This window comes from Umezawaea beigongshangensis, assembly GCF_016464305.1.
Lineage (GTDB): Bacteria > Actinomycetota > Actinomycetes > Mycobacteriales > Pseudonocardiaceae > Umezawaea_A > Umezawaea_A beigongshangensis.
Genome location: NZ_JAEIOJ010000007.1, coordinates 282101 through 339771 on the forward strand (window position 1 = coordinate 282101; position 57671 = coordinate 339771).

General features: G+C 70.7%; 39 protein-coding genes, 1 pseudogene and 1 riboswitch (1 of these 41 cut by a window edge). Of the genes and pseudogenes, 20 read left to right on the top strand and 20 right to left on the bottom strand.

The features are described from left to right. On the top strand, positions 1–98 hold the final stretch of the coding sequence (locus tag IMZ35_RS19345) for an ATP-dependent DNA helicase (RefSeq protein ID WP_498063212.1). Its footprint begins 1936 nt before the window's first position; 98 of the gene's 2034 nt are visible here — the last part of the coding sequence; the start codon falls outside the window, past its left edge; its stop codon occupies positions 96–98. Between the two features lie 132 nt (positions 99–230). Here IMZ35_RS19345 and IMZ35_RS19350 read toward each other — a convergent pair whose 3' ends face one another. The 4 genes from IMZ35_RS19350 to ctaD form a co-directional block, all read right to left on the bottom strand. Further along, positions 231–1676: a phospholipase D-like domain-containing protein gene (locus tag IMZ35_RS19350; RefSeq protein WP_199442518.1), complete on the bottom strand. Its 1446-nt coding sequence runs from the start codon at positions 1674–1676 to the stop codon at positions 231–233. 21 nt (positions 1677–1697) lie between these two features. Next, positions 1698–2477 carry a peptidyl-tRNA hydrolase gene (locus tag IMZ35_RS19355; protein WP_199442519.1) on the bottom strand — a complete coding sequence of 260 codons (780 nt, stop codon included), beginning with the start codon at positions 2475–2477 and terminating at the stop codon, positions 1698–1700. Next, a complete protein-coding gene (gene serB, locus IMZ35_RS19360; RefSeq protein WP_199442520.1) occupies positions 2474–3700 on the bottom strand; it encodes a phosphoserine phosphatase SerB in 1227 nt (408 codons plus the stop codon). Before serB ends, IMZ35_RS19355 begins: the two co-directional genes overlap by 4 nt. A 104-nt stretch (positions 3701–3804) precedes the next feature. Continuing rightward, positions 3805–5598 (bottom strand): aa3-type cytochrome oxidase subunit I, encoded by a 1794-nt coding sequence (gene ctaD, locus IMZ35_RS19365; RefSeq protein ID WP_199442521.1) that lies wholly within the window; start codon positions 5596–5598, stop codon positions 3805–3807. Positions 5599–5811: 213 nt separating this feature from the next. Between ctaD and IMZ35_RS19370 the strand changes: the two genes are divergently transcribed. Further along, positions 5812–6582 (top strand): aminoglycoside phosphotransferase family protein, encoded by a 771-nt coding sequence (locus IMZ35_RS19370; RefSeq protein ID WP_199442522.1) that lies wholly within the window; start codon positions 5812–5814, stop codon positions 6580–6582. 26 nt (positions 6583–6608) lie between these two features. Here IMZ35_RS19370 and IMZ35_RS19375 read toward each other — a convergent pair whose 3' ends face one another. Genes IMZ35_RS19375 through IMZ35_RS19395 form a run of 5 tightly spaced genes read right to left on the bottom strand, consistent with a single transcriptional unit; the run spans position 6609 to position 10705 of the window. Next, positions 6609–7199, bottom strand: coding sequence for a 1,2-dihydroxy-3-keto-5-methylthiopentene dioxygenase (locus IMZ35_RS19375; RefSeq protein ID WP_199442523.1), 591 nt, complete (start codon positions 7197–7199; stop codon positions 6609–6611). Beyond that, positions 7196–7807, bottom strand: a complete 612-nt coding sequence (gene mtnB / locus IMZ35_RS19380; RefSeq protein WP_199442524.1) for a methylthioribulose 1-phosphate dehydratase — start codon at positions 7805–7807, stop codon at positions 7196–7198. Before mtnB ends, IMZ35_RS19375 begins: the two co-directional genes overlap by 4 nt. Then, positions 7804–8520, bottom strand: a complete 717-nt coding sequence (gene mtnC, locus IMZ35_RS19385) for an acireductone synthase (protein WP_199442525.1) — start codon at positions 8518–8520, stop codon at positions 7804–7806. Before mtnC ends, mtnB begins: the two co-directional genes overlap by 4 nt. Further along, the gene (locus IMZ35_RS19390; protein WP_199442526.1) at positions 8517–9545 is read right to left on the bottom strand and encodes a s-methyl-5-thioribose-1-phosphate isomerase; all 1029 of its coding nucleotides are present in this window, start codon (positions 9543–9545) and stop codon (positions 8517–8519) included. The genes mtnC and IMZ35_RS19390 overlap by 4 nt, the downstream gene beginning before the upstream one ends. Then, the gene (locus IMZ35_RS19395; RefSeq protein WP_199442527.1) at positions 9545–10705 is read right to left on the bottom strand and encodes an acyl-CoA dehydrogenase family protein; all 1161 of its coding nucleotides are present in this window, start codon (positions 10703–10705) and stop codon (positions 9545–9547) included. Before IMZ35_RS19395 ends, IMZ35_RS19390 begins: the two co-directional genes overlap by 1 nt. 217 nt (positions 10706–10922) lie before the next feature. On the opposite strand from IMZ35_RS19395, the gene IMZ35_RS19400 reads away from it, so the two are divergent. After that, entirely contained in the window at positions 10923–13184 is a 2262-nt protein-coding gene (locus IMZ35_RS19400) for an ATP-binding protein (protein WP_199442528.1), read from the top strand. A gap of 559 nt (positions 13185–13743) precedes the next feature. On the opposite strand, the gene cobN is transcribed toward IMZ35_RS19400, so the two are convergent. Continuing rightward, on the bottom strand, positions 13744–17349 hold the full coding sequence (gene cobN / locus IMZ35_RS19405; RefSeq protein WP_199442529.1) for a cobaltochelatase subunit CobN: 3606 nt from the start codon (positions 17347–17349) through the stop codon (positions 13744–13746). Positions 17350–17406: 57 nt separating this feature from the next. Beyond that, positions 17407–17529, bottom strand: a riboswitch (cobalamin riboswitch). Between the two features lie 76 nt (positions 17530–17605). Here cobN and IMZ35_RS19410 point away from each other — a divergent pair. Genes IMZ35_RS19410 through IMZ35_RS19420 form a run of 3 tightly spaced genes read left to right on the top strand, consistent with a single transcriptional unit; the run spans position 17606 to position 20819 of the window. Beyond that, positions 17606–18694, top strand: a complete 1089-nt coding sequence (locus tag IMZ35_RS19410; RefSeq protein ID WP_307868402.1) for a ferredoxin-like domain-containing protein — start codon at positions 17606–17608, stop codon at positions 18692–18694. Further along, a complete protein-coding gene (locus IMZ35_RS19415; RefSeq protein ID WP_199442530.1) occupies positions 18691–19317 on the top strand; it encodes a precorrin-8X methylmutase in 627 nt (208 codons plus the stop codon). The genes IMZ35_RS19410 and IMZ35_RS19415 overlap by 4 nt, the downstream gene beginning before the upstream one ends. Then, positions 19314–20819 carry a precorrin-2 C(20)-methyltransferase gene (locus IMZ35_RS19420; RefSeq protein ID WP_199442531.1) on the top strand — a complete coding sequence of 502 codons (1506 nt, stop codon included), beginning with the start codon at positions 19314–19316 and terminating at the stop codon, positions 20817–20819. Before IMZ35_RS19415 ends, IMZ35_RS19420 begins: the two co-directional genes overlap by 4 nt. On the opposite strand, the gene IMZ35_RS19425 is transcribed toward IMZ35_RS19420, so the two are convergent. Continuing rightward, entirely contained in the window at positions 20794–21549 is a 756-nt protein-coding gene (locus IMZ35_RS19425) for a cobalt-precorrin-6A reductase (protein WP_199442532.1), read from the bottom strand. The genes IMZ35_RS19420 and IMZ35_RS19425 overlap by 26 nt on opposite strands. 17 nt (positions 21550–21566) lie before the next feature. On the opposite strand from IMZ35_RS19425, the gene IMZ35_RS19430 reads away from it, so the two are divergent. Next, on the top strand, positions 21567–22637 hold the full coding sequence (locus IMZ35_RS19430; protein WP_199442533.1) for a cobalt-precorrin-5B (C(1))-methyltransferase: 1071 nt from the start codon (positions 21567–21569) through the stop codon (positions 22635–22637). Positions 22638–22641: 4 nt separating this feature from the next. On the opposite strand, the gene cobM is transcribed toward IMZ35_RS19430, so the two are convergent. Then, complete coding sequence (gene cobM / locus IMZ35_RS19435) at positions 22642–23385, bottom strand: precorrin-4 C(11)-methyltransferase (protein WP_199442534.1); 744 nt, start codon at positions 23383–23385, stop codon at positions 22642–22644. Further along, positions 23382–24578 carry a precorrin-6y C5,15-methyltransferase (decarboxylating) subunit CbiE gene (gene cbiE, locus IMZ35_RS19440; protein ID WP_307868433.1) on the bottom strand — a complete coding sequence of 399 codons (1197 nt, stop codon included), beginning with the start codon at positions 24576–24578 and terminating at the stop codon, positions 23382–23384. Before cbiE ends, cobM begins: the two co-directional genes overlap by 4 nt. A gap of 252 nt (positions 24579–24830) precedes the next feature. On the opposite strand from cbiE, the gene IMZ35_RS19445 reads away from it, so the two are divergent. From IMZ35_RS19445 to IMZ35_RS19490, 10 genes and pseudogenes are all read left to right on the top strand, one after another. Continuing rightward, entirely contained in the window at positions 24831–25034 is a 204-nt protein-coding gene (locus IMZ35_RS19445; protein WP_199442535.1) for a cold-shock protein, read from the top strand. A gap of 239 nt (positions 25035–25273) precedes the next feature. After that, positions 25274–26296, top strand: a complete 1023-nt coding sequence (locus IMZ35_RS19450; protein WP_199442536.1) for an efflux RND transporter periplasmic adaptor subunit — start codon at positions 25274–25276, stop codon at positions 26294–26296. Continuing rightward, positions 26293–27036 carry an ABC transporter ATP-binding protein gene (locus IMZ35_RS19455; protein ID WP_307868405.1) on the top strand — a complete coding sequence of 248 codons (744 nt, stop codon included), beginning with the start codon at positions 26293–26295 and terminating at the stop codon, positions 27034–27036. Before IMZ35_RS19450 ends, IMZ35_RS19455 begins: the two co-directional genes overlap by 4 nt. Beyond that, positions 27033–28346, top strand: coding sequence for an ABC transporter permease (locus tag IMZ35_RS19460; protein WP_229372536.1), 1314 nt, complete (start codon positions 27033–27035; stop codon positions 28344–28346). The genes IMZ35_RS19455 and IMZ35_RS19460 overlap by 4 nt, the downstream gene beginning before the upstream one ends. A 954-nt stretch (positions 28347–29300) precedes the next feature. Beyond that, the gene (locus tag IMZ35_RS19465) at positions 29301–29681 is read left to right on the top strand and encodes a MerR family transcriptional regulator (RefSeq protein ID WP_199442537.1); all 381 of its coding nucleotides are present in this window, start codon (positions 29301–29303) and stop codon (positions 29679–29681) included. Positions 29682–29872: 191 nt separating this feature from the next. Beyond that, on the top strand, positions 29873–30436 hold the full coding sequence (locus IMZ35_RS19470; protein ID WP_307868407.1) for a YbaB/EbfC family nucleoid-associated protein: 564 nt from the start codon (positions 29873–29875) through the stop codon (positions 30434–30436). Further along, positions 30436–30753, top strand: coding sequence for a WXG100 family type VII secretion target (locus tag IMZ35_RS19475; protein WP_199442538.1), 318 nt, complete (start codon positions 30436–30438; stop codon positions 30751–30753). Before IMZ35_RS19470 ends, IMZ35_RS19475 begins: the two co-directional genes overlap by 1 nt. A 60-nt stretch (positions 30754–30813) precedes the next feature. Continuing rightward, a pseudogene (locus IMZ35_RS32385) lies at positions 30814–34584 on the top strand (WXG100-like domain-containing protein); the annotation flags it as partial. Between the two features lie 1334 nt (positions 34585–35918). Further along, positions 35919–36305 (top strand): hypothetical protein, encoded by a 387-nt coding sequence (locus IMZ35_RS19485; protein ID WP_229372538.1) that lies wholly within the window; start codon positions 35919–35921, stop codon positions 36303–36305. A 22-nt stretch (positions 36306–36327) separates the two neighbouring features. Beyond that, positions 36328–38469, top strand: a complete 2142-nt coding sequence (locus tag IMZ35_RS19490; RefSeq protein ID WP_199442540.1) for an ADP-ribosylglycohydrolase family protein — start codon at positions 36328–36330, stop codon at positions 38467–38469. 118 nt (positions 38470–38587) lie between these two features. Here the strand turns inward: IMZ35_RS19490 and IMZ35_RS19495 are convergent, their stop codons facing one another. The 5 genes from IMZ35_RS19495 to IMZ35_RS19515 all read right to left on the bottom strand — a co-directional run bounded on the left by IMZ35_RS19495 (position 38588) and on the right by IMZ35_RS19515 (position 50977). Beyond that, positions 38588–38833, bottom strand: coding sequence for a WGxxGxxG family protein (locus tag IMZ35_RS19495; protein ID WP_229372761.1), 246 nt, complete (start codon positions 38831–38833; stop codon positions 38588–38590). Between the two features lie 406 nt (positions 38834–39239). Beyond that, entirely contained in the window at positions 39240–41081 is a 1842-nt protein-coding gene (gene drmB / locus IMZ35_RS30760; protein ID WP_267877179.1) for a DUF1998 domain-containing protein, read from the bottom strand. Positions 41082–41091: 10 nt separating this feature from the next. Next, positions 41092–44310, bottom strand: a complete 3219-nt coding sequence (locus IMZ35_RS19505) for a helicase-related protein (protein WP_199442542.1) — start codon at positions 44308–44310, stop codon at positions 41092–41094. Further along, positions 44307–46217, bottom strand: coding sequence for a UvrD-helicase domain-containing protein (locus tag IMZ35_RS19510; RefSeq protein WP_199442543.1), 1911 nt, complete (start codon positions 46215–46217; stop codon positions 44307–44309). The genes IMZ35_RS19505 and IMZ35_RS19510 overlap by 4 nt, the downstream gene beginning before the upstream one ends. Then, the gene (locus IMZ35_RS19515; protein ID WP_199442544.1) at positions 46214–50977 is read right to left on the bottom strand and encodes a DEAD/DEAH box helicase; all 4764 of its coding nucleotides are present in this window, start codon (positions 50975–50977) and stop codon (positions 46214–46216) included. The genes IMZ35_RS19510 and IMZ35_RS19515 overlap by 4 nt, the downstream gene beginning before the upstream one ends. A 385-nt stretch (positions 50978–51362) precedes the next feature. Here IMZ35_RS19515 and IMZ35_RS19520 point away from each other — a divergent pair, with 385 nt between their 5' ends. The 3 genes from IMZ35_RS19520 to IMZ35_RS19530 are packed head-to-tail and all read left to right on the top strand — an operon-like array spanning position 51363 to position 55320. Further along, positions 51363–53459, top strand: a complete 2097-nt coding sequence (locus IMZ35_RS19520) for a helix-turn-helix domain-containing protein (RefSeq protein WP_199442545.1) — start codon at positions 51363–51365, stop codon at positions 53457–53459. Further along, complete coding sequence (locus IMZ35_RS19525) at positions 53456–54436, top strand: hypothetical protein (RefSeq protein WP_199442546.1); 981 nt, start codon at positions 53456–53458, stop codon at positions 54434–54436. Before IMZ35_RS19520 ends, IMZ35_RS19525 begins: the two co-directional genes overlap by 4 nt. Next, complete coding sequence (locus IMZ35_RS19530) at positions 54433–55320, top strand: DUF6339 family protein (protein WP_199442547.1); 888 nt, start codon at positions 54433–54435, stop codon at positions 55318–55320. The genes IMZ35_RS19525 and IMZ35_RS19530 overlap by 4 nt, the downstream gene beginning before the upstream one ends. A gap of 17 nt (positions 55321–55337) precedes the next feature. Here the strand turns inward: IMZ35_RS19530 and IMZ35_RS19535 are convergent, their stop codons facing one another. Further along, positions 55338–56447, bottom strand: a complete 1110-nt coding sequence (locus tag IMZ35_RS19535) for a DNA cytosine methyltransferase (RefSeq protein WP_199442548.1) — start codon at positions 56445–56447, stop codon at positions 55338–55340. 36 nt (positions 56448–56483) lie between these two features. Continuing rightward, on the bottom strand, positions 56484–57479 hold the full coding sequence (locus IMZ35_RS19540) for a DNA cytosine methyltransferase (protein WP_199442549.1): 996 nt from the start codon (positions 57477–57479) through the stop codon (positions 56484–56486). Positions 57480–57671 lie beyond the last annotated feature (192 nt).

Genomic DNA, 57671 nt, shown 5'->3' on the forward strand with positions numbered 1-57671 from the left:
GCGGCTTCCTCCGCGCGTCGCTGCCCCCGTTCTGGACCACCTACGACCCCGAGGTGGTCAAGGCGGCCCTGAAGCGCCTGGACGCCGCCTCCTCCTGACCCCGAGTTGAGCGTTCGAGCACCCCGAGTGGAGCGTTCGAGCACCGCGAGGTGAGCACTCGGGCCCGGAACACGTCCACCTCGTCCTGCCCGGAAGGCCGGCCGCGGTGCGCGAACGGGCGACTCGTGCGGTCAGCCGTCCACCAGGAGCCCCCGGAGGGGTCCCTGGAGGCGGGCGGCCCGGCGGGACGCGCCCGGCAGCAGGGTGAGGCGGTGGGTGCGGCGAGCGCCCCGGTCCTCCAGGTCGGCCTGCTCCTGCGCGATCGGGCGCCACATCCCGTCCACGACGGTGGCGGGGTCGCCGGCCAGCTCCTCCTCCGGACGCTGGAGGTGCTCCGACCACAGGCGCAGGCGCGTGCGGCGGATCAGGTCCGCGTCGTCGGTCACCACGTTGACCTCGGTGTCGTTGAACAGCGAGTGCTCGTTCAGGTTCGCCGAGCCGATCGTCATCCACTCGTCGTCCACGATGCCCAGCTTGGCGTGCACGTACACCGGGGCTGAGTCGTCGCCGTCGTGCGCCGTCAGCGTGACCGCCACGATCAGGTGCTCACCGCCCTCCGCCGCCAGGAGCCTGCCGAGCTGCCCGCGCGTGGTGTCCGCGCCGTTGCTGGGCTTGCGCGGCAGCACCAGCACCAGGCGGAAGTCCTCCGTCGGAGGGTTGCGCAGCTTGTCCAGCAGCACCTCCGTCACCTCGGGCGACCACAGGAACTGGTTCTCCAGGTACACCAGGCGCCGCGCCGAGCGCAGGGCGCGCAGGTAGCTGTCCAGGATCGAGAACTCGCCGCGCGGCGCGAAGTCGTAGGTCTTCTCCGGAACGGTCCGCACCAGCTGCACCCGCGACGGCCCGGCCGGCGCCGGGGTGCGGGGTTCGGGCAGGTCCCGCTCGTCCGACACCTCGACCCAGCGCTGCCGGAAGTGCTGGGCCACGTCGGCGACGACCGGCCCCTCCAGCCGCGTCGCCAGGTCGTGCCAGCCCAGCGGACGGTCCGGCGCGTGCTGCCGGTGGTCGTGCCGGTCGCCCTCCAGCGCGGTGAAGTCGATGCCGCCCACGAACGCGATCTCGTCGTCGACCACCACGATCTTCTCGTGGTGGCAGTGCAGCGTCCGCTCCCTGGCGTCGAGCACGCACCGCACGCGGCTGTCCTTCTCGAACTCGGCGCGCGCGTCCTTCGTGCCGCCGCGCGTCGGCTGGAACATCGGCACCGGCGGCCCCGCCCACAGCAGCAGACGCACCGGCACGCGCTCCGCCGTCGCCGCCAGCAGTTCGCGCAGCGTCGGCGCACCGGCCTCCCTGCTCAGGCGGAAGTCCGGACTGGCGTGCCAGTTCGCGATGTGGACGTGCGACCTGGCGTTCTCGATCGCCTCCTGGATCTGCGGCAGCGCCTCCTCGCCGTCGATCAGGACGCGCACGGCGTTGCCCTCGCGCACGGGACGCTCGGCGGCGAACCGGCCGGGCCCGGTGCGCCCCGGCAGCAGCTCCGACCAGCCGAGCTTGATCAGCCTGCGGCGGTGGTGAGCGCGCAGCACGCTTTCCAGTCCGTCGCCGAGACGGGCGTCGAGAACGTCCAGAAACCCCATGACCCTCCGGATTGACCGGTATCAGGCGTGGTCAAACCACTGGCCGAGCACCGTCACGGTGCCCGGTTCGACCTCGGTGAACCCCGCGTCACGCACCGCCACCACACCGCGTTCGCGCCACGCCGTCGCCGGATCGTCACCGGGGTGCAGCGCGTCCCACTCCTCCTTCGACGACGTCCGCACGGCCGTGCGGTGGCCCTGCTCCGCCCACGCCGCCAGCTCCTCGCCGCGGCCGTCCGCGTGCACGGACGCGGCCAGCAGCATCGTCGCGTGCCCCACCTGCGCGGCGGCCTTGCCCGCCGTCATCGGCACGCGCGGGTTCAGGTGCAGCACCGGCACACCCGGCGGTGGGGCGCCCGGCTCGTCGTCGGGCAGTTCGCTGCCGGAGATCTGGAGCCGCGTCAGCTCCTTCGGCGCGTCCAGCACGCGGCCCGGCACCAGCGCGCGGGCCTGCGCGCCGTCCACCTCGACGGTGATGCCCGGCAACGCCTGCACGGCCTCCCAGTGCGCTCCCCGCGCCCGCCGGGACACCTTTCGGATCCGGCCGCCGATCCACGCCACGACCTCGTCGTGCCACTCGCCCCCCGGCTCGGCGCGCGGGTCGAGGCACACGGCGACGGCCGCCGCGGCGGCGGCCTCCAGGACCGCGGTGCGGCCCGGCGGCTCGGCGCGTTCGATGCGCAGCACCACCGGCATGGCCCGGACCTCGGCCGGGTCCTCGTCGGAGGTGTCCACGGTGGACGACGCGGGAAGTTCCAGCCACGACGCGTAGCGCGCGGCGAGGGGATCGAGAACGCTCACTGCCTGCTCAGCTCCAGTCCGTCGGCCGCGTCGGCGGCCTCGACCTCCGACCGCGTCACGCCGAGCACGAACAGCACGGCGTCGAGGAACGGGTGCGACAGCGCGGTGTCGGCGACCTCGCGCAGCGCGGGCTTCGCGTTGAACGCCACACCCAGACCCGCCGCGCCGAGCATGTCGATGTCGTTGGCGCCGTCGCCGACCGCCACGCACTGCGCCAGCGGCACCCCGGCCTCGGCGGCGAACCGGCGCAGCGCCACCGCCTTGCCCGGCCGGTCGACGATGTCGCCGAGCACGCGGCCGGTCAGCTTGCCGTCCTCGACCTCCAGCTCGTTGGCCGCGCAGAAGTCCAGCCCCAGCTCGTCGACCAGGCCCTGCACCACCCTGGTGAACCCGCCCGACACGACGCCGCAGCGGAACCCGAGGCGCTTGAGCGTGCGCACGGTGGTGCGCGCGCCCGGCGTCAGCTCCAGCGACGCGCCCACCTCGTCCAGCACCGACTCCGGCAGCCCCTCCAGCAGGGCCACCCGGCGGCGCAGCGACTCGGCGAAGTCCAGCTCGCCGCGCATGGCGGCCTCGGTGATCTCGCGGACCTGCGGCTCGCAGCCGACGTGCGCGGCCAGCATCTCGATGACCTCGCCCTGGATCAGCGTCGAGTCGACGTCGAACACCACGAGGCGCTTCGCGCGCCTGATCAGACCGGCGCGCTCGACCGCCACGTCCAGGCCCACCCGCACGGCCACCTCGGCCAGCGCGCTGCGCAGCTCGGCGTCGCTGTCCGCGGTGTCCTCGGCGACGGACACCCGCAGCTCCAGACCGGTGACGGGGTAGTCGGCGACACCGCGGATCGCGTCGATGTTCACGCCGAGCGACGCGAGCTTGCGGGCCACCTCGGTGAACGCCCGCGCCGTCACCGGGCGTCCCAGCACGATGAGGACGTGGCTGGACTCCAGCCGCGCGGTGCGCCTGGCGTCGGCGCCCAGCTCCACCTCCACGGACATCGAGACGGTCGCCATGGCCTGCTCGACGGCCTCCTGGAGACCCTCCGGGTCGCGCTCGGTCGCCACGAGGACGCCCAGCACGAGCCGACCGCGGATCACGACCTGCTCGACGTCGAGGATGTCCACGCCGTGCCGGGTGAGCACGGCGAACAGGACCGAGGAGACACCCGGCTTGTCCGGGCCGGTGACGGTGATCAGGACGGGCGTGGCGCTGGGCGTGCTCACGGCGTTGGGCTCCCTGGGGCGTCGCTGAAGGGGGTGCTCACAGCGACGAGCCCCGGCGTCTGCGCGTACGCGGACGTCGGGGCTCGTCGGTGACCTCGTTCGTACTACTTGTCGTGCTCGGAGACGGTGTCGTCGCCGCCCTGCGCGTTCTTCTGCACGGCGGCCGCGGCCAGCTCCGACGGAGCCGGGGTGGCCTTCTCGTGCGGAACCGTCCTGCCCGTGAGCGTCACGTGCGCCTCGTTGTGGATGCGCTCGATCATGTGCGGGTAGTGCAGCTCGAACGCGGGACGCTCCGACCGGATGCGCGGCAGCTCGGTGAAGTTGTGCCGCGGCGGCGGGCAGGACGTGGCCCACTCCAGGGAGTTGCCGAAGCCCCACGGGTCGTCCACCTGGACGATCTCGCCGTACCGGTAGCTCTTGAAGATGTTCCAGATGAACGGCAGCGTCGACGCGCCCAGGATGTAGGCGCCGATCGTGGAGATCGTGTTCAGCGTCGTGAAGCCGTCGCTGGGCAGGTAGTCCGCGTACCGGCGCGGCATGCCCTCGTTGCCCAGCCAGTGCTGGACGAGGAACGTCGCGTGGAAGCCGAGGAACGTGGTCCAGAAGTGCAGCTTGCCCAGCGGCTCGTCGAGCATCCGGCCCGTGAACTTCGGGAACCAGAAGTAGATCCCGGCGAACGTCGCGAACACGATCGTGCCGTAGAGCACGTAGTGGAAGTGCGCGACGACGAAGTACGTGTCGGACACGTGGAAGTCGATGGCCGGCGCCGCGAGGAGCACGCCGGACAGACCGCCGAAGAGGAACGTCACGATGAAGCCGATGCTGAACAGCATGGGCGACTCGAACGTGAGCTGCCCCTTCCACATCGTGCCGATCCAGTTGAAGAACTTCACACCGGTCGGGACCGCGATGAGGAACGTCATGAACGCGAAGAACGGCAGCAGCACCGCTCCGGTCGCGTACATGTGGTGCGCCCACACGGCCACGGACAGCGCCGCGATGCCCAGCGTCGCGTAGATCAGGCCGTTGTAGCCGAAGATCGGCTTGCGGCTGAACACCGGGAAGACCTCGGACACGATGCCGAAGAACGGCAGCGCGACGATGTAGACCTCGGGGTGGCCGAAGAACCAGAACAGGTGCTGCCACAGGATGACGCCGCCGTTGGCGGGGTCGAACACGTGGGCACCGAGCTGCCGGTCCGCCAGCAGGCCGAACAGGGCCGCGGTGAGGATCGGGAACGCGATGAGGATCAGCATGCTGGTGACGAGGATGTTCCAGGTGAAGATCGGCATCCGGAACATCGTCATTCCCGGCGCGCGCAGGCAGATCACCGTGGTGATCATGTTGACCGCGCCGAGGATCGTGCCGAGACCGCCGACCGCGAGACCGGCGATCCACAGGTCGGCGCCGACGCCGGGGGAGTGGATGGCGTTCGACAGCGGCGTGTAGGCGAACCAGCCGAAGTCGGCCGCACCACCGGGGGTGAGGAAGCCGGAGATCGTGATCAGGCCGCCGAACAGGTACAGCCAGTACGAGAAGGCGTTGAGCCGCGGGAACGCCACGTCGGGCGCGCCGATCTGGAGCGGCAGGATGAAGTTCGCGAATCCGAAAACGATGGGCGTCGCGTACAGCAGCAGCATCACCGTGCCGTGCATGGTGAAGAGCTGGTTGTACTGCTCCTGCGAGAGGAACTGCATTCCCGGCGTCGCCAGTTCGGTGCGGATCAGCATGGCCATCGCGCCGCCCACCATGAAGAAGGCGAACGAGGTGACCAGGTAGAGAATGCCGATCTGCTTGTGGTCCGTGGTGCGGAACATCCGCAGCAGGAACGAACCCTTGACCGTCTCGCGCGCCGGGAAGGGACGCGTGGCGATCGGCTGCGGGGCTACGGCCGTCACGGTGCCTCCTGCACTGGCCTGTGGTGGGACCATCTTCTGGTTCTGGACGCCGTGGACGACGGACGGCCGTCCTCGGCTTCTCGGATCGTAGACGTCGCTCATCCGGGGCTCGCGGCTGGGCATGGCCTCGCGAACCGATCACCGGCGATGGCGTTGCGCAGGTCACACCCCTCGTGGAGGGTGGTGGGACGGCGATCGGGACGGGGAGACGTGGTGACGGAGCTGGAGCGGGGCGTGGCGGCCGCGGCGGAGATCGTCCGCGCGCACGGGTTGAGCGGGGACGACCCGGTGGTGCTGGGCGACGGGGCCAACCTGCTGGTGCGCCTGGGACCGGTGGTCGCCAGGGTGGCGACCACGACAGCCGTCGTGCGCCCGGACGTGGCCGACCACTTCGCCCGCGACGTCGCGGTCCGCGCGCACCTGGCGGCGCGGGGCGTGCCCGTGGTGCCGTCGCCGGAGGACGTGCCGCCCGGTCCGCACCTCTCCGACGGCCTCGTGGTGACGCTGGCCGGGCACGTCGAGCACGACCCGGCGTGGACACCGGCGCCAGCGGAGTTCGCGGCGTGCCTGGCGGAGCTGCACGACGGCCTGCTGGACTTCCCCGGCGCGCTGCCGGACCGCCTGCCGCTGACCGACGTCGACCGGGTGCTGGCCCTGCTCGACGCGGACGACCTGCGCGAGCGCCGGGACGAGCTGGCGGCGGAGTGGGACCGGCGCTGGACCGCGGCCCGCCCGCTGCACGGCGACGCCCACCCCGGCAACCTGCTCCTCGCGCCGTCGGGCCCGGTGTGGAACGACCTCGAGGACACCTGGCGCGGCCCGGTGGAGTGGGACCTGGCCGGCCTGGCCAACACCGGCCGCCTGGACGGCCGGGCCGGCATCGCCGCCCACCCGGCGGAGTTCGACGCCGAAGCGCTCGCGTACTTCGTCGGCTTCCGCCGCCTGCACGCCGAGTGCTGGCGCCGGGTCCTGGCCGCGAGCTGACCGTTCGGGCACCGCGAGCCGACCGGTCAGGCCCGGTCGGCGTCCAGTCCGGCCTTCAGCTCGTCGAAGCCGGGGAACGACTCGGCGATCGGACTGCCGGTGAAGTCGCCCACCCAGCCGTCGTCGTCGTGGAAGAACCGGATGGACACGTAGTCCGGCCTGCTGCCCATGTCGAACCAGTGCGTGGTGTTCGCCGGGACGCTCAGCAGGTCGCCCGCCTCGCACAGCACGGCGTGCACCCTGCCCCCCACGTGCAGGTAGAAGACTCCGGAGCCGCGCGCGAAGTAGCGGTCCTCGTCGTCGTCGTGGGTGTGCTCGGCGAGGAACTTCCGCCGGGCCGCCGCGGCGGAGGCGAGCCACTCCGGATCGTCGGAGGGGGTCATGTGCATCGCGTCGACCAGCACGTAGCCCTCGGCCTCCACGACCCGGTCCACGTGCTCGCGGTACGCCCGCACGACCTCGTCCGACTCCGGCGTCGCCGGCAGCCCCTCGACGACCGGCCACTGCTCGAACCGCACGCCGTGCCGCTCCAGCTCGGCGCGGATCTCCTCGGGGTCGGTGGTCCTGGTGAGCACCGTGCCGGGCTCGTCGTCCGGCCACACGGTCAGCAGCGTCATGACGTTCCTCTCGTCTCGGTCCGGAAGCGCAGCAACCACTCCAGGCACTCGGCGCGCTGCCTGGCCTGGTGCAGGTCGTCGCCCCACACGTACACGCCGTGCCGGGCCACGATCAGCGCGGGCACGTCGGCCGAGAAGCCCCGCTCGAACGCGTCGCCCAGCACGGTCATGTCCTGCGAGTTGGGCACGACCGGCACGACCACCTCGTCGTCGTGGGCCGCGCGGCCGAAGCCCTTGAGCATCTCCAGGTCGCGCAGCACGACGCCGTCCGGCCAGAACTCCGCCGCGACCACGGGCGCCACCGCGTGCACGTGGACCACCGCGCCAGCACCGGCCACGGCGGCGATCCGCGCGTGCAGCCCGGCCTCGGCGGACGGCACCCGCTCCGGGTGCGGCTGGTCGGCCACGGCCGCGCCGGTGCCGTCCACGACGACCACGTCGTGCCGCGTCAGCTCGCCCTTGTCGAGACCGCTGACGGTGACGGCCAGCCGCAGCGGGTCGCGCCCCAGCACGACGGACAGGTTGCCCGACGTGCCGCGCATCCAGCCCATCGCCGCGTACCGCGCGCACTCCCGCGCCAGCGCCCGCCCGGCCAGGTCGAGGCTCACGGCGTCACCAGCTCCACCTCGTCCAGCGAGGCGACGACCGGGTGCGGGCCGAAGTCGGCGCGCTCCTGCGGTTCACCGGGCCGCGCGACGCCGACGGTGCGCCAGCCGTCCTCGGCGGCGGCGTGCAGCTCGGCGGGGACGTCGGAGAGGAACACGACGTCCCGCGGCTGCGCGCCCAGCTCGTCGGCGATGCGCCGGTACGACGCGGCCTTGCGCTTCGGACCGGCGTTGACCGTGTCGAAGTGGTGCTCCAGCAGCCCGGTCAGGTCGCCCTCCGCGGTGTGCCGGAAGAACGCGACCTGCCCCGCCACCGACCCGGACGAGAAGATCGCCAGCCGCAGACCGGCCGCGTGCCAGGCCCGCAGGGCCGGGGTGACGTCGGCGAACAGCTCCGCCACGAGGTCGCCGTCCGCGTACCCGCGCTGCCAGATCAGGCCCTGCAGCGTCTTGAGCGGGGTGACCTTCTGATCGGCGTCCATCCAGCCGTGCAGCGCGGCCACGACCTGCTCGGTGCCGGCCGTCTCGTCCAGCCCGGCCAGCTCGCGCACCTCCCGCACCGCGGCGGCCACCCGCGGGTCGGCGCCGTGCGCGTCGATCCACGGTCCGAGGCGGGGGCGCGCGTAGTCGTAGAGCACCACGAGCACCTGGTCGGTGGCGCTGAGGGTGCCCTCGATGTCCAGGACGACCCACCGGACGGGGAACTGGGGTGTCACGGTCGTGCTGTCCTCTCGGTGAACGGGTAGTGGGCGAGACCGTGCGGTGCGAACACGCCCCGATCGGTCACGACGGAGGTGACGAACCGGGGCGGCGTCACGTCGAACGCCGGGTACAGGCCGCGCACGCGCTCGCTCGCCGTGCGCTGGCCCAGGGTGTGCAGGACCTCGTCGCCGGAGCGGTGCTCGATCGGCACGTCCGCCGCGGTCGGCGCGAGCCGGTCGGGCGCCTGCACCAGCGCGAGGAACGGCAGGCCGAACGCGGACGCGGCCACGGCGAGGCCCAGCGTGCCGACCTTGTTGACCACGTGGCCGTCCATCGTGACCCGGTCCGCGGCCGTGAGCAGCACGTCCACGTCGCCGGAGCTCATCACCGACGCCCCCATGCCGTCGGTGATCAGCGTGGTCTCGACGCCCATCTCGGCCAGGGTCTCGGCGGTGAGCCGCGCTCCCTGGAGGTAGGGGCGGGTCTCGGTGCAGAGGAACCGCAAGCGCTTGCCGTCGCGCTGCGCGGCGGCCACGGTCTCGACCAGGTACAGGTCGGCCCAGCAGTGCGTCAGCACGCGGGCGCCGTCGTCGAGCAGCGACGCGGCGTGCGTGCCGAGCGCGCGGCTGCGCGAGCGGTAGCGCTCGTCACCGGCCCGCGCGCCGGTGAGCGCGGCGGCCTCCAGCTCGGCGCCGGAGACGGGCCCGGCCGCGTCCACCGCGCCCAGCACGGCCGCGACGGCCTTGCGGAGGTGGTTGTTGGTCGCGCGGGTCCTGATCAAGCGCTCGCCGGCCGCGTCCAGGTGCGCGCGAGCCGCCGCCGGGTCCAGGTCCGACGCCTCCCGCGCGGCGAGGACCATGCCCCACAGCGCGGCGAAGTACGGGCCCGAGGACTGGGTGACCATGTCCTCGACCGCCCGCGCGACCTCCTCCACGCTCGTGCAGCGCACCCACGTCCGCTCGAACGGGAAGGTGCGCCGGTCGAGCACGTGCACGCCGTCGTCGGCCAGCCGGACGCTGTCCGCCAGCACCGGGGTCATCAGCTGTACCCGGTGAACGCGGGGTGCGCGCCGGTGAGGAAGTACGCCCCCACCTCGCGCGCCTTGTAGGCGACCGGGTCGTGCAGGGTCAGCGTGCGGGCGTTGCGCCAGAACCGGTCGAACCCGTGCCCGGAGGCCGTGGCGCGGGCGCCGACCTGCTCGAAGACCCGCGTGGTCACCTGGTTGACGACCCGCGTCGACACGACCTTGGCCTGCGAGATCGAGGTCGCGGCGGCGGCCCGCTGCTCGGCCGTGAGCGCCGTGCCGCGGTCCGCGACGAACGCCAGCTCCTCGGCGGCCCGGTCGGCGAGGAGCGCGGCGGCCCGGACGTCGGCGACCATCTCGCCGTAGCTCGCGAGGACGTGCGGGTCGTCGGTCGCGTGGTCGACGCCGCTCGCGAACCACGGCCGCGAGCGCGTGCGGGTGTACTCGGCGGCCTCGGCGAGCGCGCCCTCGGCGATGGCCACGTGGACGTGGGAGAGGACGAGCTGGAAGCCGAGGGCGGCGAGGGACAGCCGCGGGTGGTTCTCCTCCGGCTGCACGCCGAGGACGTCCTCGGCCGGCACGAACACCCGCTGGAACCGCACACCACCGCTGGCCGTGAGGCGCTGCCCGATGTTGTCCCAGCCGCCGGGGAAGTCGAGCCCGTCCACCCCGCCGCGCACGACGAACGTGACCTTCTCCCCCGTGTCGACGCGCGTGGCGCTGACGACCAGCCGGTCGGCGAGCGACGCGCCGGTGGCGAACGTCTTGGTCCCCTCGACCACGAACCCGCCGTCGACCGGCGTGAGCTGGAGCGCGGCGTCCAGCGGGTTGCTGACCCCGGCCCAGAAGAGCCGGTCCCGCGCGGTCTCGGCCCGCGTCCTGGCGGTCAGCTCCGCGTTGTCGAACAGCTCGGAGCGCCAGAGCTGGAGGTGGTGGTAGCCGAGCAGGTGACCGATGCTGGCGTCCGCGGCGGCGACGGTCCGGGTGACGGCGATGCGCGTGGCCCACCCGTCCCCGTCGAGCCCGACGGTGAGCAGGCCGGACTCGCGCAGCAGTTCCACCTCGCGCACGGGGGGCAGGTTGGCGCGGTCCCGCTCGGCGGCGTCGGTGCGCAGGGTCGCGGCGACCTCGTCGGCAACGGCCAGCCACTTCTGGTCGGCTGCGGTGAACGTCATGCGTCGAGCCTAGAAGGCTCGTTCCCCCGCACCAACCGCTCCTGCCCCGTGGAACGGCCCTCGGCGGGGAACGTGGCGGGAGACGCCGCTTCAGCTGGTCCGCTCGCCACGAGGGTGGGCCACAAGAGTGATCCTTCGTCCACGTCCCCGTCCGCGGGGTTCTGGGGCCAATACCATCGCGGCTCCGCGACTGGCGCGAGAGCGAACCGGAGGTGGCGTGCCCAGCAGGGACCAGGACGAGCAGAACGTCGAGACGCGCAACGAGAACTCCGGTGTCGCCGACGTGGTGGTACAAGCGGGCAGCATCACCGGTGATGTTCACGTGCACGCCAGGCCGTCCGATCCACGTGCGGGTTCACCGGAACAGCTGCCGTCGACGGCGTTCGGCTTCACAGATCGCGACACCCACCTGGCGTTCTTGGACGACCTCCTGCCGGACCCCGACGACACAGCTGCCGGGAGCAGTCGCATCGCCGTGATCTGCGGAACCGGCGGTGTCGGCAAGAGCGCGCTGGCCACGTGGTGGGCGCATCGAGTTCGTCACCGCTTCCCGGACGGACAGCTCTACGTCAACCTTCGCTCGTACGACCCCGATCGGGAAGTCAGCACGGGCGAGGCGCTGACCGGCTTCCTGCGATCGCTTCAGGTCCCCCACCCCGACATCCCCGGGGAGGTCGACGAACGATCAGCTCGATTTCGGTCGCTCACCGCGCACCGCACGATGCTCGTGTTCGTCGACAACGCGCGGACCGCGGACCAGATCCGTCCCCTCCTGCCCGGATCCTCGTCCTCCTTCGTCGTCGTCACCAGCAGGAACGCCATGCCGGGCCTGGTGTCGCGCGACGGAGCACGACGCGTCGACCTGGACCTGCTCCCCCTTCCGGAAGCCGTGAAGCTCCTGCGCACGCTGATAGGTGACAGGGTCGACGCCGAACCGCAGCACACGGCCGCGCTCGCGGAACACTGCGCACGCCTTCCCCTGGCGCTGCGCGTCGCAGCGGAGATCGTGGCCTCACAAACGCACTCGTCGATCGCGGAACTCGTGAACGACCTCGCGGACGAAGAATCCCGCCTGGACGTTCTGGACACAGACGACGATCCCCACACCGCGATACGAACCGTCTTCTCCTGGTCGTACGGGTACCTGTCCGAAGCGACAGCACGCACGTTCCGGCTGCTGGGTCTCTACTCGGGTCGCACCTTCACCGGTTCGACCGTCGCCGCTCTGGCGGACGTCGACAACGCGAGGGCGCGGCAACTGCTCACCACCCTCACCCGCGTGAATCTCGTGGAGAGAACCCGGGACAGCAGGTACCAGATGCACGACCTGCTGCACGCCTACGCGTCCGAGCTGGCGAACCGCGACGAGACGGAGGCGGATCGGCGAGCCGCACGGGGCAGGTTGTTCGACCACTTCTTGAGCACCGCGGCCACCGCGATCGACCTGCTGGTACCGCACGAGAAGGTTCGGCGACCGGACACCCGGTGGCAGCAGCAGCCGCTCGTCACCTTCCACGACGAGCAGCAGGCGGCGTCCTGGATGAGAGCTGAGCAGGAGAACCTGGTGGCGAGCATCCGCTACGCCGCGTCGCACGGCTGGGACGAGTACGCCAGGGACCTGGCGGCCGTCCTGCACAGACACCTCGACAGCCACGCCGACTTCGAGGTCGCCGCCGAAGTGCACGGCCACGCCGTGACGTGCGCGCGCAGATCGGGAGACGCGGCCGGCCTGAGCAGGGCGTCGCACGACCTGGGCAGCACGCTTCAGCGGCTGGGCCGCTACAGAGCGGCGGTGACGCACCTGACCGAGGCTCTCACCTCGGCAGAACGGGCGGAGGACCAGAACCTGCGAGCACAGGCGCTGAACGACCTCGGTCTCACGCACTGGCTCCTCGGCGAGTACGAGCGGGCGGTCGATCGCATCAGCGAGGCTCTGGTGGTCTACCGCGACGTCGGGGACACCACCGGGCAGGGATCAGCGCTCAACAACCTCGCGGTCGTCCACGGACGCCTGGGCGACCTCGCTCAGGCGGTGAGCTTCGTCGAGCAGTCGCTGAGCATCTTCCACCGGACCGGCGACGTGCCGCGGCAGGGCTACGCGCTCAACGACCTGGCCGTCTTCGAAGCCCGGCTCGACCGGTTCGACGACGCGATGGGGCATCACCGCCAAGCGCTCGACATGGCCGGAGCAACCGGCGACCGCAGCTTGGAAGCAGCAGCGTTGAACGGGATCGGGAACACCCTGCGGGCGACCGGGAACCCGAGCAGTGCCGTCGAACACCACGAGTTGGCGCTGGCGATCTCCGAGCGGGTGAGCGACCGCTACGAGCAGGCGCAGGCCCATCGGGGAATCGCGGAAGCCCGTGAAGCGCTCGGCGAGCCGGACGAGGCCGACGCCGCGTGGCGTTCCGCTCTGACGATCTACCGGGAACTCGACGCTCCAGAAGCGGTGGAGGTGGCGCGGCGCCTGGAGGGGTGAGACAGCTCGCCAGCGACTTCCGCTCACGCGAGCCGGTCCACCAGATCGCTCGTCGCATCGTTCCGTCGCCCTCTCCCGGCAGGACGAGGTGTGACGTGCAGTCGCCGGGAGACGTCGAGCGCGGCGTCGTGACCCGCACCGAGGTGCCGGAGTCGATCGACCGGACGTGGCAGTGCCTCGAACGGGCGTCCACGTCGCGCAGGTGCAGAGCTCGACGTGGTCGGGGCTGCTCACGTCGTGGTGGAGCGTGGTGCGGAGGCTCGCGAGCAGGTCGGCGGCGGCGACGGTGGTGGTGGGCGTGCCGTCGCTGGAGCAGAAGGTGCCGCGATCGACCGGCGCGGAGATCGGCCTTCCCGCTCCCCCGGCCGACGCGTCCCGGCCCGGCGCTCCCGAGTGGTCGATCCGGAGTCGTCCAGGACCCGGTGCGGTTGCGCGGCCGGGGAGCGGCGGGACGCGAAGGTCACCCGCGGGACGACGTTCACCGCGGTCGTGCTGGTCGTGGCGAAGCACGGGTGAGGCGACCGGGTGGGAGGGCGGCGGCCCTCCCACCCGGCACCGCCTACTTCCCGTCCTCCAGGTCGCCCTCGGCCTCCAGGTACACCTGCCGCAGCGCGTCCAGGGTCTCCGGGACCGGGTGCTCCCACATGCCGCGGTCCGCGGCTTCCAGCAGGCGCTCCGAGATGCCGTGCAGGGCCCACGGGTTGGACTCGCGCAAGAACTTCTGGTTCTCCTCGTCCAGCACGTAGCTCGCCGCGAGCTGCTCGTACATCCAGTCGGCCACCACGCCGGTCGTGGCGTCGTAGCCGAACAGGTAGTCCACGGTCGCCGCCAGCTCGAACGCGCCCTTGTAGCCGTGCCTGCGCATGGCGGACAGCCAGCGCGGGTTGACCACGCGGGCGCGGAAGATGCGGGTCGTCTCCTCGTTGAGCGTCCTGGTGCGCACGGCGTCGGGGCGGGTGCTGTCGCCGACGTACGCGGCGGGCGCCCTGCCGGTCAGCGCGCGGACGGTGGCGACCATGCCGCCGTGGTACTGGAAGTAGTCGTCGGAGTCGGCGATGTCGTGCTCGCGGGTGTCGACGTTCTTGGCCGCGACGGCGATGCGCCTGTAGGCGCTCTCCATGTCCGGCCGCGCCTGCACGCCGTCGAGGTCGCGGCCGTAGGCGTACCCGCCCCACACCGCGTAGACCTCGGCGAGGTCGGCGTCGTCGCGCCAGTTGCGGCTGTCGATCAGCGACAGCAGGCCCGCGCCGTACGCGCCGGGCTTGGAGCCGAAGATCCGCATCGTGGCACGCCGGGGGTCGCCGTGCGCCGCGAGGTCCGCCTGCGCGTGCGCGCGCACGAAGTTGGCCGAGTCCGGCTCGTCCAGGCCGGCCACGAGCTGCACGGCGTCGTCGAGCATCGACACGACGTGCGGGAACGCGTCGCGGAAGAAGCCGCTGATCCGCACGGTCACGTCGATGCGCGGACGGCCCAGCTCCTCCAGCGGGATCGGCTCCAGGCCGGTGACGCGGCGGGACTGGTCGTCCCACACCGGGCGCACGCCCAGCAGCGCCAGCACCTCGGCGATGTCGTCGCCCGCGGTGCGCATGGCCGACGTGCCCCAGACCGACAGCCCGACCGACGGCGGCCACTCGCCGGTGTCGGCACGGTAGCGGGCGAGCAGCGAGTCGGCCATCGCCTGACCGGTCTCCCACGCCAGGCGCGACGGCACCGCCTTGGGGTCCACGGAGTAGAAGTTGCGGCCCGTGGGCAGCACGTTGATCAGGCCGCGCAGCGGTGAGCCGCTGGGACCGGCGGGCACGTAGCCGCCGTCGAGGGCGTGCAGCACCATCGTCATCTCGTCGGTGGTGCGGTTCAGCCTGGGCACGACCTCCGTCGCGCCGAACCGCAGGATCGCGGTGAGCTGCTCGTCGTCGCGGCCCAGCACCGAGCGCACGACCGCCCCGGCCTCGCCGACGTCCCAGCCCGCGTCCTCCATGCCCTGCACGAGGGCGCGCGCGGTCGCCTCCACGCCGTCGACGTCGGTGCGGGACGACGAGCCGTCCTCCACGAGTCCGAGCGCCTCGCGCAGGCCGGGCAGGGCGGCGACGCGGCCGGCCCACATCTGCTTGGCCTGGAGCATGGCGAGCACGAGGTTGACCCGCGCCTCACCGGTCGGGGCCTCGCCCAGCACGTGCAGGCCGTCGCGGATCTGCACGTCCTTGATCTCGCACAGCCAGCCGTCGACGTGCAGGATGAACTCGTCGAACTCCGCGTCGTGCGGGCGGTCCTCCAGGCCGAGGTCGTGGTCGAGCTTGGCGGCCTGGATCAGCGTCCAGATCTGCGCGCGGATCGCCGGGAGCTTCGCCGGGTCCATCGCGGCGATGTTGCCGTGCTCGTCGAGCAGCTGCTCCAGGCGCGCGATGTCGCCGTAGCTGTCGGCGCGCGCCATCGGCGGCACGAGGTGGTCGACGAGCGTGGCGTGCGCGCGGCGCTTGGCCTGGGTGCCCTCGCCGGGGTCGTTGACGAGGAACGGGTAGATCAGGGGCAGGTCGCCGAGAGCGGCGTCCGGTCCGCAGCCCGCCGACATGCCGACGGTCTTGCCCGGCAGCCACTCCAGGTTCCCGTGCTTGCCGACGTGCACGACGGCGTCGGCGCCGAACTCGGCGTCGAGCCAGCGGTACGCGGCGAGGTAGTGGTGGCTCGGCGGCAGGTCGGGGTCGTGGTAGATCGCGATGGGGTTCTCGCCGAACCCGCGCGGCGGCTGCACCATCACCACGACGTTGCCCGCCCGCAGCGCGGCCAGCACGACGTCGCCCTCGGGGTTCGCGGAGCGGTCGACGAACAGCTCGCCGGGGGCCTCGCCCCAGTGCTGCTCCATCTCCTCGCGCGTGTCCTGCGGCAGCGTGGCGTACCACTCGCGGTAGCGGGCGGCGGGCAGGCGCACGGGGTTGCCGGTGATCTGCTCCTCGGTCAGCCAGTCCTGGTCCTGACCGCCCGCGGCGACGAGCGCGTGGATCAGCGCGTCGCCGTCCTGCGCGGCGACGCCGGGCAGCGCGTCCGGTCCGTCCTCGGGGCCGATGTCGTACCCGTTGTCCCGCAACGCCTTCAGCAGTCGCACGACGCTGGCCGGGGTGTCCAGTCCGACGGCGTTGCCGATGCGCGAGTGCTTCGTCGGGTACGCCGACAGCATGATCACCACGCGGCGCTGCGCGGGCGGGACGTGCCGCAGCCGGGCGTGCCGCACGGCGATCCCGGCGGCGCGCAGCGCGCGTTCCGGGTCGGCGACGTAGACGGTGAGACCGTCGGCGTCGACCTCCTTGAAGGAGAAGGGGACCGTGATGATGCGGCCGTCGAACTCGGGGATCGCGACCTGCGTGGCGGTGTCCAGCGGCGAGAGCCCGTCGTCGCTGCCGTCCCACGCCTCGCGGCTGCTGGTCAGGCACAGCGCCTGGAGGATCGGCACGTCCAGCGCGGCGAGCGCGCCCACGTCCCACGCCTCCTCGTCACCACCGGCCGAGGCGGTGGCCGGCTTGGTTCCTCCGGCGGCGAGCACGGTCACGACCAGCGCGTCCGCTTCGCCCAGCGTCTCCAGCAGCGCGGCGTCGGGGGTGCGCAGCGACGAGCAGAACACCGGCAGCGGTCGGCCGCCCTTCGCCTCGATCGCGTCGCACAGGGCGTGCACGAACGCGGTGTTCCCGGCGACGTGGTGCGCCCGGTAGTACAGGACCACCACGACGGGACCGTCCTGCGGCGCGGGGTCGCGCTCCAGCAGGCCCCACGTCGGCGTCTCCGCGGGCGGCTCGAAGCCCAGGCCGGTCAGCAGGACCGTGTCGGACAGGAAGTCGTGCAGCTGCGCCAGGTTGGCCGCGCCGCCCTGCGCGAGGTAGGCGTGCGCCTCCGCGCACACGCCGCCCGGCACCGTGGACAGCTCCATGAGCTGGGCGTCCGGCGCCTGCTCTCCGCCCAGCACGACGACGGGGCGCGGCCCGGCCAGCAGGTGGTCCAGGCCCTCCTCCCACATCCGGCGTCCGCCCAGGATGCGCACCACGACCAGGTCGGCGCCCTCCAGCAGATCGGGGAGGTCGTCCACGCCGAGACGCGCGGGGTTGCCGAGGCGGTAGTCCGCGCCACTGGCGCGCGCCGACAGCAGGTCGGTGTCAGAGGTCGACAACAGCAGGATCACGCGAACGCTCCACTCCCCCGGGGTCCTCGCCCCGAGCCGTAGGACACGGCGTCGCGGAGTGTCCTGGCTCCCGGATCGCCGCCTTCCCCGGCCTTCCCGTCCGGGTCGGACAGTGGCCTCGTCTGGGGTCGGCTCCCCGGTCACAGTGGCGGGACCGCGCCGGACTCCCACCGGCTTCCTCGCTGCGACGTCGTTCGCGGGTGACCCTACCGACAGTCGTCGGCAGCGCAACAAGCCGCCGCGTAGCATCCGCCGGGTGCCAGCCGACGCTTCCGTGCGACGCACGCGCCCGGACGCCTGTCCCGGCGCGCTGGACGTGCACCCGGCGGCCGACGGGGGTCTCGCGCGCGTGCGCGTGCCCGGCGGAACCCTGACGAACGACCAGTTCAGAGCGTTGATCACGGCGGCCGCGGAGCTGGGCGACGGTTCGATCGAGCTGACGTCGCGGGCCAACGCGCAGATCCGCGGGCTCGCGGACGGGGCGCAGTTCCCGCTCGCTCGGCGGCTCGCGGACGCCGGGCTGCTGCCCTCGCTGGAGCACGAGCGCGTGCGCAACGTCATCGCCTCGCCGCTGGGCGACACGCAGCGGACCGTGGACGAGATCGACCGGCGGCTGCGCGCCGATCCCGTGCTGGCCGGACTGCCCGGCCGCTTCCTGATCACCGTCGACGACGGCACGGGCGACGTGAGCGGGCTGCGCGGCGACGTGGGGCTGCACCGCGTCGGCGCCACCGCGGACGCCCTGCTGCTCGCGGGCCGGGACACGGGCCTGCGCGTCGCCGACGGACCCGCGACGGTGATCGCCGCGGCGCGGGCGTTCGCCGAGCTGCGCGGCTCGGCGTGGCGCCTGGCCGAGCTCCAGGACGGGACCACCGCGATCACCGAGCGCCTCGGCGTTCCGGGACGCGAGCGCCTCGCCCTTCCCCCCGCGCCCCCGCCCGCGCCCGGCCGGCACGGCGACCTGCTCGTCGTCGGCGTGCCGCTGGGCCGCCTGGACCAGCGCGCCGCGCACGCCCTGGCCGCGCTGGGCACGACCGTGCGGCTCACGCCGTGGCGCAGCGTCGTGGTGCCCGGCGGCGACCGCGAGGCGCTGCGCCTCGGCGACCTCGTCACCGATCCCGCGTCGCCGTGGCACGGCGTCACCGCCTGCACCGGCCGCCCCGGCTGCGCCAAGTCGCTCTCGGACGTGCGCGGCGACGCCGCCCGCTGGGTGCGCGCCGGGTCGCGGACCGACGACCTCCCCGTCCACTGGGCGGGCTGCGAACGCCGCTGCGGACGCCCCACCGGGCCCGTGGTGGACGTCGTCGCGACCGGCGACGGCTACGACGTGCGGAGGGACCAGTGACCAGCTACATCACCGACGGTGCGGAGATCTACCGCCGGTCGTTCGCGACGATCCGCGCCGAGGCCGACCTGGGCCGCTTCCCCGCCGACGTGGCGCGGGTCGTGGTCCGCATGATCCACGCCTGCGGGATGGTCGACCTCGTCGACGACGTCGCGCACTCGCCCGGCGTGGTGGCGTCGGCGCGCGCGGCGCTGCTGGCCGGAGCGCCGATCCTGTGCGACGCCAACATGGTCGCCGCCGGTGTCACGCGCACGCGGCTGCCCGCGGACAACGAGGTGATCTGCACGCTGCGCGACCCGCGGGTGCCGGAACTGGCCGCACGGATGCAGAACACGCGCAGCGCCGCCGCGCTGGAGCTGTGGCGCGACCGGCTCGACGGGGCCGTGGTCGCGATCGGCAACGCGCCCACGGCGCTGTTCCACCTGCTCGACATGATCGCCGCGGGCGCGCCGAAGCCCGCCGCGGTGCTGGGCGTGCCGGTCGGCTTCATCGGCGCGGCCGAGTCGAAGGACGCGCTGGCGGACAACGACCTCGGCCTGGAGTACCTGGTCGTGCGCGGTCGTCGTGGCGGGAGCGCCATGACCGCGGGCGCCGTCAACGCGATTGCGAGCGAGGAAGAATGAGCACCCCGACAGGCCGCCTCTTCGGTGTGGGGCTGGGCCCCGGCGACCCCGAGCTGATGACCGTGAAGGCGGCCCGGCTCGTCTCGTCGGCCGACGTGATCGCCTTCCACAGCGCGCGGCACGGCCGCAGCATCGCCCGGTCGATCGCCGCGCCGCACCTGCGGGGCGACCAGATCGAGGAGCAGCTGGTCTACCCGGTCACCACCGAGACCTCGACGCACCCCGGCGGCTACCAGGGCGCGATCGACGAGTTCTACGAGGCGTGCGCGGCCCGGCTGGCCGCGCACCTCGACGCGGGCCGCGACGTCGTGGTGCTCGCCGAGGGCGACCCGTTCTTCTACGGCTCCTACATGCACCTGCACAAGCGGCTGGCGCACCGCTACCCCACGCAGGTCGTGCCGGGGGTGACGTCGGTGAGCGCCGCCGCGGCCGAGCTGGGCCGTCCCCTGGTGGAGCGCGACGAGGTGCTGACCGTGCTGCCCGGCACGCTGGACCCCGCGGTGCTGGCGGACCGGCTCGCCGCGACGGACTCCGCCGCCGTGCTGAAGCTGGGCCGCACCTTCGGCGGCGTCCGCGACGCGCTGGAGAAGGCCGGGCGGCTCGACGAGGCGTGGTACGTGGAGCGCGCCACGACCGACGGGCAGCGCACGCTCCCGCTGGCCGACGTGGACCCCGCGACCGTGCCGTACTTCTCCCTCGCGCTGCTGCCGAGCCGCGTGCACTCGCGGGAACGGCCCACCGAGCTGTCCGCGCGCGAGAACGGCGCGGGCGGCGAGGTCGTCGTCGTCGGCCTCGGCCCGGCCGGGCGCGAGTGGCTGACGCCGGAGGCGCAGGAGGCGCTGGCGAGCGCGGACGAGCTGGTGGGCTACACGACCTACCTCGCGCGGGTCGCGCCGAACCCCCGGCAGCGCAGGCACGCCTCGGACAACAGGGTGGAGGCCGAGCGCGCCGCGTTCGCGCTCGACCTCGCCAAGCGCGGATCGCGCGTCGCCGTCGTGTCCTCCGGTGATCCGGGGGTGTTCGCGATGGCCAGCGCCGTGCTGGAGGTGGCGGCGGAGGAGCAGTTCGCCGGGGTGCCGGTGCGCGTGCTGCCCGGTCTCACCGCCGCGCACGCCGTGGCCAGCCGGGTCGGCGCACCGCTGGGGCACGACTACGCCGTGGTGTCGCTGTCCGACCGGCTCAAGCCGTGGGACGTCGTCGCCCGCCGGCTGGACGCCGCCGCCGGGGCCGACCTGGTGCTCGCGATCTACAACCCGGCGTCGCGCAGCCGCACGTGGCAGGTCGACGCGATGCGCGACGTGCTGCTGGCGCACCGCTCGCCGGACACGCCGGTCGTCGTGGGCCGCGACGTGGGCGGACCGGAGGAGTCGGTGCGCGTGGTGCGCCTGGCCGACCTCGACGCGTCCGCGGTGGACATGCGCTGCCTGCTGCTGATCGGCTCGACGCAGACCAGGGTCACGGACAGCGGCGTGGTGTTCACGCCCCGCCGCTATCCGGGATGAGCCGCCGCACCACCTCGTCGACGGTCTCCACGACGTCGGCCCCGTCCGGGAGGGGCGGGCGGCGCACGATCACGACGGGCAGGCCGAGGTGACGTGCCGCGGTGAGCTTCGCGGCCGTCATCGCGCCGCCGCTGTCCTTCGTGACCACGACGTCGATCGCGTGCTCGCGCAGCAGCGCCAGCTCACCGTCCACGGTAAACGGTCCGCGGTCCAGCACCACGTGGAAGCGTCGCGGCACGGGCGGTTCCGGCGCGTCGACGCTGCGAGCGAGGAACCACAGCGGCGAGTCGGCGAACACGGCGACGTCGCCGCGGCCGGTGGTGAGGAACACCCGCTCGCCGAGTCCGGGCAGCGCCGCGGCGGCCTCGGGCAGCGAGCCGACCCACGTCCACCGGTCGCCCGGCTCCTCGCGCCAGCCTGGTCGCCGCAGCACCAGCAGCGGCAGGCCGAGCCGGGCGGTGGCGCGCGCGGCGTTCCCGCTCACGGTCGAGGCGAACGGGTGGGTGGCGTCGACCACAGCGGTCACGTCGTTCGCCAGCAGCCACCCGGCCAGGCCGTCCACGCCCCCGAAGCCGCCGACGCGCACCTCGCCCTCGGGCAGCAGCGGATCGGCGACCCGGCCGGCGAGCGAGGACACGACCCGCGTCCCGGCCTCCCGCAGCGGGGCGAGCCGCGCCGCCAGGCGTCTGGCCTCGCCGGTCCCACCCAGTACCAGCACGGTGTTCTGCACTGCTGCATCCTGACGGCATGAGCACCGCGCTGCGCCACGGGTGGACCACGGGAGCGTGCGCCACCGCCGCGACCACGGCCGCGTGCACGGCGCTGCTCACCGGCTCGTTCCCCGACCCGGTGGAGATCCTGCTGCCGAGGGGGCAGACCCCGGCGTTCGCGCTGGCCCGCGAGGAGTCCGGCGACGGCTGGGCGCGCGCGTCGGTGGTGAAGGACGCGGGCGACGACCCCGACGTCACGCACGGCGCGCTGATCTCCTCGACCGTGCGGCACGGCGAGCCCGGCACCGGCGTGGTGTTCCGCGCCGGACCGGGCGTGGGCACCGTCACGAAGCCGGGGCTGCCGCTGCCGGTGGGCGAACCGGCGATCAACCCGGTGCCGCGGCGGATGATGCGCGAGCACGTCGGACGCGTGGCGGCGGAGCACGGCGGCAGCGGCGACGTGGTGGTGGAGATCTCCGTCGAGAACGGCGAGGAGATCGCGCGCAGCACGTGGAACCCGCGGCTGGGCATCCTGGGCGGACTGTCCGTCCTGGGCACGACGGGCATCGTCGTGCCGTACTCGTGCTCGGCGTGGATCGACAGCATCCGGCGCGGCGTGGACGTGGCGCGGGCGGCGGGCCGCCAGCACGTGGCCGGGTGCACGGGCAGCACGTCGGAGCAGGTGGCCGCCGCGCTGCACGGCCTGCCGGAGGACGCCCTGCTCGACATGGGCGACTTCGCGGGCGCGGTGCTGAAGTACCTGCGCCGCCACCCCGTGCCGAGGCTGACGATCGCCGGTGGCATCGGCAAGCTGTCCAAGCTCGCCGACGGCCACCTCGACCTGCACTCGGGCCGCTCGCAGGTGAACCACGACCTGCTGGCGGCGATCGTGCGGGACGCCGGTGGCACGCCGGAGCTGGTGGAGGCCGTGCGCGGCGCGAACACCGCGCTGGGCGCGCTGCACCTGTGCCAGGAGGCGGCGCTGCCGCTGGGCGACCTGATCGCCGCACGGGCGCGCGACACCGCCGTCGGCGTGCTCCGGGAGGCGCCGGTGGCCGTGGACGTGGTCGTGATCGACCGGGCCGGTGTGATCGTCGGCCGCGCCTGAGGGGTCAGGCGCGGCAGCGGGCCGTGGAGTAGAGGTGGCTGTCGGGGAAGTCGTGCGCCGTGAGGACGTCGCCGACGACGATCACCGCCGTGCGCTTCACCCCGGCCGACTCGACCTGCTCGGCGATGTCGGACAGGGTGCCGCGCAGGATCAGCTCGTCCTCGCGGCTCGCCCGCGCCACCACGGCCACCGGGCAGTCCGGTCCGTAGCCGGGCAGCAGCTCCGCCACGACCTCGGTGATCCGCTGCACGGCCAGGTGCAGCACCATCGTCGACCGGCTGCGGCTCAGCGTCCGCAGGTCCTCGCCCGGTGGCATCGGCGTGGCGCGGGCGGACGTGCGGGTCAGCACCACGGTCTGCCCCACGCCCGGCACGGTCAGCTCGCGCTTGAGCGCCGCGGCCGCGGCGGCGAACGCGGGCACCCCCGGCACCACGTCGTAGGGCACGCCCGCGGCGTCCAGGCGGCGCATCTGCTCGGCCACGGCGCTGAACACCGACGGGTCGCCGGAGTGCAGCCGGGCCACGTCCTGGCCGCGCTCGTGCGCCGCGACGAGTTCGGCGGTGATCTGGTCGAGGTCCAGGTCGGCCGTGTCCACCAGGCGCGCGCCGGGCGGGCAGCTCTCCAGCAGCTCCACGGGCACCAGCGCGCCCGCGTACAGGCACACCGGTGATGCCGCGAGCACGCGCTGACCGCGAACGGTGACGAGGTCGGCCGCACCCGGTCCCGCGCCGATGAAGTGCACGGTCATGAGGTCTCCTTGATCGCTGTCCACGTGGTCACGGGCATGGCCGGTCGCCACCCGGTGAAGCCGCCCACCGGCGACGCCCGCTGCACGGCCACCCGCACCAGGTCGCCGCCCAGACGCCGGTGGCCCTCGGCGACCACCACCTCCGACTCCAGCGTCACGGCGTTGACGACCAGCCGTCCACCGGGCTTCAGCGCGTCCCAGCAGCGCTGCACGAGCCCCGGCGCTGTGACGCCGCCGCCGACGAACACCGCGTCCGGCGGCTCCAGTCCGGCCAGGGCGTCCGGCGCGGTCCCCACCACCACCCGCACCCCCGGCACCCCCAGCGCGTGCGCGTTGCGCGTGATCCGCTCGGCCCGCTCGGCGTGCTGCTCGACGGCGGTGGCCCGGCACGACGGGTGGGTGCGCGCCCACTCCACCGCGACGCTGCCCGCGCCGCCGCCGACGTCCCACAGCAGCTGTCCCGGCACCGGGGCCAGGCGCGACAGCGCGATGGCGCGCACCTCGCGCTTGGTGAGCTGGCCGTCGTTGGCGAAGACCTCGTCGGGCAGGCCGGGCACGCGCGGCAGCAGCGGGCCGCCCCTGCACTCGACCGCGACGACGTTCAGCGGGCCCGCTGAACCGCTCCAACCGGACGCGAGAGTGCTCGTGCGGCGCTCGCCGGGACCGCCGAGCTCCTCCAGGACAGTGACCTCGCTCGCACCCCAGCCGCTCTCCACGAGCAGGCGCGCGACCAGTGCGGGGGTGTCGCCGTCGGCGCTGAGCACCAGCACGCGGCGTCCCGGTTGCACCGCGGCGGCCACCGCGGACACGGGTCGGCCGACCGCGCTGACGACCTCGACGGAGTCCGCGGTCCACCCCATCGCCGCGCACGCGAGGGAGACCGACGAGGGGTGCGGCAGGACGCGCACGCGGTCCGCGCCGAGCAACCGGACGAGGGTGCCGCCGATGCCGTGGAAGAGGGGATCGCCGCTGGCCAGGACGCTGACGGCGCGTCCGCGGCAGGCGTCGAGCAGGCCGGGCAGCGCGGGCAGCAGGGGCGACGGCCACGCCACCCGTTCGGCTGAACTCTCGTCGGGCAGGAGATCGAGCTGGCGGGCTCCGCCCATGATCACCTCGGCGGACAGCAGCGCCCGCCGCGACGTCGGCGAAAGCCCTTCCCAGCCGTCCGCTCCGATGCCGACGACGATCACCACGTCGGCCACGCGATCCTCCACCCGAGACGGTTCCGGCACACCCGGAAGCGTAGGTGAACTGGGCAACGGCCCAGATGTGTGGTTGACTGTCGTTGGTCGTCAAGTTTTGTGTTCGTGTAACCATCCACGCTCGCGAAACCGCTTCGAGCGTGGATGTACCTCCCGGTTCACTCCGGAGGTCTCCTCGTCTCGAGCCGACCTCGGTCATCGCAAGAGTGGTGACCGGATTTTGTACCTGTCGAGGAGACAGACATGGCTCAAGGCACCGTGAAGTGGTTCAACTCCGAGAAGGGCTTCGGCTTCATCGCTCCGGAGGACGGCAGCGCTGACGTGTTCGTGCACTACTCGGAGATCCAGAGTGGCGGCTTCCGCAGCCTGGAGGAGAACCAGCGCGTGCAGTACGAAGTCGGTCAGGGCGCGAAGGGCCCGCAGGCCACCGCTGTGACCGTCATCTGACGGACTTCTCAGTGACGAAGGCCCCGCTCTAGTCGAGCGGGGCCTTCGGGCATTTCCGGGTGTTCGTCCTTCCGCTGACGCACCCCTCCCCCGTATCGGCCTCGCGCTCGACCCGTCTCGGCCGAACGGCCGATGCGCCCACAGCCCCCGCCCGAGAGTCTGGAACTCGCCGCCCCGGTGCAACCGAAGCGTGCGGCGAACGTCGTGATGATCGGTAACGATCCCAACCATGGGGGCACATGGTGCGCAAGCACATCCTCTTCAGCGCGCTCGGACTCGTGGCGGTGACGGCCACCGCGTGCACGTCGTCCGGCTCAGCGGCGCAGAATCCCGAGCTGGCACCACGCGGAACGACCATGACCACCGCCGAGCCGACCCGGCAGGACCTGACCAACCGGATCAGCCTCACCGGCAAGGTCGAGATGAACCCGGTCTTCGGCGTCGTGTCCCCCGTGGACGGTGAGGTCCGCTACCTGGAGATCGCCGACGTCAAGGGCACTCCGACCGTTCCGACCGGGGTCGCGAACATCTGGGCCGCCGGTCGGCCGACCCGCGTGGACGTCCCGGCCGGAGCGACCTTCGCCGCTCGGCTGGTGGACGACAGGGCGGACGTCACCGCCGGGATGCCCATCGCGTCGGCCAAGCACGGCGGTTACGCCATCGTCGCCCAGATCGACGACGAGCAGGCGTACAAGGTCTCCGACGCGCTCGCCTCGGTGCAGGCGCAGATCAAGAACGGACCGGGCCCGTTCCCGTGCGCGGTGCTCGGCACGATCGCCGCGCTGCCCGCGGGGACCGTCGCGCCCGCACCGGAGGCTCCGGCCGACGACGAGGCGAAGACCGCCGGCGAGCAGCAGCCCGAACAGCGGCAGCCCGAGCAGCGGCAGCCCGACCAGCGGAAGCCCGCGGGCGAGCCGACCGCGTCCAGCGGACTGCGCGTCGTCTGCACGGCACCGGCGGACGTCAAGCTCATCAACGGCGCCTCGGCCGCGCTGGACCTGGTGACCGCGGAGGCCAAGAACGTCCTGGTGGTGCCGGTCGAGGCGGTCGCGGGCTCCCAGGGCCGCGGCCGGGTCGACGTGCTGGCCACCGACGGCTCGCGGAAGACCACGGACGTCGAGCTCGGCCTCACCGACGGCAAGGTCGTCGAGATCAGGTCGGGGCTGACCGGGAACGAGAAGCTCGCCGTGCCCGGCCCCGACCTGCCGCCGGGCACCGCGTCCCCGCAGGACGGCCCGATCTCCGGCGCGGGGCAGCGGTGACCGTCGACGCGCCCACCGTGCGGGTGGAACCGGTGCGGGCGCCGGAACGCCTGATCCACCTCAGCGGGATCACCAAGACGCTGCGGGGTCAGGGTGAGCCGCGCAACGTCCTGACCGACGTGGACCTCACCGTCCACAGTGGAGAGAGCGTGGCCATCCTCGGCCGATCGGGCTCGGGCAAGAGCACGCTGCTGAGCCTGATCGGGCTGTTCGACCGCGCCGACGAGGGCCAGTACCTGTTGGCGGAGCAGGACATCACCCGGCTTCCCGAGCGCAGGGCGGCGGCGCTGCGCAGCGCCGAGTTCGGCTTCGTGTTCCAGCGGTTCTTCCTGCTCAAGCACCTCACCGCCGCGCAGAACGTCGCGATGGCACTGGTGAACGGCCAGGGCTGGCTGCCGCGTCGCAAGCGCAGGGCCAAGGTCATGACCGCGCTGGAGCGGGTCGGCATCGCCCACCTGGCCAAGCAGCGGCCGCCGCGCATGTCCGGCGGCGAGCAGCAGCGCGTCGCCATCGCCCGCGCGCTGGTGCGCGAACCGCGCATCCTGCTGGCCGACGAGCCCACCGGCGCGCTCGACACCGAGACCGGCCGGCTCGTCGTCGACGTGCTGCTGGAGACCACCCAGCGCGGTTGCGGCCTCGTGCTCGTCACCCACGACCAGGAGCACGCCGCCCGGATGGGCCGCACGGTGCGCCTGGACGGCGGCGTGCTCAGCGAGACGCACAGGGGGGCGCTGCTGTGATCCGCACCTCAGGACGGTTCCGGTCGTCCCTCGTCATCGGCGGGCAGGGCATCCGCGCGCGCAAGCTGCGCACGTTCCTGTCGATGATCAGCCTCTTCACCGGCGTGCTCGCCGTCGTGGCCGTCCAGGCGGGTTCGGTGATCGCCGAGCGCGCGCTGCTGGCCGACGTGGAGCTGCAGAACGGCGTCGACGGGACGCGGCTGATGTACCTGCCGCAGCACGACTCCGTCAGCGGCATCACCCTGGAACTGCTCCGGGGCCGCAGCGACGCGGTGGCGGCGAGCAGCACCTCGGCGATCATCGGCGAGCCGGGCGTGAAGCCGATCAACCCCGGTGGCGCACCGCTGGACCAGCCCGGTTCCTACGGCGGTGGCGGGTCGATGGTCTGCGACCAGACCGGGTGCCGCCCGGAGAACGATCCCAACGCGAACGCTCCCAGCGGACAGGCCATCGAGCTCCAGCTCACGATGCTCACCGGCGACGTCACGACGTTCAAGCCGTACCGCCCCAGCTCCGGGCAGTGGCTGGACTTCGACGGGGCGCCGTCGATGGCTCCCCGGCTCGTGCTGAACAAGCAGGCGGCCGAGGGGTTCGCGACCCACCGGGTGCCCGCCGAGATGCGGGTGGAGGGCGCGACCGCCAACCCGACGCCGCTGATCGTCGGCGTCGTCGACGACGGCGGGTACGGCCCGGCCGCGTACGTGCGGATCGACGAGATGGCGAACTGGATGCCGCCGACGACGACCGGCGACAGCGGCCGGTACGGCGGCATGGAGGTCCTGCTGGCGCCGAGCGCGCACGAGATCGAGCAGACCATGCGCGCCAGGTTCAGCGCGGCGGGCGCGGACGTCAACCAGATGTACACGCGACTGGTCGACTCCCGCAGCAGCATGGAGAGCCAGCTCTCGCTGATGCGCTGGATCTTCCTGGCCCTGGCGGCGATGGTGCTGCTGATCGGCGTCGCGGGCATCCTCAACGTGGGTCTGGCGACCGTCGGCGAGCGCATCGAGGAGTTCGCGCTGCGCCGCGCCGTCGGCACGCCCCGGTTGCTCCTCGCGGGCATCGTGCTCGCCGAGACGCTGCTGACGGGCCTCATCACGGCCGCGGCCGCCATCGGCGCCGCCGTGGTCGGCCTCCACCTCGCCGGCGCCGTGCTGGGCAGCCGCGAACCGTTCCTCCAGGACATCGTGTTCCCCTGGCAGGCCGGCGTGGCGGGGGTGATCGCCGGTCTGGTGGCCGGCGTGCTGGGCGGCCTGGTCCCGGCCGTGCGGGCGGCCAAGATCCCGATCGCCACGGTGATGCGCGCCTGATCCCGTGCCACTCCGCCGGCCCGCGACGCCCCTGCGTCGCGGGCCGGCTTCGTTCGGGCCGCCGTGCCGCGTGACCGGAACCTCCTGCGACACGGCGGCCTCCGGCGGGGAACGCGCGCTTCGAGCCGAGCAGGTCGCTGAGCCGTTCGGACGCGGCTCGCGCCCTCACTCCGCCGGGGGAGAGCCGACGACGTCATCGCTGGTCGGCACCCCTGAACCGGGTGTCGCAAAAAATCTGCACCCACCGGTGTAGACATCTGGCGTTCGGGTGTGTAGTGTTCCTCTCGTCGAACAAGAACAGTCCATGAAGTCGGGCAGAGGACGAACTGCGCCGGGTGAGTGAACGGTAGGGGCCGGACGTGCCGGGGCCGAGACAGTGGAAGGGGTCCTGGCAGACGACCAGCTACCGGGCGGCCGAGGGGCCGCCGAACAGAGTGTGGAAGTGCAGTAGGCAGTACAAGAGGTAGTTCGCAAGAGGTAAGTACAACAGCAGGTGCAGTACCAGAAAGTGATCCACCAGCAGTATCGGCAAGTGCAGTGAAACAGAACCGGTAAGTACAGTTCAGCAGTACCAGCAGGTGCAGTACTGGCAAGCGAAGTGAAGCAGTACCAGCAAGTCCAGCAAGACGAAGTACCAGCAAGTGAAGTTCAGCAGTAGGTAGTGGAGCAGCAGTACCAGCAAGTGAAGTGTTACCAGTTCAAGCAGGAGATGAAGGGAGAGTTGAGCGCCATCGGATCGCCCGGGAAGACGTGTTCCACACTCTCTCGGGTGCCGCAGTTCCACAGATTGGACGGTGGTCTACGGTCACGCACAAGCGATCCTCGCGTCCCCCATTCGACAGGGCGACTGACGCGAACAAAAGAAGCCGACAGAGTCGGTAGATGGTGTTGACCCCCTCGGGGCCCCGGCGCACAATTGCGCCGGGGCCCCCTTGTCGCGTTCCGGAAGGTTTCATGCACCCACGAGCGAGCACTCCGACACCGGACGTCGTGTCGACCAGACACGACGTCAAACTCGACGACGACGACTACCCCGCCTACAGCATGGGGCGCGCTGCGGAGATCCTCGGTGTGACGCAGGTGTTCCTGCGCAGCCTGGACACCGCGAAGCTGATCGTTCCCCAGCGCTCGGCCGGCGGGCACCGCCGCTACTCGCGCTACCAGCTGCGGCTGGCCGCGCGAGCGCGGGAACTGGTGGACCAGGGCACCGCGGTGGACGCCGCGTGCCGCATCATCATCCTGGAGGACCAGCTCAACGAGGCCCTCCGCATCAACGCGGAACTGCAAGCCGCTCAGCACCCGAACGTCCCCGACCAGGCCACCGCGCCGGACTGAACCGCGAAGCGAGACACACCACGGCCTCGTCGATCACGTCGACGGGGCCGAAACGCGTTCCGGGCTCGGCGACGCCACCGGGCGCCCCGTCGACCCCCGTCCGTGACCGGAAACCACCGGAACGTCACCGTCGTGTCGGGGCGAGCCGATAGGGTTCGGTGGACCACACGCGATCAGGGGGGAACCTGGCGATGTCTGGCGATGATCGAGCGCGCCTCGAAGCCCGGAACGCCGCGATGAAGGAGCAGGTCAGCAGCCTGCTGGACACCTTCACCCGGCAGACCGAGATGCTGCGCGACGCGCAGGAGGCAGCCGCGCGCACCACGGCTTCGCTCACGTCGAAGGACGGCCTGGTCCGGGCGACCGTCGACTCCGGCGGAGTGCTGACGCACCTGGAGTTCGCACCGTCCTCGTTCGAGCGGTCCACGCCGGAGGCGCTGGCCAGGTCGGTGCTCCAGATCGCACGCGAGGGCGCGAGCCGGGTCGAGCAGCAGGTCGCGGATCTGATGTCACCGCTCACCGAGGGCCTGCCGGACCTGCCCGACCTGGTCGAGGACGCGCCGTCGCTGTCCGCGCTGCTCCCCCGGACCGACGCGCCCGCGCCGCGTCCCGTCGCTCCCGAGGACGAGTCCTTCGAGGACCGGAGCCTGCTGGCCGCGCGACCGGCACCACCGCCACCACCGCCTCCGGCCCGCAAGCGTCCCGCGCCCGATGACGACGAGCAGCCCGGCACCTGGCTCAGGGAGAGCTACTGATGACGGCGGGAGGCTTCCGCGTCGACCCCGGCGCGGTGTCCGGGGCAGCGGCCGAACTCGGTTCGGCCGCGGACCGGTTGGAGTCCGTGGGCACGGCGCTCACCGACGCTCTCGCCGCCGCCGGCGCGTGCTGGGGCGGTGACGAGTCGGGCCAGAAGTTCGCCGAGGACTACGTGCCCGGAGCCGAGGGCGCGGTGCGCGCGTTCACCTCGCTGGTGGAGGGACTGCGCGGGTTGCAGGGGAACGTGGTCGACGCGATGACGACCTACCGGACGGTCGACGGCACCGGCGCCAGCACCGTGCAGCGCGGGAGCTGAGCCGCGGTGCAGACCGGTCCGAGGCCGCAGACGGCGTGGCGGGGGTAGCGCTCAGTGGGCATGGAGATACCCGACGAGGTCAAGTGGCTGCTGCCGATCGTGGTCGGCGAGAGCTGGCCCGAGGGCGACGAGGACAAGCTCCGCGACCTGCGCGACGCCTGGCACCGCGCGGCCGACGCCGTTCCCGGCGTCAGCTCGACCGCGGACGGCGGCGCGAGGTCGATCCTCGACGGCTGGACGGGAGACGGCGCCGAGGCGTTCGAGGAGGTGTGGAAGAAGTACGTCGAGGGCGACGACGCCTACTTCACGTCGATCGTCGAGGCCTGCCGGGCGCTGGGCGACTCGTGCGACGCGACCGCGCTCGACGTCGAGTACACGAAGTACCTGATCATCGCGTCGCTCATCGTGCTCGCCATCTCGATCGCGGCCATGATCGCCTCCGCTGCGGTGACGTTCGGCGCGTCGACGGCGGGCATCGTGCCCGCGCAGATCGCGACGCGCGTGGCCGTGCAGATGATCTTCCGGCAGCTGCTGCAGAAGCTGGCGCAGCAGGGCTTCACGAAGGTCGCGCAGCAGGTGTTGCAGCGGGTGCTGCGCGAGGTCGCGACGAACGTGGCCACCGGCGTGGCTCTCGACGCCGGGATCCAGGGTCTCCAGATGGCCAGCGGGGACCGCAGGTCGTGGGACCTGAGCAAGACCGGGGACGCCGCCGTCGGCGGCGCGGTGGAGGGAGTGGTCGGCGCGGCGTCGAACGCCGTGCCGAGGGGCGCGACCAGGGGGCTGTCGGACAGCGTCGGTGGCGAGGTCCTCGACGGCGCCGTGCGCGGGGCGACCCGCGGCGCGGTGGAGGGCGCGGTCACCACCGTCGGCGAAGCGGCCGTCACCGGGAACCTGGACGAGCTGTCGGCGAAGGACGTGCTGATGGGCACGTCCAGCGGCGCCGTCGACCGGGGTGTCGGCGGGACGACGGACTCGCTCGGCACGATCCGGGACCTGGACGTCGAGACGCCGGACACCTCCCGTCCCGGACCGAGCAGCTCCCGGGGCGACTCCGCCGCGCAGCCCGTCGCGGACGCGGGCCAGCAGTCCGCGTCGGACTCCACCGACGCCCCGGACGTCCCCCGGCCCGGCGGCGCGGCGGACCCACCGGGCGGGGAGGCGGCCACCAGGGCCTCCGGGGTGTCGCCGACGCTTCCGGCGGACCGGGCGGACAGCGCCACGGCGAGCGGCCAGACCGGCAGCCCCGTCTCCGCCTCCACCCCGGCCCAGCAGGGCTGGACGTCTCCCGGTGGCACGGCGCCAGCCGGGGGCGCGACGCCCACCGGCCACGGCTCGCCGCCGCCGGCCAGCGGTGCCGCGCACTCCGCGCCGGGGCCCGCGTCACCGCGCGGCGCGGGCCTTCCCCCGCTCACGTCCGGCCCCGGCCAGGCGTCACCCGCACCGACCGGCGTCGCGAGCCACACGACGGGCAACACCGCCGCCGCACCGGCCACCGCGTCCCACCCCGGCTCGCCGACGTCCACCGCAAGCGGCCAGGCCAGCCCGTCGGCCAGCGGCACCGGCCACACCACCCCCGCGCCGACCAGCGGTTCCAGCCCCGCCACGGCCACCCCGACCAGCGGACCGGGTCAGAGCTCGTCCTCCGGCGGGTACGGGAGGGCACCCGCACCGAGCGGGTTCGGTCCGACTCCTCCCGGCGGCTTCGGTCCGCAGCCGGGGTACTCCGGACACCAGCAGGGCCCGCCGCCGCCCGGCGGCGTCTCCGCCACCGGGACGACGGGACAGCCGTTCGCGCCACGCTTCGACGGCCCGCCCGCCCCACCGCAGCAGCAGAGCGGGCCTCCACGACCGGTGGCCGGGCCTCAGCAGGGCGGGACGCCTCCGTCCCCCTTCTTCCACGGCCCGCAGGGCGCACCGCCACCACGCGGTCCGCTCCCACCACCGCAGCGCGGCCCGCAGAACCCACCGCCGGGTGGCCGTCCGACACCGCCGCGCCCCACGCCAGCACCGGGCGGGCTCCCGCCACGTGGGCCGATGCCGCCCGCCGGGCCGCCGCCCGCGCACCACCCGCCCGCCGGTCGTGCACCGGTGCCGCCGCAGGGCTACGCGCCGAACGGCCCGCGCCCGCAGGGGCCACCGCCGCCGGGACGACCCGTGCCTCCCCGCGGCTTCCCGCCGCCGAACGCGCCCCGGCCGCAGGGCCCGCCACCGCCGAGTTCACCCGGTCCGGTGCCACCGCGCCCACCGGCGTCCCCCGCCAGGCAGTTCGGAGTGCTCGACACGCCAGAGCCGGTCGCCCCACCGCAAGCTCGCCGCACCCCGGAACCCGCTCCGGCTCCCGAGCCGCCCGCGGCACCGGAAGCGCCACGCAGCCCCGAACCGACGCCGGTCGGCCGGCCGACTCCCACCACGGAGCCGGACGACGCACCCCCGTCCGGTCGAGACGATCTCGGCGAGGAGCACCTCTTCGACCCGGAGCACCGGGCCACCGCGGCCGACAACGCCGCACTCGCCGCCGGTATCACCGGCGACGCCCGCCGCACCGCGCTGAGGGACGCCGCGCTCGCCAGACGGGACGCCGCCGCATCGCTGTCGGGACTGTCCGACGAGGGCGCGTTCGCGCTGTACGCCTACACCGGCCACGACGTGTTCGACTCGGCCAACACCGCACAGCGCCTGGGCCCCGAGGGCGGACGGGCCGCCTTCGAACGCGCACGGCTCCAGGTGCGGGCGATGGTCTCGGCCGTGAACGAGCTCGCGCCGCTGGAAGCGGAACTGGTGCGGGGCATCGACGTCAGGGGCAACCGGGTCCTGGCCGAACTCGTCGCGGACCAGTACGTGCCCGGCCGCACGACCGTCGAGCCCACGATCGTCAGCGCCTCGATCAGGGAGTCGCCGGACTTCGTGTCCAAGTTCGGCGAGGACGTCGAGATCCACGTCCAGGCCAAGACGGCTCGCGACATCCACGAGCTGTCGCAGACCGACGGCGAGCGCGAAGCCGTCTCCAAGCCGGGCACCCAGTGGTACACCCACGCCAAGGAGGTCGTCGAGGTCGAGCGCGGTGGCGTCGTCAAGCAGAAGACGATCGTCCGGGTCGAGGAGGTCCTGCCCGGCGATCCCCGCTACCTCGACCGGGCAGCGGCCGAGCGGGAGATCGCCGACCGGCGTGCCACCAACAACGCCAACAGGGACACCTTCGAAGACCTGCTCAGGAAGACGACGCAGGAGCGGTTGGGCGGCGGCTCGTCCGACGCGCCCGAGCCCGCCGCGCCAGAACGCAGCAGGGTCGTCGCGCTGCTCGGCGGCTACGCGGGTGCGGACGCGCTGCTCGACGGCGACCCGATCGACAGCGGCACCACCGGCGGCCACGACTGGTCACCCCTGTCGCGCGCGACCAACCCACCCGCAGAACCCGCGATCCACGCGGACACCGCCAACGCCCACCAGTCGGCCGGGTACGTCGCCGAACGTCACCCGCACGTGGCGGGGGTCAACCCGCGCTTCCACGACGTGGACGCCTACGAGCGGGGCTATCAGACCAACTGCACGCGCGGTGTCGTGGCGAGCGCGCTGCGGCGAGCGGGCATCGACACCGAGGCCGGACCGCTGCACCCCGAGGACGTGGAGTCCGCGGGCACGCTCGACCACGTCCGGGACCACCTGGGCGGCGACTGGCAGTCGCACGCCGACTACGACAGCGTCATCCGCGCGATGCGCGACCTGCCGGTGGACTCGCGCGCCGTGATCGCCGTGAAGCACCTCGGACCGGACGGCGTCGAGTACGGGCACGTGGCGGAGGTGGTGCACACCCGCGAGGGCGTGGCGTTCGTGGACCCGCAGACCAACTCCCTGATGCGCCTGCCGCACCCCCCGGCGAAGCTGGACCTGCTGCCCTACGACCTCGCCGATGTGGCCGAGCGCCACAGCACGCGCCCGGACACCGAACGGTCCACGGTGGACCGCACGACCACGAGCGACTCCGGCTACGGCGCGGCGGACACCCCACCACGAGGCGACGACCTCCCGCCGCCGACCCGCGAGGAGATCAACCGCTACCTCCAGGAGCCACGCGTCCAGAACGCCCTGCGCGTGGCCGACGCGACGAGCCACCGCCTCCCGGACGCGCGGATCACCGTCGACGGCCAGCAGTTGCACATCGGCGAGGCCATCGCCGCCCTGCTGCCGCGCCACCCGGAGTTGGCTGCCCTGCTGCGCGACGTGCCGTTCCTGGAGAACTCGCTGCTGGCGAGGCCAGAAACCCTCGCGAACCTGCTGAGGCACCCGCAGGCGATCGCGGTGCTGGAGGAGTGCGTCCACGAGGTCCAACACCACGAGGACGGCCCGGAGGCCCTCGCGGAGCAGTACGAGGCCGAGCCCGACCCCGCACCGGCACTCCTCACCCCGGAACAGGCCGCACTGTCAGCTCTCGCAAGTGACATCGCGAGGGACAACCCCGCCTCGCACAGACAGCAGCCCGGCTTCGACGAATCGAAGAAGGACGACGACGCTTACCGGGAGCAGTACCTCGACGGGCTCTACCACAACTGGTCGCTCAAGCAGGGACAGTTGCACGCCTTGGCCGACGCGGTCGCCAGAGCGACTGGAGGCGACGCCTCGTCTCGCAAGACCGAGAAGAGCAGAGCCCGCGCCAGAGACAAGATCAACGAGTACGAAAACAAAGCTTACAAGCTCACCGACCTGGTCGGCTCGAAGATCCAGTACCGCACTGTGGCGGATGCTTACAAGGGCTTGGGCGTGTTGTTGAGCAAACTTCAGGAGGACGACGCCCGTACTAGCATCGTGAAGTTCAAGGATCGCTTCTTGGGACCGCAGGGCAGCGGTTACCGTGATCTCCAGCTCAACGTCCGCTTGGAACTCGACGATGGAACGTTCCACGTCGCTGAACTCCGCCTGCACCTCACGGCGATCGACGAGGTGGCGAACTTCGAGCACGTGTTGTACGAAGTGCGCAGGGACTTCGACGCCCTGGCCGAGAAAGAGGGCCGCACGATGACAGCGGAAGAGCGAGCATTGAGCAGTTCGATCTCAGAAAGACAGAAGGCGTTGTTCGACACAGCTTTCAAAAAGGGGCGGGGAACCACCAGGAGCGGCGGTCGGTGATGGCGCAAAATCCAGCCTACTACGAGTACTACAAGTCGACGTACATGATCAAGACCAACGCCGACGGCGAACGAACCGGTTACAGACTGAAACTCGACACCGGCGAATTCGAGCCGAACAACCGCCCCATCCCCGAGATCCTCGGAGCAACGTCCACGAGCGAGATCTCGTCGCTGAACGAAGAAGAGTTCGTCTGGACGACCGAAGAAATTCGCGGAGAACTGCGCGGCGACGGTCCGGTCTTCGCGCTCTACGAGACCATCGACGCCATGTACGAACAGAAAGAACGCGAAGGCCGCAAGGCGTTCACCCCAGAAGAACGCGCGCTGATCAGGTCGATCCGCCGACGCACCTTCCGGATGTGGGAAGAAGAAGCTGCCCGCAGGGCGGCAGGAGAACCGCCGACGATCATCGTCAGACCGAAGTTCTGACAACGGAAGAGGATTGAGCCGAGTGGAGACCGCAGAGGCGGTGGCCAAGGTCGAGGCGTGGCTGCGCGCTGTGCACGGATCACGCGTGTCGGGTCTGCGCGTGGACCACGCGAAGGTGCGCCGCGTTCCCGAGGGCTGGTCCGTGCCCTACAACTCGGTGGCGTACCTGGACGGCGGCGACGCGGGCAAGGAGATCTTCCCGCCGCCCCGGCTGATCGTGCGCGAGCCGGACGGGCAGTTGCGGGAGGCGAGCCCGCGCCCCGGCGGCGTGAGCGTGCCAGCGCGGACGCCGGGCCAGGGCCACTGGGCGGAGTTGGTCGACCCCGAGGTCGCCGAGTCCGGCCTGGGCCATCTCGGGGTGCCGGACATGGCCGTCGGCGGCTGGACGTGGATCGCCCCCGACGGCACGCGGACCGACGAGGAACGGGTCAACCACCGCTACCGCACCGGTCCGCTGCGCATGGGCCTGGAGCACCCGGTCAACGAGCTGGAGTGGATGCTGCTGTTCGCCGAGGTGAGCTGGCTGGACGACGAGCGGTTGCTCACGGGTCTGACACAGGTGGAGGTCCTCCTCCCCCTCACCGGAATCACGGGCCGTCGACACGCGGAGTGGTACCCGGTGCACTCGTCCACCCGGCAGCTGCCACCGGACACGACGCAGTGGCGACGGGTCGACCTCGCGACCCTGGTGTCCGAGTTCTCCACACCGACGATGCTGGCCTTCTACGGTCCGGCCTCGATTCAGAAGGTGTCGTCGGCCGACCTCGTGGCGGCGCTGGAGCGGTTCCCCCGGCAGCGTCCGCCCGTCGACGTGATCGAGTCCAGGTTCGAGGTCGGCGAGGAGCCCGCACGTCTGGCACGGGAGATGACGGCCCGGCTGGGCCTCCGCTCCCCGGCGGAGGTGCCCGAGCACGAGGCCCGCTACGCCCGGACGAACGGCTTCGAGCTGACCGACGACGAGGTCCGCCGGACCGTGATCGGGAATTCGTGGGAGCAGTTGGTCCACGAGACCGGGGACCCGCGGCGCTGGCCCTCGGACCTGGCCGCCAACGGCCTCCGACCGGTCTACGACGACGACGGTCGTGTCACGCCCCAGGTCGACGCGTTCGGCAAGTACTGCGTGCGCGCGCCGAAGGGCGTCCGGTACGGCTACCGGTGCGTGACGGGCGCCGTCGTCGGCTTCGCACTGGGCGAGACGCTGGGGCGGGCGGTGGACGCGCTGAGTCTGGACGAGATCCGCGCCCGCTTCGGTCCTCGCGGGATCCGCGACCTGCTCTCGGGTGAGCTGGGCCCGCTGACCCAGCGGTTGATGTTCCTCGTCGAGGGCGTGATCCGCAGCCGTCACACCGAGAGTCCGGCCGACTCCGCGCTGCTCGCCGACGCCGTCGAGGGCGGTCTGCTGCGCTGGCTGCACACGCAGGGCCAGCCGGTTCCGCGCGAGGCCGACGGGTGGCTGGTGCGCGTGGCGGGCCTGCACGCCGACCGGCTGCCCGACGCCGACGACCTGGCCGCGGTCCGCGCGCTGGTGCGAGGCGAGCGTGGAACCGGCTCCGGCGCCACGGCGCTGCTCGCGGCCCTGCCCGCCGCCCTCACCGAGGGTGGTGCCAGCACCAGGGTGAGCGGGGGCGTGCGCGCAGCGGCGCGGGTGATCGCCGGAGTGACCCACCGGGCCGACGCGGACACCACCCTCGTCGAGTACCTGACCGGGCTCTTCCAGCACGTCCTGGCCGACGAGAACAACCGGACACCGCTGTGGATGACGGCCCGCGACGTGCGCGTCGAGGGTGCGGACGTGGCGGCGGCGTTCCCGGACTACGCCAAGTTCGGTCTGCTGGACGCCCGCGATCCCGAGGAGTTCGGCGCGGGACGCGACACCGCGACGGTGCTGCGCCAGACGTTCGCGGCGGTCGGCGGGTGTGAGAACCGGCCCCGGGTGGCGCTGCTGCGCGCGGTCAACCACTCCGGGCGCAGCGCGCTCACCGGGGCGCTGGCGGGTGCGCTGGTCGGCGCCCGCGCCGGCATTCCCGGCCTGCCCGCGGCGTGGCTGGAGCGGCTGGAACTGCGCCACCTCGTGGAGAACCTCGCCACGGACGCCTACGAGCACTTCAACCGCGCCTCACCGCTGAAGCAGGGCAGGTGGGCGAAGAGGTACCCCGGCACGTGATCGCACCGGGAGACCTCCTCCCGCCCGGCAGAACCGCCCGCCACTCCGATTCACCGGAGTGGCGGGCCGTTCGTGTGAGGACACGGCGAACTCGCAGCCCCGTCCGGAATCCCTCTCGTCAGCGCCCCGTGACGTTGCGGTCGGCCACCTGGTGCTTCTTGCGCCCCGCCAGGCCCGCCAAGCCCGCCAGACCGAGCAGGCCCAGCAGGCCCCAGTTACCGCTGCTGTCGTCGTCGTTGGTGCTGTCCTCCTGAGCCGTCACCGCGGTCGCGGCGCGCGGCGTGGCCTCGTGGGTGGACGCCGAGGCTGCCGGCGCTCCCACGAGAGCTGTACCGAGAACGAGTACCGCCATGGAGCGCTTCATGTTGTTCACGTCATCTCCCTGAGGCCGTGTTGTCCGAAAAAGCACGGATACCGCTGAAGGGACCTTCCACACTCCGACGCACAAGAACCACACGTTCGAGGGACATCTCTCACACCGTCGCAGGTGCACTGGTCTGGACGAGAATCAGATGAAGAAAGATGGTGACCGGTCACCTTCCTCGCACCTTCTACAACCGTGGAAGCGAGGGACCAGCCCCCGCTCCTGACACTGCCAGCGCTGTTCCACAAGTGCCATGACCAGAGCAAACAGAGAACCCTCATGCCAGCCGGTGGCGTTCGCCGCCGTTTGAAGCCGTTGAGCGCCATCGCCCGACGTTCAGTTCCATCGCCTGCTCCAGTTGTGCTCCAGCAAACCCAGTGCGAAAGTCCTCGGCACGTCATCACAATCAGGCATGCTGGAAGTATCCAGGCACCTCTCCGGATGGTGCACCGATGAGCAACGCACGGTCCATGAAGCTGTTGTTCAACTCGCAGCTCGTCTCGGGAAGCAACACGCACGCGTGACACGCGGCGAGGTTGACGCTGTCCACTCCGCTGGCGCCCGATTCCATGCACAGAGGGTCGTTCGAGCACCACGACGCACGGACGAGGGCAGACCGCAATGTGGCGGCGAGGCGCTCCGGAGAGCCCTGCGCGACGATGCCGCCGAGGCTGCCCGCGGAGTCGCTGGTCGCGGTGTAGATGAGGATTCCGGCCATGACATCGCTCGCGTACAGGCGCTCTCGGAGCGCGGATGCGGGGTAACCGCCGTCGAGACTCCACTCGTTAATCAGAATGTGCGACAGCGTATGCAGCAATACGAAGCGCGGCGACACAGGTGACGCAAGGGCCCTTGTCCTGGCCGGATTCGCCGGAGTTCGTTCCTTGATGAGAGCAAGGTGGTTGCGGCGGATCTGCTCACTGTGAGCGATCACCGTGGCCTGAGTCTCCCACTGCCGCAAGCGATCTCCATCCAGCCGGAGAAAAACTCCTTCGCCCTTGACTTCAATCGCCGGCAGCCAGTTGATGTCGGGGGACAGGTGGAGTTCGGCGAGGCGTTGGTCAGGAGCGGCCTCCAGCGGAGCCACCCCACGGGTGAACCCCTCCAGCGCTCGAACCTCTCGCAGCCGCTTCACGAGCATGCTGTCGGAGAGGCCCAGCTCGTGCACCGGGCTGAGATCGCCTTCCGGCCGCTCGCAGACGAACGGCTGCCAGTCCGACGTGCGGTGCTCCGGGTTGCCGCGACACAAGCGGTCGTACTCCTCCTTGCGCAACACCGCATGCGGATCGAGCGGGGCACCGCCGTCGTCGTTCGGAGCGGAGTTGTCCGCATCGATCTCGTGTGCACAACCGATCACCTCCTCGACGGTCACCCCCGCTCTCTTGAGAAGTCCCGGTCGCTGAGTGAAGTGCCAGCGGATGACCTCCTCGGGCGCCCCGATCAGCTTCTCCCGCTCGATCAGCGCGAGCACGCCCTCCCCCCATGGCGGGATCGACAACGCACTGCGCATCACCGGGTGCCACGCGGACGACGAACCTCGTTGCATGGCTCGGGGATGGCGTGTACACGGCTGCGCCTTCGCCCCGTACAGCCACGGCCGGCGGCCTTCGCAACGGATACCGAGATCCCTGAGGGCCTTGACGCGGAACGCACCCTCCATCGACACGTCGGGCACACCACACGTGCAGGTCACGACGACGGACCGCAGCGACGCGGTATTGCCGTCCGTTCGCAGCGACAGCGTCCCGCCGCAGAATCTGCTCGGCCGCTCGTAACCCCGGTGCGACCACTTCCAGTAAGGGAAGTCTTCGATGTGCCCGTCGTCGCAAGCGAGCACAAATCTCGAAGGCACCAGATCTTCATGGCAGTCCGAACAGCGTGCGCTGCCCGGGAGGCAGTTAAAGTCCCCGTAAGGCTGGAGGACATTGCACTTCGGACAGGAGTAGAAGTCCGGAAAACGCCGCACTCGAACGCCGTCATTACCCCGGTCCGGATCAGGCGCCGGGGGGAGGTGGAACGACTTGACCCCGAGGACTCGGGCGAGTCTGCGTTCGAAGATCTCCGGTGCGTCGGCGATGTTCCACGAGTCGAGGCCGGCGACGATGAACGACTCGTTGTCGATCGCGATCATCGCTCCCACCCCGTAGGTGGTGACGAGCTGCGATCGACGCACGGAGCCGAGCTTGCGCGCCCGGGGACGGGCCGGCGCTTCGGCGTTCCGACGTCGGGACGATGGAGGAGGGGTCATTTCGTCGTCCCTACCGCTTCTCAAGAAAGAGCGTCGACTCGACGTCGACGTCGCGAAGGCTCCAGAGGGTGTCCCAGCCGGTAACGCTCTCGTCGTCGACGTCGAATCCCTTCAACAGAGCTGGTTGCGTGGTGCCCCGCCTAGCCTCGTACACGAGGTTCGGCTGGTCCTGAGCTTCCTCGCGCCACCAGTCGATGAACTCGTCGAAGTGCTGACCGGTCGCATCCAGTTCGTCGGGATCAACCGAGCGGACACGATCGAGGATCACCGGCCGGACGGTCGACATGATCTCGGGCAGAAACAACTCGATGTCCGCGGCGGCCTGGTTGGGTGCCGACTTCGGGATCGTCAGCCGGGTAAGTGCTACGACGACGGCGTGGAAGCCTCGATCGCGGGCACGTGCCGAAAACGGCGTCACGCTCGTGGACTCGACCTCCCGGTAGAGAGCCGAGTGGAAGCCAGGGAAGTTCTCGTAGTGCGACCTGTCTCTTGATCGTGTCGAATTGAGCATGACTGCGATGAGGCCGGGATGCCGACGCCCCACCCGGCTCGTGGCCTGGATGTACTCGGCCGTGGTCTGCGGCTGGCCCATGACGGCCATGAGTCCCAGCCGGTCGATGTCCACGCCGACGGAAATCATGTTCGTGGCGAGCAGTACGTCCAGGACGTCCGCCTCGGGCCACCCGCGCTTCAACATTTTCAGCCGGCTCGGAATGGCGCTCGAATCAGCACGGCTGCTGAGCTCGATGAGAGCCGACGTCGACCGGGCGGCCCCGGATTCATCGCGCTTCGCCAGCAGTTCGAGGCGATCTTGCACGTCGTCGAGCACCTGCAACTCGGCGGCGGACAGCAGCCGCAGACTGTTGAAGTACCCGACGAGCGTCCAGTAGGCGTCGCGCACCTTCGGATCCGCCTCGATGCGTGCCACCGCGTGAAACAGCGTCGCGTAGGTTCTTACGAGCAACGTCGCCTGGCTCGTCGCAGGGGTGAGCAGTCCGATGTAGCGACGTGACGCTTTGTCCTCCCGCGGAGTCTCGACGGCGAACCACGAGTCCCTGGCGTCGAGACCGGCAGGCGGGAACTGGGCCAGCTGCCGATCGAACAACGCACCCACCTGATCGGAGGCGCGACGGATCGTCGCGGTCGACGCGACGATCTTCGGCCGATCGGCGAGGATGTTCACCGCCGTCTCGTAAAGGCCGGTGAGAGTCCCGAGCGGGCCGGAGATGAGATGGAGCTCGTCTTGGACGATGAGTTCCGGCTTCCGCACGTCCTTCCCCAGATCCCTGTTGAACAACGCTGCCGTCTCGGGCCGCCACGGCATGGAGGCGAACTTGTCCACAGTGGCGATGATCAACGTCGGATGAGCGTCATACACCGCGTCATCCACCAAGTGGACGGGCAGACCCGCCCCCGTCCCGAAATCGCAGCCCGCGTTCGGGCACCGCACGAGCATCCGCACGAGGTCTTCCCGCACCTCGTAGTCATCGGGGCTCAGCGGCTCTCCACACCACGGACAGGAGTGGAGCTGCACAGGATTTTCTTTTTGGAGCGGCTTCTCCGGACTGGCACGCAACTCGTGGAGCTTGATGCGGGCGCGGTCGAGCTTGTTCGGGGTCGCCGACATGCCGACCCACATGCCGATCGACACCGGAGTCGTGCCGAGGTCGTGTTCCCGTTCGGCGCGAAGGCGCTCCATGGCGCAGATCAACGCCGCAGCGCGTTCAAACTGTTGAAGCGTCAACAGACGGAGGGTGTAGCGCATCAGAACGGTCACACCGACGCCGTTCTCACCATCGCGGAGCCGGCGGAGAAACACCGTGAACGCGATCAATCCCAGGTAGGCTTCGGTCTTGCCGCCGCCGGTCGGGAACCACAGCAGGTCGGCGATCCGGCGGTCGTCGTGCTCTCGGTCGACGGTGCCTGTCAGGCAGAGCAGCATGAACGCGATCTGGAACGGCCGCCACCGCCCCGCCTCGGGATCCGGCTCACCCTCGCGCCCCCTCTCGATCCACTCCGCTCGGCTGCGTTGCCAGGCCATCGCCTGATTCGCCAGGCGGAACGCCTCGAACGGCAAGGGCCGCTCGGGGTCGGCCAGCAGTGCAACACCCGAACGCATACGACCGAGCGCCTGCTCGCACAATTGGACCTGCTCGAACGCGACCTCAGCGTGGTCGGTGCCCTCGAGCGCCAGTGCCTCCTGCTTCCGGGCCTCGATCCACTCCTCGTACCCGTCGAGCAGACCGGTGAGCGCACCGACGACTTCGCCGACGGTCCCGTGTCCGAGCCGGTGCATGCCCAGTGCGTCGTCGTCGATCTCGGGGTTCGAGTCGGTCAACAGCACTTCGTGGCTCGGTACGAGCTCGGTGCGGACGGAAGCGACGGCTGCCCGGCCCGGCATCGCGGTGCGGATCGGCGGAGGGGTCCAGTCCCACGCGACGGAGCAACCATGCCCGGTGGCGAAGTAGGGCGCGTGGCGGTGCAGCAACCGGCTTAGCGCGTGCTCGGCGTCCACCGCACCGAGCGGCGCCTTCCGCTCGACGAACGGGCTGGCGCTGGCCGGGTCGAACACCTCCAACTCGGGTTGAAAGAAGCAGTAAGCGTCGTGGAGGTCGTAGATGCCTGCGATCTGCGTGTTGACCAGCGTCACCGTCACGGTCACCGTGCCGTTGGCATCAGCGGGACGGACCAGAGTGCGCAGCTCAAGACCGACACGCAAGACATGTTTCTGCGTTCCGGCCGAGGTGACGTCGACTGCCACGGGCCCGTACTCCACAGGGAGCCGACGCCACCGCTCTCGCTGCTGCTCGGTACTGCGTGCCTCGCTCCGGTGCGGCTCCACGGGCGCACCGTCTTCGTCCTCCGGCAGGTAGACCGCGCCCGATACCTTCACGCGTACAACAGCCGCGACGGCAGGATCAACGCCGAACGTCATTCCCATGGACGACGGCTTGCGCCGGTTGGCGAGTGCGACTCCAAGATCGGCGACGCCCTGCTCGGGGTCATCCCCTCGGACGACGTCGGGTGGTGTATCCGCGCCATCCTCTGCCGCGATCGGATCCGGCTCGACGACTTGAGGGAACAGCACACCAATGGGATACGCGGTGATCGGGGTGTCGGTCGCGAGGACTTCCTCCGTGCCGCCCTGCGGGCCGAGCAAGTCGGCCCGCAGGGCGGCACGGATTTCCTCACGCAGCGCGTAATGCGCGGCGTGGCGTGACTCGGTCACGGGTTATCGTGTCCTTCCGGGACCCGGTCGGCGTGGGTCCAGTCGAAGCGGCCGAGGCCGCACAGACGGGAAGCGAGCCACACGCCACGACTGCCCAGGCCGTGGCGTTCGGTGATGGCCTGCGAACCGACGACTACTTCCACACAGTCGATCCTCAGGCCGGTGATCAGGTACGGCCACCGCTCCACGCGGAACGTGCCCGACTGCTTGAGCAGGCGCCACAGGTCTTGGCGGAAACCTCGCGAAACTTCGCCGATCGGCATGCCCTCGTGGAAGATGCCGTACTGCGGCGTCTCGGTCGACGACATGGGTAGGTCGTGCAGCCTGCGCACCACCACCACGTCGCCGGGGTGGACCGAGTCGAGCAGGTACTTCTGCGTCGCGACCGGATCGGCGGCGGGCTCCCCCACGCCGGCAGGCGCTTCGTGGCACACGTCGTACTCGGTGCTTTCGACGCCGGCGCGTATCCAACGCTCACGGCCACCGACGTACCAGCGCACGACCGGCATCGGCAAGTGCTCTGCCTTGCGCATTGCCCACGTGTCCGGGCATTCGACGCGGTACAGGTCATCGCGAGCCCGCGTCATGGCGACGTACAGCAGCCGCGCCTCGTCGAGGGCATCTGAGTCGAGCCCACGCCGTTGTGCGGTCGGGTCGAAGCCCGCGATCAGCACGCGGTCGAACTCCAAGCCCTTGGCGCGGTGGACCGTGGACACGACGATCGGGTGCGCGGATGGCGCGGTCAACTCGTCCGGCAACCGACCCTCCGCCGTCGCCTTCCGTAAGGCTTCGAGGTCGAGCTGATTTCGCGCACTGCCCGCGACAGCCCGCAGCGAGCACCACGTTTCGACGTGATCCAGGTTCTCGGGTACGCAGAGCTCGGCGAAGATCGCGTCAAAGCGGTCCTGGCCCAGCGTCACGGCACTGGTCGCCGTGAGCAGTCCGGCCACCCAGGCGGGGGCGGCGCCGGACCTCGGTGACCGCTGGATGAGATGCGGCACGGCGAGCTGTCCCAGTCGTTCGGACAGCAGCAACACCTGGGCGTTGTCCCGGCACAGAATCGCCGTGGTGCCATCGAACTCGCGCAGTGCGGCCTGCGCGAACCCGGTGTCGAACTTCCCGAAGGCGGGAACGCTCGTGAGCAGGGAGCGCATCGAACGGAGAACCGCCGACGACGAGCCGGGCTCGTCAGGTGGATTCCGCAAGCGTGCGCCGATGGGCAGTGCGACGCGCGCCTCGGCGGTGCGGGCGCGGAAGTTGTCATCGAGGACGATCTCGCGAAGCTCCTCGCCGAACGAAGCACGCACCCACCGGAAGAACAGGTCTGCCTCCTCCACCCGCTCCTGCGGGTCGGAGACCTGGAACCCGTATACCGACTGGGCCGTGTCGCCGACGACCGTGAAGCCGATGTCCGGGAAGTGGTCGAGGAACGACTCCACCATTTCCCGCCGTACGCCCACCAGATCCTGCACCTCGTCGATGATCACGTGTGCGGGCGCACCGCGTTCGGTCGTCTCGACGACTTCGTTCTCGATGGCCTCGGTGGCGAGCACGATCCGACGATCGAACCCGAAGCCGGCCAGGTCCTCGGGTCGGTGGCCGGCTTCGAGGAGCAGGTACGACGCCCAGCTGTCGAACGTCTGGGCCCGCACCCGTCGGCCGACCACCGCGGAACGGCCCGTGCGGCCGCGCAGGACTTGCGCGGCCGCACGGGAGAAAGTCCACACGAGGATGTCCGAGGCCCCGATCCCCTCGGTCGCCATCAGGTGTGCGATCCGATGGATCAAGGTGGTGGTCTTGCCCGCGCCGGCCTGCGCCGGGACCAGCAGCTTGGCATTCCAGGCGCTGGTTACGACGGTGTGCTGAGCGGGGGTGAGCGGGAAGCCCTCCTCCTCCGGATTCGTCACCGCTGTCCCTCCTGCCACAGGTGCTCGAACTCGGTGAAGGCGAGGTCGCTGTGGTAGTTCGAGATGTTGTCGCGCACATCGAGGATGAGGCAGGTATCACTGCCCCCGTTGAGACTTCCCCGCAGGCCGCGACCGATCATCTGCAGGTAGTTGTTCGGGCTGTAAACGGGACGGGCGATGACGACGGCTCGGGTCGCCGGGGCGTCGAACCCCTGCGACAGCACGCCGTAGTTGGTGAGCACCCGGATCCCGCCCTTGCGGAATGACTCGATGCGCTGGCGGCGCTCGGCCGGCGGCGTCGCGGAATCGATCGCGGCGGACCGGATGCCCCGGTCTCCGAGCTTGGCGGCCAGGAACTTCGCGTGCCCCACGGATGTCGCGAACACGAGGACCGGCCAGTCCCGCGGGAGAGCCGCGATCTCCTCGACGAGGAGCTTGTTGCGGGCGGCGTCCTCGGCCAGCCGCTGCTCCGCACTCCTGGGCAGGAAGCCCTTGATGATCTCGGCCAGCTCGTTCGGGTCGAGCTGGATGTCCGCGCCGACCAGTTCGCGGTGTTCGACGCGGGCCAGGACACCGAGTTCCTGCAGGCTCGTGATCGGGTCACCGGAGAAGACGCCCTCGTCCAGGCGTCGGTTACCGAACCGCTGCGCGAGGCGCCGAGTCAGTTCGGCGTCGTTGCGGAACGGCGTGGCGCTCAGTCCCACAAGGTGCCGAGAGGTTTCGCGGTGCGTAAGCCCGAGGTGTTCGAGGATCTCGGTGTACTGCGGGGAAATAGCCACGTGTGCCTCATCGATGAAGACCACCGAAGCGTTGCGCAACCACGCGTATTCGTCGGAGCCGAGGCACATCCGCAGCTTCACGTCAGTCGCCACGACGAGATGGGTGCGTCCGGTCACCGGGGTCGCGGAGTTGCCCGACCACAGTCGGTCGATCACCAAGGACTGCTCCGGTCCGACCTTCTCCCAGACGTACTTCCAACTCTGCACGGCCTGTTCACAGAGTTCCGTAGTCGAAGCGATCCAGAGAATCGGCCCGTCGAACGCACCCGACTCGCGGATCGTCCGGATCGCGCCTTCCGCGGCGACCCGCGTCTTGCCCGCCGCCGTCGGCAAGCTGATCATCGTCCGCTGGGGGACGACGGCGCTCAGGAAGTCCGTGAGCGCCCCCGCGAGCACCTCCTGGTAATCGTGCAGAGGGGGGAACTTCACCGGACCGAGTGCTTCCTCGCGCATCGGCGGCGCGGGCATCCGCACACCGGCGAACGCGTCGGGCAACCCCAGGTCCGTGACGAACCTCAGCGCCGCCGGGCCACCGTCGAAGTAGGCCGGAGCGCTCTCGAACCGCTCGGCGACCTCCTTGGCATGCACCCGGAGCACGCCGTCGTCGTGCGCGTGGTAGGCCATCTGCGCCAACCTGTGGGCGTCCGGCTCGCGCCCGGTTTCCGAGACCTCGCTCGCGACAAGACCGGCGGGCATGCCCTTGCGCAGGTTCTCCTCGCCGACCAGCAGAGCGATCTTCTCTACGACACTGTCGCTGTCGCGGATCATGGTCAGACGAGCCTGTACGTCGCTGTCCTTCTGCTGCCGGCGCTGCGCTTCGAGGAGCAGCCGGCACCCGTTGATCCCCAGGTTCCACCCGAACTCCTTGTCGGCGAGCACCAAGGCGTCCTCGAAGGAGGTGCCGTCCAGCAGCAGCACCGTGTCGTCCTGCCGCGCGCTCCTCAGTGCGATGGTGCGGGTGCCTTGAGGAGTGCGGATCACCTCCTCCAGTTCGCTGCACGACTGCAACTGCCGACCGTGGACGGCCCGCGCGCCCAGCCGCTGCCGCAACGCCGGGTACTCGTCGGCGAGCAGAACGGCGGGCCTGCTGAACACCGAACGCAGTCGTTTCTCGATGACGTCGCCCACGCGACGCACGCCGAGTTCACGGATCAGCAACTCGGCTTCGTCCCCGGAGTCCACCCGTAGCGCCGGGTGGCTCTCGCGGACCAGCTCCGCGTACTCGTCCTCGGTCTGGGCGACCGCGATGTCACCGCGCGGCCGGAGGTCCCATCCCTGGCCGACCCGGCAGCGCATCAGGTCCTCTTGCTCGACGAGCCGGGACGCGACCCTGGTCAACAGGGCGTACGCACCGCCCACCGACTCGTCGTCGGTGCTCGACTTCAGCCGTTCGAGGAGCTCGGACCAGCGCCGAGGCTCCACGTCGTCGACGGTGACGGTCAACCCGAGTCGCCGGGCCTTGTTCGGGCTGATATCGGCGACGGGAAGCACGGACGCGAACGCGTCCAGCTGGGGGCCGACCGCATCGCGCACGGCGACCAGCCCCATCGACGTGTTCACCGTGCCGCAATCGCGCAGCAGCCAGTTGACCGGCGACAACACTCGGTTCCTGCTGCTTACCTTGCTGCCGATCTGGCGCGTCCAGTACTCGACCAAGCCGTCCTCGGGCATCGCGGCCAGGAACGCGGCCTTGCCCTCGTCGGACAGCCCGGCGAACAGGTGCAGCGGTCCCGCGGTCGGCGCTCCGGACAGCCCGACCGTCTGGAGTTGGACCCTGCTGGCGGTCGCGTTCAGCTCCCTGCAGTACTCGCCGTGCGCCCACTGGTGGTACTCGTGGAACCAGGTGTCGTGCTCCGGTCGGCAGCCGGACCTCGGGCCATCGGTCATCCCGAGCTCGCGCAGCACCGCCAGGTCGTCGGAGTGGAACCGGACGTCGACGGCCACACCGGCGTCACGCGAACCGTCCTCCGGGACGACCGGCCCCGGCAGCAGGCAGTCGTCGATGACGCGGAAGGTTCCGGCCGTGGTCCTCACCCGCAGGCCCGACAGCTTCGGCAGCTTGTCGCGGACCGCGTCCACGAGGCCGACACCGCCCGCGGTCCGCCACAGCTCCCAGAACCGCGTCCACTCCTCGTCGCCGTAGCCCCGGAAACCCTGGTCGAGGATGCTGTGAAAGCGTCCCTGCGCGTCCGCGTCACGGATGCCGAGCCGGTCGAGGTGGCGTGACATCGTCCGGTCCCCGGAGATCCTCTGGTGCACGTACACCATGTCGTCGGTCAGCCCGTCGTCATCGTGGCGCCGGAACACGCGGCCGGCCGCCGGTGCGACGAAGTCGCCGTTCTCGGTGAGGACGACCTCGGCTTTCCTGGCCTCCCCCGCAACAATCCGGAAGGAGCTGTCCTCGGACGCGAGCTCGTCGAGGTGCGCCACGATCCGAACAGCGGTGGCGGAAGCCTCGGGGGTCCTGTCCTCGACCAACGCCTCCAGCCACGTCACGACGGTCTCCGGCTCTACGCCCGCTTCGGCGAGGACGTGGTTGACCTTGCCGCGGCGCAACCCGCTGACCTCCACCGAGGCGTGCAGCCAGTTCTTCGGTCGACCGGGGTGCTCGGCCCACAGGGCCAACGCCTCGCGGCTCAGCTTGTCGGGATGGACGCGCAGTTCGGCGGGGGTGCGCAGGACACCGTCCTGGTCCGGCAAGGAGGGCTTGGCCGCCGCGAGCTCCCAGACCTTGCCGGTCAGGTACTCGCACGCCCAGTTCGGCGACTCCTTCGTGCGTCCGGGGAGCAGCGGCAGGTACGCGGCCGGGTCCTCGCTCACGACCAGCTCCGGCAGCGAGGAGACGACCAGGTCGGCGGTCTCGTCGAGCAGCTCGGTGTTGAGTTCGCTGCCGGACAGGAGGTGCTGGCGGTCCTCGTTGGTCTTCCACGCGGCGTTGACCGCACCGCTGAGCGTGGTCGAGTACTCCGTCGGGAAGAACGCCCAGAACTCCCCCCGCTCGTGCGGCACCTGGCAGACGGTCCCGCCCTGCTCGTTCTTGGTGACCGTGTACTCCGGCACGGCCCACGACACGTCGATGACCACACGGTCGTGCAGCTCGCCCGCACCCCGCCGGGTGCGCTCGCTGACCTCATGCGGACGCTGGAAGACGCGGTACCGCTCAGATCGCGCCTTCTCACCCCCGCGGGCCTCGTGGATCGTGTGCCGCACGCCGTCGTGTTCGACGGTGATCTCACGCCGGATCACCGGCAGCTCACGGCGGTCCTCCAGCACCATCCTGCGGACGTGGTGGGAGAAGACCTGGAACAGGCGCGGGAACTCGACGATGTCCTTGCCGAGCAGGTCGTCGACCTCGGGCAGCAGCGGCAGCCGGACGACGGTCGCCGCGCCTGCGGTGATCAGCTCGTCGAGCACGCCGTCGAGCGCACGTTCGTGCCGCTCGTCCAACGGCCACGCGAGCCGCAGCACCGGCGTGTCGCCGACCGACTCCAGAGGCGGCTCACCGCCCGCCGCCCGCGCCTCGTTGACGGCCTTGAGGATCTCTTCGGCGGACCGCTCCGCGTCGAACCCGAACGACCCGGTGCAGCTGAAGAACTGCGGGGTGCGGGTCACCGACAGCACCGATTTCACGCCGACGCCGAAGCGACCGATCTGGCCGCCCCGCTTGCGCGACACCCCCATGCGCAAGATGGTGTCCGCCCCCGCCTGCGAGATGGGAGCGCCATCGTTCGCGCAGTACATGTACGTCTTCGTGAGGACGACGTGGATCGTGCCGCCCTGGTGCGCGGGGTCACGCATCTCGTCGGCGCCGTTCTGCACCAGCTCGAACACCTGCCGTTCGCCGTAACCACCCTGATGGATGCGGCGTTCCGCGTTCGCGTCCTCTTCGATTCGGTCGGGGTCGAGCGCATAGGTGCGCAGCGCCAAGCCGACCAGCTTGGCAATCATGGCAAGCACGGCGCTGACCGCGCGTTCGATCATTACGGCTTCACTCCTTGACAGCAGACGGCCTTATGCCCGCAGGCCACCGTCGTTCGAGTCCGAGCAGATCCGGTTCGAGCGAGCACGGCGCACAGCCGTCCGATCGGCGCGCGGTAAAACGCGTGTTCGGGCACGGCGAACTACGATCCGACCGCGGACCGCGCTGGATTCCGTTGTGGTGCGGCTGTCCCCGCAGATCCCTCCCGAGTGAGGCCGAAGCCTCAAGCCCTGTGCCGGAGTGGTGAGATTCGGTGTACCCGAACAGTCCGAGCCGACCGAAGTGATGTCAACCATAAATTGACATGAGATCAATGTCAATTTTCCCTGGTAGACTGGCCACAGCCCCCATCAGAGCCACGAAAACTACGGAAGGCGACAACAGCGGATGAGCGCGCAGCAGGGTGAGGCCTTCGGCCCCTGGCTCGGACGACAGCTACGCAGGGCAGCGAAGTCCCAAGCGGAGCTCGCCAAGCACCTGGGGCTCACCCGCGCCGCCGTTTCCGCGTGGATCACCGGGCGTGCCGAGCCGCGGGAGGAGGTCAAACGCCAGATCGCCGAGTTCCTGGGCATCGACGTGGCCTCTCTGCACAACCGCACCTCCGACGTGGTCGCCGTGCTTCCCCTCCGGTGGCACCACCGACCGGCACACGCGGACGGCGGACGTGAATACGGCAACGCCGCCGCCTTCGCGTTCAACGCGGACCTCTCCGTACTGGCCCGCGAGGCCACGCAGAACGCGCTCGACGAGCGTCACGATCCCACCAAGCCGGTCCGGGTCCACTACATGCTGCACGAGCTGACTGGCGAACACCTCGCCGCGTTCCTGGGCGCACTGCAGTGGGACGAACTGCGCAAGCACTACGACCAGGCCGCCGCCGCGAGCCAGAAAGTCTCCCGGAGCCTGCGAGCGGCGCTGGACGATCTGGACCGGACGAAGTCGCTGTTGTTGCTGAGGGTTGACGACTACAACGCCGCCGGCCTCACCGGCCCCGAGTACAGCGACGGCCGCTTCGCCGCCGTCGCCCGGCGGCAGCTCGACAGCCACAAGCAGTCCGCCAAGCGCGCGGGCGGGTCCTACGGCCTCGGCAAGGTCACGCTCTGGGCCGCCAGCCGCTTCGGCTTGGTGCTGATGAACTCGACGCTCTCGACTCCACATGAAGGCCGCACGGAACGTCGTGTCATCGGCAGACTCGATCTCCCATGGCGGACCGTGGACGGCGAGGCATATGCGGGCCCTGCCTGGTTCGGAGAGCCGGACACCTCGCCGGACCACAAGGACGTCTCAAGGTCGTGGTGGGCCGACGAGGAGACCGTCCGCCGGCTGCACCTCGAACGCCCCAACTCGGACACGGGCACGTCATTCCTCATCGTCGGCGCACACGACGCGTCCGGTGATGCGGAATCCCTCGAAGAGATGCACGAAAAGCTGGCTCGATCACTGGCTGACGGCTTCTGGGCCGCGATGATCGGCGGTGACCGGGCAGGCGCGCTGCTCGAAGCGCGCGTCACGACCCTGCGCAACGGTCGTGTGCTCGTACGCGAGCACCAGGTTGATCCGCACGACCGTCATCCGGCCTTGAGCAGGGCGCTCAAGGCGTACTTGGACAACGAGACCGTCATCGAGCGGACCGCCGGCGATCATGTAGCCCGTGCGGAGGTACCGCTGTTCGTCACCCCGCTCAAAGGGGGGAGCAAGGTGCCGGGCAAAGGCGTCAAGCACTCCGCCGTCATCCTGTTCACCCGCGCCGAGGACGAGGAGCGAGCCAACCGGGTGGTGTGCATGCGGGGCAACCGCATGACGATCGTGGAACGGCGCCCTCGCGACCTGCCGCTCGGCACGGACGCCTTCCAGGCGGTCCTGCTCGCCGGCTATGCCACCGAGGCGGAGGGGGAAGACGTCGAACTCGCCGAGCGATTCCTCCGCGCTTCCGAACCTCCCGAGCACGACGATTGGAACCGTACGGAGGAGCTGACCTCGCTCTACCAAAGAGGCGCGCTGTCCCGCATCAAGGAGTTCCACAACGAGATCGACCGCGCGGTGCGGGAACTCATCGGGCGACGCGAGGTCAGCAGGCGTGGTGGACCCGCTGTCCTCCAGGAGCTGTTGAAGCTGGATGCGGCAGGCACCACCGCGACGAGACGGTCACAAGGTGTCCCGACCGTCCGCAGTATGAACGCGCACCTGGACGACACCGGTGCCTGGCACGTCAGCGTTGACCTCAAGCTGCCCGACGCCGAGGATCCGTGGTTGCTCACACCGGTCGCCAAGTTCGACGTCCGGTCCGGCGGCCGTCCGGCGGTCGATTGGCACCTCCTCACCGGAGCCGAGAACTGCGGCATCGAGAACGGCAACCTGGTCATCGCGCCAGGCGTGCGTTCCGCTTCGTTCATCGGGATCACCGAGCCGGCCAGTCACCCCGTACGGGGGAGCCTGTCCCGGCTGGTCGTGGACGTCCAGAAGGCGCGTGGGGGTGCCACATGAAGGCTGCGTTTCCGTATCCCACGCTGTTCGGCAACGTGAGCCTCGACGTGACGGCGGTGACCGTGGACGGGGCGGAGCTGCCGTACTCGCACGTGTCGAAAGTCGAGCAGACGGTCGCGCTCCACCAGGCAGGTCGGGAGAAGTGGGACGTGACGACGCTGCATCTCACCGCCAAGCTTCCCGAGCAGGAGCTCTCCGCCGGCCCGTGGATCGATCCGGTCTGTCTGGCGGTGCTCACGGAGAAAGCCACCAACGCCCGGTCGACCACCCGCCTGGCCCCCGACCGCGACGGAACCTGGCGGGGACGCATCGATCTCGCCCAGGCCCGGCATCTGAACCGCGCCACACTCGCGCTGACGGTTATCGCAACGCTCGACGACATGCCGGGTCGCGTCATCGGCGCTGCGGAACGGCACTGGTTCGTCGATCTCAAGGCCACCACTCCTGTGCGCCAACGTGATATCGAAATCGTCGAGGTCGACTTCCGCGAAGGCCCGCACGAGGAACTCCGCCCATTCAAGGAGTCTCCGTGGGTAGTCGATACCACGGGTGAAATCCCGACCGTCTACCTGAACACCGGCGCGGTCGAAGGTCTGGTCGACGTTCTCCACAGCACGGGCGGCAGTCCGGAAGAGAAGATCCTGCGCGAGATGACCGCCAGCCAGATCGCCCAGGACGCGTGGACCGCCATGTTCCACACCGCCATCAGCGACCTCGATCTCGACGACGACAGCGCGCCGCAGATGCCATCAGGCTGGCGCGAGGCCGTGGTGCGGATGATGCTGCCCGATGTGCTGCCCGGACGCCAACTGACGGACGCCCTGTACGACATCAACGAACGCCGCACGAAGGGGTTCGGCTGGTCGGAACTTCAGACAAGCGTCCAGTACGCGGCGGGCAGGCGCAGTCAGCTGACCAAGAAGTTGACCAACGCCGTGCGTTCGATCTACCGACCGGACAGGAGCGGTGAACGATGAGCCCTCAGACGAATGTCGCCCACCCCTTCGAACTCGGACTGCTCCCGGACACCGCAGTCGCCAAGTTCCTCACCCGCGGCATGCAGTCCGGACAGGAGAACCCGCCGCTCGTCGCGCTGCGCAAGGCGTCCAGTCCGCTCCCGACATCCGAGGCGCGGTGGAGTGTCGAGCCGGTTCGAGTACTACTCGACGTCGCGATGGAACGCTTCGTCGAGAAGCCCGCGGAGGCCGACGGCTGGCTGGCCCCTCGTCTGCACGCCACCCTGCGGATGACTCGGGCCGAAGCCGCCGACAGTCGCATCTGGAACTTCCTCGCCATGGTCATAGCGCCGGACTACGTCGTCTGGCGGCACAAGGGCACCGAGATCGTCCAGACCTCTCGGTTCAGCGGTCCTCACTACACCCAGGCTTTTTCCCGGTTGTGGTGGGCAGCTGAACTCTTCCGCGACGGAGACGACTACCGCCCTGTCGAAGTCGCGTGCAGCGTCCAGGACGTCCTGAACACGACCATGCGCCTAGACGTCATCGACCACCGGCCGACCGCGATGGCGATCATTCGCGTGCTCGAACAGCTCAGGAACTCGAACGCCGCGCGTCTGGGTGACCGGGTGAACGCGTTGTCCGCTGCGGTGAACGCGGCGGGCAGCACGCTGTTGTACGACGCGCTGGCCCCGGACGACGCGGTCGATCATGACGCCGTGCACGACTGGATCTCGGAAGCCGCCAGCATCGCCCCGGTTCACTGGGACAGGCTTCCCGACGGGCCCGACGACGGCAAGATCAGCCGGCACGCGGTGAGCACCTTGGTGTCGTTGTTCCGGCAACTGCTCGATGACGCGCCGATCCGGCAGCGCAAGAAGGCTCCGATTTCCGCCGATGCGTGACTTCCGTGGACGAATGTTCAGACGGGAGTCGAAGGCAGCAGCGGCTGCTCGTCAAGCCCAGAATCCCACTTCGCCATGACCGCCGCGTCGACGTCCTCGGTCCGGAACGTGCGCCCCAGGGCAGCGGCGAGCACGTGAGCCGCGAGTCGCGGCGGAATGGCGTTGCCGACCTGCTGCGCGATCTCCTTGCCGGACCACGGGTAGTCGTCAGGAAAGGTCTGCAGCCGACCGGCTTCCGCTTCGGACAGGCGTTCGAGTTCACGCTTGGGCGAGTCACGTGAGTACAGCCGGTTCCGCGACACCTTGCCGGTGACCGTCGCGGAAGGCTCGTCGGACCTCCGCCTCCCCCGCGCCTTGGGATCACCGCCCGTGCCGTAGTTGGACACCACGACGAACGATTCGGGTCTCCGGAGCGTCTCGGCCATCGTCACCCACGGCTTGAGGTCGGCGTTCCCTTCGGAGCGGTCCCTGCCCTTGTAGTACCGACGATGTGTCGGTGTGGGCAGGACTGCTCTGCCGTTGCGGCGCGCGATGAGGATCGCCCGGCGGCGAGTCTGCGGCACTCCGAACTCCTCGGTGTGCAGGACGCCGCAGGCCACGTCGTAGTCCAGTCCTTCGAGGACCTTCGCGTACGCGTGCCAAACCGGCAGGACCGCGGGTACCTGTTCCAGCACAATGGCTTCGTATGCCATGTCCCACAGATGGGCTTCCAGTGCCCAACGCAACGGTTCCAGCACCAGGCCTGTGCGCTCGTCACCGTTGTCGTGCAACTGCTCAAGCTCCGAAGCGACGTCTTCGCCATCCGCCATGTGCTGGACGAAGTCGAGCACGCGGTCCAGTGCTCGGCGACCGGCACCGCCCCCGGCGACGGTGTACGTCTGGCACGGCGGACCACCTGCGAGCACAGTGGCGTCGGGGAAATCCTTCGGTCCGAAGGCTCGGACGTCGTCCTGCTTGGTGCGCAGGCCAGCAGCGCGCCTGGTCGCGCACGCGTTCTTGTCCCACTCGATCCCCTCGACGGCGACACCCAGCCAGTGCGCGGCGACATCGAGCCCACCCGGACCTGCGAACAGGTCCACCATATGGGTCTGCGCAGACGGGAACAGCTGCGGCTGCACAGGGGTCATGAAGCAGAGTTTATCCCGTGCCGGCTGCCACGATCATCAGGCTCGGCCGTATGTCAGGGCAGCACGAATCGCCTGCCCCAACGCCTCGGCCACCGGCGGCGGCGAAGCGTGCCCGACCTGCCGGTAACGGACGGTCTTTCCCCCCTCGAAGCGCCAGTCCGGCGGAAACCCTTGCAAGCGCGCGGCTTGCCCAACCGTCAGCTTGACCATGCCTTGTCGCCCGAGCTCCGGATTCCACTCGAAGTCGGCGTCCGGCACCTCGTCCGCGATCGTGGCACCGTCGACACCCATCCTCGCCCACGCCTTCTTCGACCCTGTCGGCCCGAGATCAGGACCACCTCGTTCCCAGGACCCCCCCACCAGTGTCGGGGCCAGCTTGTCAGCCTGGGCGGCCCATTCCGCCGCCTGCGCCCAGCCCCTCGCCTTCATCGACTCTTCCAGCGCGTCACCGACTGTCATCGGCGGCTCCATAACCGGAGAAGGTTGCTCGAAGACGTCCAGATAATCGCCTTTGAAGGCCACCAGAATTCCCTGCTCGCGATTCTGCGGGACCCTATGGTCAGCCGCGTTCACCACGAACCATTCGTACCGATAGCCAAGGTGGTCGAGCTCCTTGCAGACGTACTTGCGCATCGGCTCGTACGCATTCTTCGTGACGAGATCGGCCACGTTCTCGACGAGCAAGGCACGCGGCTGGACGCCGTACAGGAGCATGATCGTCGCTTTGAGCAATTCGAATTCGAGGTCACTTCCGCGAGGGCGATTGATCGCCGCTGTGGCCTTCACCCTCGGCAGACCAGCGGAAAGCAGATCTACGTCGTAGACCTGCCGATGCTCGGCGGGATCGAATTCGAGCAGGTCGGTTTGGAGTACGTCCCACCGCGGACGGTTTGCGCGCAGTGTGCGGCACACAACCTCACGGTTTTCCAGCAACAGGACGGGGTCGAACCCGGCCTGTTCTAGTCCGAGCGCGAGCCCTCCGGCGCCCGCACAGACATCGAGCGAGGAGAGTCGTTTCTCTGATTCCGCCATCTTCCGCGCCCCCTTGGCCCCACACACAGTGATCCAAGAATAACGTCAAACGATGTCGAATCAAGGCTGATCGACTACCTGCCCGCCCACAAGCTTGCACACGTCCGTGAGGCAGACCACCCGCCTGCGTTTCTGACTACTTGTCCCCGAGTGAAGTCCGGACGAGGAACCGGGTCCTCGCGGTCTGCGAGG

Coding starts and splice junctions, on each gene's coding strand:
- IMZ35_RS19350 (WP_199442518.1), bottom strand. CDS start 1,676: ATGGGGTTTCTGGACGTTCTCGACGCCCGTCTCGGCGACGGACTGGAA.
- IMZ35_RS19375 (WP_199442523.1), bottom strand. CDS start 7,199: ATGACGCTGCTGACCGTGTGGCCGGACGACGAGCCCGGCACGGTGCTC.
- IMZ35_RS19390 (WP_199442526.1), bottom strand. CDS start 9,545: ATGACCCCGGTGCTGGCGGACAGCGTCCGGCTGGCCGACGACGGCGTG.
- IMZ35_RS19395 (WP_199442527.1), bottom strand. CDS start 10,705: ATGACGTTCACCGCAGCCGACCAGAAGTGGCTGGCCGTTGCCGACGAG.
- IMZ35_RS19420 (WP_199442531.1), top strand. CDS start 19,314: ATGAGCACCCCGACAGGCCGCCTCTTCGGTGTGGGGCTGGGCCCCGGC.
- IMZ35_RS19430 (WP_199442533.1), top strand. CDS start 21,567: ATGAGCACCGCGCTGCGCCACGGGTGGACCACGGGAGCGTGCGCCACC.
- cobM (WP_199442534.1), bottom strand. CDS start 23,385: ATGACCGTGCACTTCATCGGCGCGGGACCGGGTGCGGCCGACCTCGTC.
- IMZ35_RS19445 (WP_199442535.1), top strand. CDS start 24,831: ATGGCTCAAGGCACCGTGAAGTGGTTCAACTCCGAGAAGGGCTTCGGC.
- IMZ35_RS19450 (WP_199442536.1), top strand. CDS start 25,274: ATGGTGCGCAAGCACATCCTCTTCAGCGCGCTCGGACTCGTGGCGGTG.
- IMZ35_RS19465 (WP_199442537.1), top strand. CDS start 29,301: ATGCACCCACGAGCGAGCACTCCGACACCGGACGTCGTGTCGACCAGA.
- IMZ35_RS19470 (WP_307868407.1), top strand. CDS start 29,873: ATGTCTGGCGATGATCGAGCGCGCCTCGAAGCCCGGAACGCCGCGATG.
- IMZ35_RS19475 (WP_199442538.1), top strand. CDS start 30,436: ATGACGGCGGGAGGCTTCCGCGTCGACCCCGGCGCGGTGTCCGGGGCA.
- IMZ35_RS19485 (WP_229372538.1), top strand. CDS start 35,919: ATGATCAAGACCAACGCCGACGGCGAACGAACCGGTTACAGACTGAAA.
- IMZ35_RS19495 (WP_229372761.1), bottom strand. CDS start 38,833: ATGAAGCGCTCCATGGCGGTACTCGTTCTCGGTACAGCTCTCGTGGGA.
- drmB (WP_267877179.1), bottom strand. CDS start 41,081: ATGACCCCTCCTCCATCGTCCCGACGTCGGAACGCCGAAGCGCCGGCC.
- IMZ35_RS19515 (WP_199442544.1), bottom strand. CDS start 50,977: ATGATCGAACGCGCGGTCAGCGCCGTGCTTGCCATGATTGCCAAGCTG.
- IMZ35_RS19520 (WP_199442545.1), top strand. CDS start 51,363: ATGAGCGCGCAGCAGGGTGAGGCCTTCGGCCCCTGGCTCGGACGACAG.
- IMZ35_RS19525 (WP_199442546.1), top strand. CDS start 53,456: ATGAAGGCTGCGTTTCCGTATCCCACGCTGTTCGGCAACGTGAGCCTC.
- IMZ35_RS19530 (WP_199442547.1), top strand. CDS start 54,433: ATGAGCCCTCAGACGAATGTCGCCCACCCCTTCGAACTCGGACTGCTC.
- IMZ35_RS19535 (WP_199442548.1), bottom strand. CDS start 56,447: ATGACCCCTGTGCAGCCGCAGCTGTTCCCGTCTGCGCAGACCCATATG.
- IMZ35_RS19540 (WP_199442549.1), bottom strand. CDS start 57,479: ATGGCGGAATCAGAGAAACGACTCTCCTCGCTCGATGTCTGTGCGGGC.